A 54,895-nucleotide genomic window follows, 5' to 3' on the forward strand; every position below is an offset into this window, starting at 1 on the left:
CACGATCTCGGGCGCCTGGTTGACCTTCAGCGTACCATTGTCGAGGTCGCGCACATAGGCGACCAGCATGCCCACACCATGGCTATCGTGGCCGCGCAGGTTTGCCTCGACCAGATGCTCGGCAACGATGGACGCCTCGGCGGGCGAACTGCCGCCGACATTGGCGATGCGGTTCGCAAGCTTGAGCAGCTTCAAATGGTCGATAATCATGTTTCGCTCCGTTTTGTGACGTGCCGATGTTTGAAGCCCGGCTTGTCGCGCTTGGCAGGGGTTGCGTTGGAATTGGCAATTGAACCGAACGATCAGCGGCTTCCGATCTTCTCCAGCACCGGCAGCAGATGCGGCAAGAACTCCGCCGGGCTCTCGCTCATCGGGAAATGGCCGAGGCCCTTCATGATGGTGACCTCGCAGCCTGGAATGCTGCCGGCGACGGCGAGCGTTTCCTCCGGGGTACAGGAATAGTCGTATTCGCCCGACAACAGGAACAGCGGACATGTGCGGGTGTCGATCTGAGCGACGCGGTCGCGGATGTCGCCGTCGAGCTTGTAGAAATAGAGGTCGCCCTTGAAGACGCCCGGACCGCCCTGCATGTAGTGCCACAGCGTTTCCCAGCGCTCGGCATCGGGCGCGTCGGGCCCGACCAGGCCGGAGACGATGGCAGCGGCGACTTCGCCGCCGTGAACGTCGGGCCGGTGCAGGAAATTCAGGTCGTAATAGGGATCGACATGGGCGCCGGCCTGCAGGCCGATGATGGCGCGGAAGCGTTCGGGATGTTCGAGCGCCAGATGCAGCGCGATGCGGCCGCCGATCGAACATCCGATCGCGATGGGGCGGTCGAGTTCGAGCGCCGTCATGATCTCGAGGATCATGGTGGTGTATTGTGCCGAGGTCAGCTGGTATTCCTCGTTGTGCCAGCCCGCCGGCGGCGACGACTTGCCGTGCCAGGGCATGTCGAAGGCGATGACGCGAAAGCGCCTGGTGACCTCGGCGTCGTTCAGCACGCCGCGATACTGGCGGCCGTCGGCGCCGGCCGTGTGGAGGCAGAGCAAGGGGATCCCCTCGCCGGCTTCCTCGAAGTAAACGCGATAGCGCCTTCCTTCGAAATCGAGCGACAGGTAGCGGCCGACGATCGGCTCGAGTCCCGCGGGCATCATACCGCTCCCTCCCGCCTGGTCAGCGCACGCGGCGCCTCGAGGACACCCTTGATGTAAAGCAGGTTTGCCATGAGCGGCTGGAGATCCCCTTCGAATTTCAGGAGCCCGCGGCGGACCAGGGCGAGCAGGTCATGGTCACCCGGCGCCGGCCGCGGCTGCCAGAATCGCCGCCAGCTCACTTCGTCGGCACGCAGGGCGAAGCGCCAGGACGGCATGACGAACGGCCCCTCCTCGACCTTCTCGATCCGGCCCCGCAGCACATGGACCAGCCATGACCGCGGACGGGCCTCCACCAGGAAAGCGCCGCTGAGATGCCGGCCGCGCCGCACCAGGGCTGCGTCGCCGTTCACGAGGCCCGCAAGTTGTTCGAGCATGAGTTCCTCCGTCGTTCGCGAGGCCGTCCGGGTTCGTGTTTCGGCCTCAATTCCATGCTAGACGGTCCGCCGTTCCGCCAATACCGGCAGTGCTTCCCGGAGGCTTCTTCCGTGCATCTCGTTCGTTCCGTCCGCGCCGCCCTGCCCCTCGCCGTGGCCACCCTGTTGCTCGCCGCCCAACCCGCCGCCGCGGGCATGGAGGAAGCGGTCAAGGCCCTGCAGGCCGGCGATCCCGTGACGGCCGAAAAGGAGCTGCAGCTCCTGGTCAAGGAACGCGACCCGCGCGCCCAGTTCCTGCTCGGCCTCTACGTATACGGCAATGCCGAGTCGAAGCTCTTCGACATCAACAAGGCGACGCCGCTCCTTCTCGACGCCTCGGAGCGCGGCTACCTGCCGGCGATGGTGCCACTGGCCGGCGCCTACGCGGAAGGCAAGGGCGTACCGAAGAGCCTCTTCGAAGCCTACAAGTGGTGTGCGATCGCCGACCGCTGGAATGTCCCCAGCGCCAACCTGGCGCTCGAGCAGGCGGCCCGCGAACTGCCGGCCGCCGAAGCCGAGAAGGCCAAGGCGGCCGCTCTCGCCTACACGTTCAAGACGAAATGACCGTGGCGCGATCGGCGCTCGCCGCGGCCCTGATCGCCGCCAGCACCGTCGCGCACGCCCAGCAGCCGCCTGACGCCTCGGACGTCGCGGCCCCGCTGCGTCCCGCCGTCGTCGCCTATCGCCAGGGCGATACGGCCACCGCCGAGCGGGCGCTGCGCTCCCTCGGCTCGCCGAGCGCCGACGGAGATGCCTGGCTGGGCGCCGTCCTGCTCGACCGCGGCGCCAAAGGCGAAGGTCTCAAGCTGATCCAGCGCGCCGCCGACGTGGGCTCGGCCGAAGGCCAGCATCGACTGGCGCTCGTCTTCATCAACGGCGACGCCGGCGTCCCGGTCAATCCGGCCCGAGCCGTCGAGCTTTTCGAGAAGGCCGCGGCGCAGGGCCACCGCCGGGCTCAGCTCAATCTCGGCACGCTCTACTTCCGCGGCCAGGGCGTTCAGCGCGACCTGATCCAGGCCCGCGCCTGGCTGGAGCAGGCGGCCGCCGGCGGCGACGTCTACGCGACCTATGCGCTGGGGCGGGCGATGTCGGAGAGTGCGCCACCGGCATCGGCCGATCCGACACGGGCCGCCGATCTTTACCGCCGGGCCGCCGAGCAGGGCCACATGCTTGCGGCCCTGCGCTACGGCATGGCCCTGGCCGAAGGATCGGGCGTGAAGCAGGATATTCCGGCCGCGCAGCGCTGGCTGATCCAGGCGCAGCAGAACGGCGTGCCCGAAGCGGCGCTCGCGCTGGGCGACATGGCGGTCCGCACGCCGGCAACGCGCGACAAGGCGGCCAACGAGAAGATCCTGCAGTCGGCGATCAGCTGGTACCAGGCCGCCGCCAATGCCGGCGTGCCGTCGGGCCAGTTCAAGCTGGCCAATGCCTATCTCGCGGGCTCGGGCGTGCCCCGCGATCCGGCGCAGGCCCAGCTCTGGTATTCGCGCGCCGCCCAGCAGGGATTGACCGGAGCGCAGCAGGCGCTGGGCGTCATGCTGCTGACCGGCACCGCCGGGGCGACCGACCCGGCCGAAGCCTTCAAGTGGCTGTTCCTCGCCGAGCGGGGCGGCCATCCGGAAGCCCGCGCGGTCCGGGAGAAGGTCGGCGACAAGGTCTCCGATCGCGACCGCAAGCGCGGCGAGGCTCTGGCCCAGGCGTTCAAGCCGACCTACGAGCTGCCACGCGACGAGGGCCCGCCGCGCCTCGTGCCGGTGCGACGCTGACGTGAACCACCGTGGATACGCCGCAGAGCGCTGCGCGCCAGACGCGCCCTGACATCACCCTCGCGGTCTGCCGGGGCGCCTGCCGCCTGATGCGCCAGTCGGGCCGCTCCGTTTTGCGGGAGCTGCCCCTGCCCGACGGACGGCGCGCCGACATCATGGCGATCACGGCAAGCGGCGAGCTCACGATCGTCGAGGTGAAATCGTCGATCGAGGATTGGCGGGTCGACCAGAAATGGCCCGACTATCTCGCCTGGTCCGACCTGCTCTACTTTGCCGTGCCGGTCGATTTCCCCCAGTCGCTGATTGCCGAGGATGTCGGCCTGATCGTCGCGGACGCCTATGGCGGGGAAATCCTTCGCCATCCGCCGCGCCGGCCGGTTGCACCGGCGCGCCGCAAGGCGCTCCTCATCGACTGCGCGCGCCTCGCGTCGGAGCGCCTGGCGCGCCTCGAAGATCCCGAGTTCCTCGAGTTCGTCTGAGCCTCAGCCAGACATCGGGCGTGCAGTCCCGCGACTGGCTTCGGCCATGCGGATGCGGGCATAGGCCATCACCTCGGTCGGCGGGCCGATCCGCTCGACACGGCCATCCATCACCAGCGCCACGCGATCGGCAATGGCGAGCGGCGCCAGGCGATGGGTGATCATGATCACGGTCCGCCCGCGGGTGTTGGCCTTGAGCTGGCGCAGGAGCTGCTCCTCGGTGGCGGGATCGAGCGCGCTGGTCGCCTCGTCGAGGATGAGGATGCGCGGATTGCGGATCAGCGCCCGGGCGATGCAGAGGAGCTGGCGCTGGCCCGTCGACAGGCCCTGCCCGCGCTCGCCGAGCACGGTGTTGTAACCCTGCGGCAGGCGCTGGATGAAGTCATGCGCGCCGACGAACTTCGCGACCGCGACGACCCGGCCGGGATCCTTGTCCATGACGCCCATCGCGATATTCTCGCGCACCGTCCCGGTGAAGAGCTGGACGTCCTGCGGCACCGCGCCGATCTGCGCCCGCAGTTGCGCCGGCGAGATATGGGCGATGTCGGTACCGTCGACCAGGACTCGGCCGTCGCTCGGGCCCACCAGACCCTGCACCAGGTTGGCGATGGTGGTCTTGCCCGAGCCCGAGGGACCCACGATGCCGATGATCTCTCCCGCTGCCACCGTCAGATCGGCCTCGCGCAGGATCGGCGCGCCGCGTTCGTGGGCGCGATAGGTCACCCGTTCGAGCGTGATCTCGCCGGACAGCGCCGGCATGGGCGCGAACTCGCCCGGTGCCGCCTCGGGCGTCTCGCGCATCAGCTCGTCGACCCGCTTGAAGGCGGCGCTCACCGCCTGGAGCTGGTGCCACGCTCCCGCGAGCTGGCGCATCGGCTGCAGCGCCCGCGCCGCGAGCATGTTGGCGGCAATGAGGGCGCCGATCGTCAGGCGATGATCGGCGATCTCGGTCACACCGATCATCACGATGGCGAGCGACGCCACGAGCTGCAGCGTGCCCGAGGCGCTGGCGGAGATATTGGCAAGGTTGTTGGCCCGCAGGCTGCTGCGCGCCGACTGCTCGACGCGCGCCCGCCAGCGCCTCTCGACCTCGCCCTCGAGCCCGAGCGCCTTGATGGTGGCAGCGTTGGCCACGGTTTCCGTGAGGGTCGAGCTCTTCGCGGCCAATGCCTGGAAGTTCTCGTCGGCCAGGCGCCGCTGCGCACGATGGCTGGCGAGCGACACGCCGACCAGTACGGGAATGGCGAGAGCGGTGATCAGCCCCAGGGTCGTGCTGATCAGAAAGGTGGCGATCAGGAACAGCACGACGAACAGCAGGTCGATGGCCAGAACGGGCAATTGTCCCGTGAAGAAGCCGCGCAGCACGTCAAGCTGGCGCAGCCGCTCGGCGATGACGCCCGATGGCGTGCGCTCGAAATGCCGGTAGGGCAAGGCCATCAGGTGATGCAGCACTTCGGCGCTCATCAACGCGTCGAGGCGCGCGCCGGTCCGGGCCGACAGCCAGCCACGCACGACGCGCAGGCCGAAGTCGGCGGCATAGGCGAGGAGCATGCCGGCACACAGCAGCAACATCATCGACGAGAGACCGTCCGGCGGGTGATAGCGCCCGACCACGGTGTTGATGACCAGCATCATGAAAAGCGGCGTGAGAAGCCCGAGCAGGTTGATGACGAACGACGTGGCCGCGAGCTTGAAGACGACTGGCCGCACCCGCACCCAGAGCGGTGCGTACCAGGGCTCCGCGGGAAGCGATCCCAGCGGTTGGCGCAGCAACAGCGCCCGTGAGCCCAGCACGCCGACTTCCTTCGCCGTCGCCTGCCAGACACGGCCCTCGACGACATCGAGCACCGTCCAGTCGTTGGCGCGTCCCGAAACGATGACATGGACCAGCCCGCCGGCGGCGAGGAGAGCGAAGGGAACCGGCAGTTCATCGAGCAGACGGGAACCGAGATCGACCGCCTCGCTTTGCAGGCCGAGCCGAGTTGCCGCCGTCAGGAAGGCCGCTTCGTCGAGGCCGGCCGCGGGCACCGTCGTCAGGCGCCGGATATCGGCTTCGCTGACAGGCCGGCCGACCTGCTGGGTGATGTAAAGCAGGGCCCTCATGAGGGAATCGACGCGGGGGCGGCCCGCTTCGTCCCATACGGACGGCTGGAAGCTTCCGTTCTCGAGGGGAGCCATCCCTGAAGGGTACCAGAAACACCCCTTGATTCAATGATCTAGGAGTATTTCCTAAAGCAAAGGGCGCGCGACCTGCGTCGCGCGCCCTGCTTTTGCTGATCGAAAGGCCTAGCGGGCGCCGAAAGCGCGCTTCAGCTCGGTCACGAGGTCTGTGCGCTCCCAGGAGAAGCCGCCGTCCTTCTCGGGCTTGCGGCCGAAATGGCCGTAGGCCGCGGTGCGCTGGTAGATCGGCTTGTTGAGCTGCAGCGAGCGGCGGATGTTGGTCGGACGGAGCGGGAACAGTTCCGACAGGACCTTCTCGAGCTTGCGCTCGTCGACCTTGCCGGTGCCTTCGGTGTTCACGTAGAGCGACATCGGATCGGCGACGCCGATCGCGTACGCGACCTGGATCAGGCAGCGATCCGCGAGCCCAGCCGCGACGACGTTCTTGGCGAGATAGCGCGCGGCATAGGCGGCCGAGCGGTCGACCTTGGTCGGGTCCTTGCCGGAGAAGGCGCCGCCGCCGTGCGGCGCGAAGCCGCCGTAAGTGTCGACGATGATCTTGCGGCCGGTGAGGCCGCAATCACCGTCGGGACCGCCGACGACGAAATTGCCGGTCGGGTTGACGAAGAAGTCGGACGCCTTCTTGGGCATCCAGCCCTTGGGCAGCGACTTCTCGACGTGACCCGTGATCATCTCGCGGATCATGCCCGAGTTGTACTTCTTGCCCTTGGCGGTGGCCTCGCGATGCTGCGTGGAGACCACGACCTTGGTGGCGCCGACGGCCTTGCCATCGACGTAACGCACCGTCACCTGGCTCTTGGCGTCGGGCTGCAGGTCGCCGAGCTCGCCCGAGCGGCGGGCCTTGCTCAGCACTTCGAGGATCTTGTGCGAGAAGAAGATCGGAGCGGGCATGAACGAGCCCTTCTCGTATTCCTCGCTGTCGCGGCAGGCGAAGCCGAACATCAGGCCCTGATCGCCCGCGCCTTCCTGCTCGCCGAGATTGCCGCCCTTCTTCTTGGCATCGACACCCATCGCGATGTCGGGCGACTGGCCGTGCAGCAGCACCTCGACGTCGGCGCCGTGGAAGGAGAAGCCGTCCTGATCGTAGCCGATGTCGCGCACGACATCGCGCGCGATCTCGGTGATCGCCTCGCGGTTGACGACGGTGTTCTTGCCGTACTTCTTCATGTACGGCTCGGAGGCGCGGCCTTCGCCGGCGATCACGATCTTGTTGGTGGTGACCAGCGTCTCGCAGCCAAGGCGCGTATTGGCGTGGCTGTCGTCGGCATGGCCGAGCTTCACGTCGTTGGCGATGAACGCATCCAGGATCGCATCCGAAATCTGGTCCGCGACCTTGTCCGGATGGCCTTCCGAAACCGACTCACTGGTGAAGATATAGTCCTTGAGCGCCAACGATCCCTCCCAAAGTGCACTGGACTCCGGGCAGGGCGGGTGGTGCCGCCAACGTCCGGCTTAGCCTTTGTTTGCGCGGTGGCAAGTCGTCCAAATCCGTCCGCGGCGATCCCGACCACCGGGACCGCGGTTCGCTAAAAACGCCAAAAACCGGCGGAAATCAAGAGGATCGCGGGATGAATTCCCACGTCCTCAGTCGCGGGCCTTGGCCCCCTTGCGGGATCCCACCGTTTCGGCGTGGCTGGCCGCGCCGACGGCCTTCACCATTTCGAAGATGCGCTTGCGCACCTTGCTCTCGCGAATCTTGTAGTAGGCGCGGACAAGTTCGAGGGTTTCCCGCTTGATCAGGGGATCCTTCTCCTGCTCGAACGGCGTCCCGGCCTCGCCGAAACCGCCCTTCTTGCCGCGGCCCGACATCGGACGGCCCGCCAGGGCGTTCGACGGCATCTCGTCGAAGAAATAGGAAATCGGAACATCGAGGACCTTCGCGAACTCGAACAGGCGGCTGGAGCCGATCCGGTTGGAGCCGCGCTCGTACTTCTGGATTTGCTGGAAGGTAAGGCCGACCGCCGTCCCGAGCTTCTCCTGGCTCATGCCGAGAAGAGTGCGCCGCTGGCGCATGCGCGCTCCAACATGAACGTCAACGGGATGCGATCTCGCCATGGATTCCCCTACTTTTCCAAACACGCCACGGTCCAACGCCGATACGACCCAAACATGGCCGAATGGCGTGCGGAGCCCACGATCAGACAAAGATGTGCAAAAATGCATATCTGCACGCGCAAGCTGCATATTACTTAATCGTGTCCCCATCAGAATGCAAGCAGGGAGCAGGGAGTTAAGGCGTTGAATCTCTTGTTTTTTCACATCGTGTGAAACGCATTGCGACCATCAGCCATCCCGTTGCGACGAGCAGCAGCACAACCAGCGCCCCATCGCCCCAACGGCCATAGGGAGTCGGTTCGCGGACGGTGGGAATCCGATGGTCGATGACGCCTTCCCGTTGCATGTCGATCGCAGCCAGCACGCGGCCGTAGGCATCGATCACCGCCGATACCCCCGTATTGGCGGCGCGGAGCATCGGCAGGCCCTCCTCCACCGCGCGCAGGCGCGCGCTGGCGAGGTGCTGGTAGGGGCCGCTGGAAAGGCCGAACCAGGCATCGTTGGTCACGTTCAGGAGCCAGCGCGGCCGGGCTCCCGGACCGGTGACGGCTGCCGGGAAGATCACCTCGTAACAGATGATCGGCGAGAAGGACGGCAGGCGCGGCAGATCGAGAGTGACGCGCGATTCACCCACCTCGAACGAGCCACGTCCGATGAAGCCCGAAACCGGCGCGAGCTGCTTGTGGAAGGGGATGTACTCGCCCAGGGGGACGAGATGGACCTTGTCGTAGGTGGCGACGATCTCGCCCGCTCCGTCGATCACCAGCAGCGAGTTCCAGACCCCGTCTTCTCGATTGCGCGTGCCGCGCGCCGCGCCGGTGAGGAGGTAGCCCCCGGGCGGTACGGCCCTCGCCATCACCTCGAGCGCCGCCGAACCGGGCTGCACGACGAACGGCGGTGCCGTTTCCGGCCAGATCACGGCCGCCAGCCCGTCGAAGCCGTCGCGGCGGCTCATTTCCACGAGCTTGGCCATATGCGCCGAGCGCATCTCCGGGCGCCATTTCTCCGCCTGCGGCGTGTTGGGCTGGACGATGCGTACCATGGGTCCGTCCCCCGCCGTGTCGACCGGCGCCATGACGGCCTGCCCCGCGAAGCCCGCGCCGCCGGCGACGACGAGGGCGAGGATCGACGCGCGCCAGCCCGCGGCCGGGGCGGCCAGGATTATGAAGGTCAGCAGGCCAAGACCGTAGACGCCGAACAACGCCGCGCCCTGCAGCAACGGCGTCGCGAAGGCCCAGACATGCGCGAGCGGATTCCACGCGTAGCCCGTGAAGACGTGACCGCGCAGCCATTCCGCGATCGTCCAGGCGATGGCCAGCAGCAGCAGGCGGCAGTAGCGGCCGCCCAGCGATGGCGATCGCACCGCCAGCCATTTCGCGGCGCCTGCGGCCATCGCCGGAAAGAAACCCAGGAGGGCGGCAAGTCCGACGACGATGGGCGGGCCGAGCGGTGCATAATCCGCCGGCGGCACGAAGAAGGCTTCCAGTATCCAATAGGAACCGACGGCGAAATGGCCGGTGCCCCAGGCCCATCCGCGCAACAGGGCGCTCCTGGGCCCCGGCGCGGTATCCCACAGCCAGACGAAAGCCACGATGCCCAGCACGGCGAGCGGCAGCCAGTGGAGGGGCGGCATCGCCAGCGCAGCGAGCGCGCCGGCCACGAAGGCGGCACCCGCGGCCCGCCAGCCTTTGAGGATCATCGCATCATTCGAGGATCAGGCCGCCGGCGCCGTTGTCGGCGGCCGCACGCGCAGGCGGCGGATGCGCCTGGGATCGACATCGAGAATCTCGAACTCCACACCCGACGGATGACGAACCACTTCGCCGCGTTCGGGAATGCGGCCGAGCAGCGAGAAGATCAATCCGCCAACCGTATCGATCTCACGCCGTTCGTCTTCGGACAGGACCTTGCCGATCTCCTCCTCGAGAAGTTCGATCGGCGTACGGCCGTTGACGTCGATCGTGCCGTCGACACGGCGGGCGACGGTCGGGGTCTGCGCGACATCATGCTCATCCTCGATCTCGCCGACGATCTCCTCGACGAGATCCTCGATGGTGAGCAGTCCGTCGGTGCCGCCGAATTCGTCGACCACCAGCGCCATATGCGTACGCGAGCGGCGCATGTCGAGCAGCATGTCGAGCACCGGAAGGGTCGGCGCCACGAACACGACGCGCCGCAGGATGTCGCGAAGATTGAACTTCTTCGACGTGCCCCAGTAGGCCAGCACGTCCTTGATGTGGATCATCCCGATCACGTCGTCGAGCGACTCGCGATAGATCGGATAGCGCGAGTGCGCCTCGGCCTGGATCAGTCTCACCACTTCGTCGAGCGGCGTGTCGGCGGCAATGCCCACGATGTCCACCCGCGGCACCATGACGTCCGCGACGGTCTTGTCGCGCAGCTTCAGGATGTTGGCGAGCAGGACCCGCTGGTCCTCGCTGATCGGGGTGTCGCTCTCGGGCGTCTCCTCGATCAGCTCTTCTATGGCTTCGCGAACCGCTTCGTTCTTCTCCCGGCGGCGCAGCCGCCGCAGGAGGGCGCGCAGGAGCCCGCCGCTCGGAGGGACATCGGGGACGGCCGGCGAGGTGGCCGGGGTCGTCAGAGGCTCAGTCGACGAAGCCGGGCTGTAACCCGGCCTGGTACTGTGCGCTGTGGAGTCAGGCATGGTCGGTAAGATAAGCTATCGGCTCCGCGTTGCAATCCATGGAAGTTCCCGATGCGTTCCTGCAAGCTGCCTTCCGGAGCGGAAATGCCGGTGCTCGGCCTCGGCACCTGGCGCATGGGCGAGAATGCGCGCCGGAGGGCCGAGGAACTCGACGCCCTCAAATACGGCCTCGATCTCGGCTATCCCATGATCGACACGGCCGAGATGTACGGTGAAGGCGGCGCCGAGGAGATCGTGGGGGATGCGCTGGCCGGTCGCAGCACCCGGCCCTTCATCGTGAGCAAGGTCTACCCGCACAACGCCTCGCGCGCCGGCACCATTGCTGCCTGCGAGCGCAGCCTGAAGCGTATGCGGCTGGAGCGCATCGACCTCTATCTGCTGCACTGGCGCGGCGGCGCCCGCATCGAGGAAACGTTCGAGGCGTTTCACAAGCTGAGGGACGCCGGAAAGATCGGCGATTTCGGCGTGAGCAACTTCGACCTCGACGACATGCAGGATACCGCCGAACTCGACAAGGGTTTGAACGGCACGAACCAGGTTCTCTACTGCCTGTCACGCCGTGGCCCGGAATTCGACCTGCTGCCCTGGATGCGCAAGCGCTCCATCCCGCTGATGGCCTATTCGCCGCTCGACCAGGGCGGACTGCTGCGCAAGGCGTCGCTCAAGAAACTTGCCGACGAGGTCGGCTGCACGACGGCGCAACTGGCGCTGGCCTGGCTGCTTGCCCAACCCGGCGTCGTCACGATTCCGAAATCAGCGAGCCGCGAACGCGTGAAGGAGAATTTCGCGTCGCTCCAGGTCAAGCTGACCCAGAAGATCCTGGCCGACCTCGACCGCGCCTTCCCGCCGCCGCGGGCGAAGCAGCCGCTCGAGATGCTCTAGAGTCTTTCCGCTTCAAGTCGACCCGCCCCCTCATCTTGAGGGGCTGGCCGGAAATGAATTGAATCAATTCAAGCACTTACCTCATCCTGAGGAGCGCCGCGAAGCGGCGCGTCTCGAAGGATCGGCAACAGACGTGGTGCTCGTTCCCATGCTTCGAGACGCGCTCCTCAGCATGAGGTTGGTTGGTGATTCGATCGGACTCGGAAAGACTCGAACAGGCTGTAGAGATGAGCTTTTCAGCAGTCCCGACGAGCGACTTTGATCCGTCAGGGGGCATCACGACCTGAGAATCAGGGGGCGCGACTCCGGCTTCGTTTGTTTCGATTATTTTGGTTATTTCGTTTTCCCACCGGGCTTCGGACTTTTTTCGACGGTCAGCTCATCGAGGGCATAGGGATCGGCAATCCCGAGTTTCGCCAGGATGCGACGCTCCAATGCCTCCATGCGCTCGGCATCAGACTCCCCCGTCTCATGGTCGTAGCCGAGAAGGTGCAAGGTGCCGTGCACGACCAGATGGGTGAAATGGTCGGCCGGCGACTTGCTCTGCTCGCGCGCCTCCCGCCACACGGTCTGACGCGCCAGCACCATGTCCCCCAGGAAGTCGCGCGCGCCGGAGGGATAGGAGAGGACGTTGGTGGGCTTGTCCTTCTTGCGGTCGCGCGCATTGAGGACGCGCACGCCCTTGTCGTCGTCCAGGGCGACGTTCAGCGAGCGACGACCGCGCCGGCGTGCGCCGGCAAACGCCGCCCGTGTCGCGCGCTTCGCCAGTCGTTCGGCCTCGGGCAAGGCCTCGAGCCAGGCCTCGTCGAGCACGACGACCGTGCAGCGGAGCGACGGCTTAGCCTTTGGCTTTCTTGTCGCGGGCGTCATAGGCATTGACGATGCGCGTCACGAGGTCGTGCCGAACGACGTCCTGGGAGGTCAGCCGCACGAAGCGCACGCCCTCGACGTCAGACAGCGTCTCGACGGCGTCGTTCAGGCCGGATTTCTGGTTGTTCGGCAGGTCGGTCTGGCTCGGATCGCCGGTGATGACCATGCGCGAGCCTTCGCCGAGACGCGTCAGGAACATGCGCATCTGCATCGGCGTGGTGTTCTGTGCCTCGTCGAGAATGACGTAGCAGTGCGCCAGGGTACGGCCGCGCATGAAGGCGAGCGGCGCGATCTCGATCTCGCCGGACTCCATGCGGTGCGCAATCTGCTCGGCCGGGATCATGTCGTGCAGCGCGTCGTAGAGCGGCCGCAGGTAGGGGTCGATCTTCTCCTTCATGTCGCCGGGCAGGAAGCCCAGCCGTTCGCCCGCCTCGACGGCGGGACGCGACAGCACGATCCGCTCGACCTTGCCGGCCAGCAGAAGCATGACGCCCATGGCGACCGCCAGATAAGTCTTGCCGCTGCCGGCGGGCCCCAGCGCGAACACCATGTCGCGCTCGCGCAGCGCCGTCAGGTAGTCGCGCTGACCGGGCGTGCGCGCCTGGACGGTGCGCTTGCGCGTGCGAATGCTTTCGGCGTCGCCGCCCTCGGCGCCGCTGCGCGCGAAACGTACGGCGGCGTCGATGTCGGCACCTTCGATGGAGAGGCCCCGCTTCAGCCGCTCGTAGAGGCCGGAGATCGCCTTCTGGGCGATGGCGGCATCGTCGGGCGTGCCGGAGATGGCGAGCTGGTTGCCGCGCGCGGCCAGCTGAACGTTGGCGAGCTGCTCGATGCGCACCAGGTTGCGGTCGTGGTTGCCGTAGAGCACGGCCAGCAACGCATTGTTGTCGAACGTCATGCGCCGGACGTCGACGGCACGCGTACCGGCGACCTGGTCGCTCACGCGGCGGCCTCGTACGGGTCGACGACTATCTCACCCAGAAGGCTGTTGGCGTAGCCCTCGATCAGGCGGACGTCGACGATGTGGCCGAACAGGCGCGGATTTCCCTGAGCGTAGACCGACTGCAGCCACGGCGTCTTGCCCATGATCTGGCCGGGCTTGCGGCCGGCCTCGGCAAACAGCACGGGCACGGTGCTGCCGGCCTTCGACTCGTTGAACCGGCGCGCCTGGTGCCCCACCAGCGCCTGCAGCGCGGCAAGGCGTGCGACCTTCACGTTCTCCGGCACCTGGTCGATCAGCGCCGCGCCGGGCGTGCCGGGCCGGCGGCTGTATCTGAAGGCGTAGGCCGAGGCAAAGCCCACCTGCTCGATCAGCCGCATCGTGTCGTCGAAATCGGCATCGCTTTCACCCGGAAAGCCAACGATGAAGTCGGACGACAACGCGAGGTCGGCACGGGCGTTGCGCAGGCGCTCGACGATGCGCAGGTAGAGATCGCGATCGTGGCGGCGATTCATCGCTTCGAGGATGCGGTTCGATCCCGACTGCACCGGCAGGTGCAGGTACGGCATGAGTTGCGGCACGTCGCCATGGGCGGCGATCAGGCCGTCATCCATGTCGCGCGGATGGGAGGTGGTGTAGCGCAGGCGCGCCAGACCCGGGATCTCGCCGATCGCCCGCAACAGGCGCGCGAGCGACCAGGTCGAACCGTCCGGCCCCTCGCCGTGATAGGCGTTGACGTTCTGCCCGAGCAGCGTGAGTTCGAGCGCGCCCGCGGCGACGAGCTGCCGCGCCTCGGTCAGCACCGCGGCGACGGGTCGCGAATATTCCATGCCACGCGTATAGGGCACGACGCAGAAGGTGCAGAACTTGTCGCAGCCTTCCTGGATGGAGAGGAACGCCGAGCCCGCCCGGATGCCCTGCGGCGACGGCAGGTGATCGAACTTGCTCTCGGGCGGAAACTCCGTGTCGAGAACGCCGGCGCCCGGCTGCCGCCGGCCGGCATCGCTCCCGGCCGCCTTGCGCGCCACCTGCGCCAGCAGTTCGGGGAGGCGGTGATAGGCCTGCGACCCCACGACGATGTCGACCGCGGGCTGGCGGCGGATGATCTCCGCGCCCTCGGCCTGGGCGACGCAGCCGGCGACCGCGATGGTCAGGTCGCGCCCCTCCGCCCGGCGCTCGGTCTTGACGGCGCGCAGGCGACCCAGCTCGGAATAGACCTTTTCCGAGGCTTGCTCGCGAATGTGGCAGGTGTTCAACACGACCAGATCGGCCTGCTCGGGCCCCTCGGCCAGGGCATAACCCAGCGGCCGCAGGACGTCGGCCATGCGGTCGGAATCGTAGACATTCATCTGGCAGCCATAGGTGCGGATGAACACGCGCTTGGGCTGCCCGTCGGTGCGGACGTCCTTCATCGGTCTCCGGTTCTGGAACGAGCGGTTTCTATCACCGCCGCCCATCAGGGTCGAGAGGGGGCAGGGTCGAGGCCGGTCGGGGCCGGTTCAGCCAGGGACGGAAGCAGTTCGGGCCGGCCCGAATTCGCCGCCTGCACGCCGGAGGACACCTGGCGATGGCAATACTCCGCCAGCTTCTTGCGGTCGCCCAGACGGTCGATGTCGATCGGCGGGAAGAAGGTCACGACCGCCTGCGTCTCGCCGAGGCAAACCATCTGCCAAAGATGCGGCACCAGATCGAGATCGCCGAACCAGGCAAAGAGCGGCCGCCAGTAGCGGCCGAGCGGGATGCCATCGAGGCGGGTGTAGGAGATCGCCACCGGCTGCACCATGATGGGCCTGTCGTCGCGCCGGAGCTGCGCGACGGCGAACAGGGCACTGCGGAAGGGCAGCACGCGCGTGCCGTCGCTGCTGGTCCCCTCGGGGAACAGCATGAGATTGTCGCCCGTGTTCAGCCGTTGCATCATCGCGTCGCGACTGCTGCTGGTCTTGTTGGACCGTCGTTCGACGAAGATGGTGCGCTGGGCCTTGGCGAGGGTGCTGAAGAACGGCCATGTCGCCACCTCGGCCTTCGCAACGAAACATCCGGGGATGAGGCCGCCCAGCACTTCGATGTCGAGATAGGAGACGTGATTGCAGACGAAGAGCGTCGGCGTGACCGTCGAGCGCTCGCCGTTCACCTTGACCTTGATTCCGAGGATCACGCAGACCGTCCGGTGATACATCACCGGCAGCCAGCGTACGACCGGCGTCACGCGCAGCGCCAGCGCCAGCAGATGGAACGGCAGCAGCACCAGCGTGAGCAGCAGATAGCTCAGGAGCCGAAAGGCGCCACGCAAGGGAGAACCGATCCAGGTCACGGCGAAAGGAGTGTCCGCCGCGCTACTCACGCATTCCGCGTTCGTAGTGGCGGATGTATTTCTCCGTCACCAGTTCGGTTTTCACGATGATGAAGACGTCGGTGCTGTTGAATTCGTGATCGATCACCGCACCGTCTCCAACGAAGCCGCCCAGTCGCAGGTAGCCCTTGATCAGCGGCGGCACGCGCGCCATCGCCTTGCGCGGATCGTAGCTGCCGGGCTCGAGCATATCCATGTTCACGTAGCGGCTCGGCAGTGCGCGCACGCGAATCTCGGGCGGGGCGAGATGGTGGTGATGGAGATAGGACAGCGCCAGGGCGTGCTGCTCCGGATCGATGCCCGGAAGGCTGGCGCAGCCGAACATCACCTGGATGTTGTAGTGATAGGCATAGAGGGCGATGCCCCGCCACAGCATCTGCATGGTCGCCGTGTTGCGGGCGTCGCGTTCGATGCAGGACCGGCCGAGTTCCAGGACTTCGCCCGGATAGTCGATCATCTTCTGGATGTCGTATTCGGCGGACGAATAGAAGCGGCCCATCTTCGCCGCCGCCGCGCGGCGGATCAGACGATAGGTACCGACGATTCCCTCCGGACCCTCACCGCGCCGGCGATCGAGCACCAGCAGATGATCGCAGACGTCGTCGAACGGATCGAAATCGCGGCGCAGCGCCTGCATCTCCGGCGACGCATGAGCCGTCATTTCTTCATAGAAGACGCGAAAACGCAGAGCCTGCGCGGCCTCGATCTCGGCCAATGTCTGGGCAAGGCGTACTTCGAAATCGCCAGCGACGACCTTCACGATCTCCGCGTTGGAGACAGGCGGTCCAAGAAGCTCGGCTTCGCTGTCAACGCGGTCGATGCGCATGATTAATCCGCAAGGGGTCCGCCCCGATCATGGGCCCATTATCGGGGTGGCGAGAGGCGCGTCCACTTATTTTTGACGGTCGGGTTTCCCGTCCAGGGGAATGCCGTAAAGCTCCAGGCGATGGCCGACGAGCCGGTATCCGGCCTTCTCGGCAATTTTTCGCTGCAGCTCCTCGATCTCGTCGTTGTGGAACTCCACGACCTTTCCGCTCTGGATGTCGATCAGATGATCGTGGTGCTCGTCCGGCGTCTCCTCGTAGCGCGCCCGGCCATCGCCGAAATCGTGCTTGGCGAGAATGCCCGCCTCTTCGAACAGCCGCACCGTCCGGTAGACGGTGGCGATGGAGATGTTGGGATCGATCGCCGTCGCGCGACGATGCACCGCCTCGACGTCGGGATGATCCGACGCATCCGACAGGACACGTGCGATCACGCGTCGCTGGTCGGTCATCTTGAGGCCGCGCTCTGCGCATAGGACTTCGAGTTTGGACTTTCGGTCTGGCATGCTTGCCTACCCTACACTGGCAGGCGTTCCGGGTATAGTTGGACATGTCCTTAAAGCCCGACCATGACATCGACATTACCGGCGAGGTCTGCCCCATGACCTTCGTGCGGACCAAGCTCCGGCTCGAGCGCATGCAGCCCGGCGAAGTCCTGGCCGTGCGCCTGCGCGGGGACGAGCCGTTGCGCAATGTCCCTCGTGCCGCAAGGGACGAAGGCCATGCCATCCTGGGCATCGAGGCGGACGGCGATATCCACATCGTCACCATCCGGCGCGCCTGATCAGCTGAGATTGAAACGCATGATGACGGCATCGGCCGCGGGCCGGCCGTGTCGTGCATAGTAGCCGGCGCGGCGCCCGGCGGTCCTGAAGCCCAGCGAGTCGTAGAGTGTGCGGGCGCCAGGATTGTCCGTACCGACTTCAAGGAAAAGCGTCCCGGCGCCATCGCCCCGAACCCTGTCGACAACGGCACCGAGCAGCCGGCGGGCGGCCCCGCGGCGACGATGGGCGGGATCGACGGCGACGGCGAGAAGTTCGGCCTCGTCGGCAACCACGCGACAGATCGCCATGCCGATGTCGCAAGCGCCCTCCGTCAGCAGGAAGCCAGTGACCCCCGGCGACGCCAGCAGCCCCGCAAGGTCCTGCCGCGTCCAGCCGCGCTCGCCCAGGGGCTCGAACGCCTCGCGATGCAGGCGCGACGCCCGGTCGAGGTCCACGGCGCGCAGCGAATTGAGAACGAACCGGGTGCCCATCCAATCGTCTCGTCACTCGACCGTGCGACGGGCACCGTCCGGCAGGGTGATGTTGACCCCTCTCAGGTAGAGCGGCCGGGGCAGGCCTTCGGCGCGGTTTCGGGCCCGCCAGGCCTCGACGCCCTCCATGAGCGCCCGGCGGCCGAGGACGACGGGGTCGGGCGGCCCCTCCTGTACGGTCGCTTCGATGCCGGCGGCCTCCAGGGACGCGGCCAGCGGTCCCACATCCTTGCCGACGATCAGGCATTTCTGGCCGCCGAGGCGCGCCGCGAGGTCTCCGGCCGTTGCCGCAAAAGGCACGGGATCGTCGCCGATCGCGCAAAACCAGTCGCCGAGCCGGGTGTCGACCGCGGCGACCGCCAGCCGGTCCGCTGCCGTCGCCTGGGTGCGCAGAACCGTAGTGGTGGGGATGCCGGCCAGGGGAATTCCGAGCCCGACCGCCAGGCCACGGGCGGCCGACAGTCCCACACGCACCCCGGTGAAGCTGCCGGGCCCGGTCGTGACCGCGATCAGGTCGAGCTGGGATCGCGGAACCCCCGCCTGTTCGAGTGCGGCCGCGATTGCGGGCAGGAGCCGTGCCGCCTGGTCGCGCCCCTCCTCGAAGAGGCTCACCAGGGAAACGCCGTTGCGCACGATCGCGACGCCCTGCCCGCTCACGGCGCAATCGAAGGCGAGGACGGTGCTCACGGGCAGCGTCCGCGCGGGACGCTGGCGCTGCTGGAGGCGGCTGGGCATTCTGGTGTCATGAAGCTCGACATTGTTGCGATCGCTCCGCCCGAATTCGACGTCGACGTGACGCTGGCCTATGCGACGGACGCAAATCTAACGGGACGGCCGGTCTATCGGAACGCCGAATGCTGGCTGCACCGCGAAGCGGCCGACAAGCTCGCCGCCGCGATCGATCTCGCCCGGCCGCTGGGGTACCGGCTGCGCATATTCGATGCGCTGCGACCGGTGGAAGCGCAATGGGCGTTGTGGAACGTGAACCCCGACCCGGAGTTCATCGCCGATCCCCGCCGCGGCTCGCCCCACTCGCGCGGCGTGGCCGTCGACCTCAGCCTGCTCGACGCCGACGGCAACGAACTCGACATGGGCACCGCGTTCGATGCGTTCACGCCGCTGTCCCACCATGGACGCATCGACATTTCCGTCGAGGCGCAACGCAATCGCCTGTTGCTCATGGGCCTGATGACGTCGGCGGGCTGGGACTTCTACCGCAATGAATGGTGGCATTATCAGCTGTTCGACGCGCGGCGTTATCCGCTGGTCGCCGATGCCGACCTGCCGCGGCCGATGATGTAGCGTCGGGCTTGCTCAGAATCCGGAGAGCTTGGCCCCGTCGAAGTCGCGCAGGTCGTTCTCGCGCATGATCTGCCGGACGAACTGCACGTAAGCCTGGCCGCGCTCGGAATAGCGCAGCAGCGAGCCGATCAGCCGGAAGCCGTCGGGATCCTCGCCGCGCTCGCGCATGGCGGCGCGTTCCTTGCGGAAGCCGGCATAGGCGGGGTGGGTGTTGAGGTTGGCGACATAGGCATCCGTCGCCTCGCCCACGTCGGTGAAGGGCTGCGGCATGCCGGCGCCCGGCTTCCACGGCACCGAGACGCTGTGACGACCGACCGCCTGGATCTGGCCATAAAGGGCGTTGCCGTTACGCGCCGCGAACGACGTACCCCAACCCGATTCCACGCCGCCCTGGGCGATCGCCATCGACGGCGGAACGATGTCGACGCGCCGGACCAGTTCGTCGAGCTTGTCGGGCGAGGAGTCGTAGCGGTCGGCGAGATCGTCGAGCCAGATGCGCTCGATGGCCGTCAGCATCTGCGGCGCCGCGTCGAGCTTGTCGCGGAGATACAGCAGCTGTTCGCGATCGGCGAGGACGCGCTGGTTGACCTCGAGGATCACGGGCAGGATCGCCGTGATGAACAGCATCTTGCGCTGGTTGCCGTCCTTGCTGCCGAGATCGGCGGGCACCCGGTCGACCTTGTAAGCCGGTACGGCCTCACCCTGGCGGATGTCGGTCAGCGTATAGGAAACGTCGCGGAAGAAGCCCGCGAGCTCGTCGGCCGTGCGCGGGCTTATGGCGCGCACCTGGACCTGTCGGCGGACGGCGTTGCCCGGCGCCGCGAATCGTCCGTGACTGCCCGCGCCTTCGCGCGTGGAACGATAGCTCACATCCTCAGGCTCGCTCCAGTCGTGCCGCACGAAGGTGAGAGTGGCGGGTTCGGCCTCAGGGACGAAGACGATGGCCTGGTCGACTTCGCGAGCCTCGGCGCTCCCGACGCCGAAGGAAAAATATGGCGCCGCATCGACCGACGGCAGGGGCTTGTAGAGGACCACACCCGTTGCCAGCAGGGCTGCCCAGGTGGCGGGAAAAGCGTAATTGCGCCCACGCTCGATCGCGGGCCGTATCGTCAACTGCATGCCACACTCTTCATTTTATTTGCGCGCACGAACGGGCTCTCGCGCGGGCCCTGTTGGGCCCGCGAACGCCATCTCAACGCGAACGCTTGAGCTGAAGCGCGGCCTACTGGGCCGCTTGGACTTCCACCACTTCCGGCACGTAGTGCTTCAGAAGATTCTCGATTCCCATCTTCAGCGTGGCCGTCGAGCTCGGGCAACCCGAGCAGGAGCCCTGCATGTGCAGGTAGACGATGCCATCGCGGAAGTCGTGAAAGACGATGTCGCCGCCATCCTGGGCCACGGCGGGCCGGACGCGGGTGTCGAGGAGTTCCTTGATCTGGGCGACGACTTCATCGTCGTCCGCCGCGACGGAAACCGCCGCGTCCTGGTCGGCGATCACGGGATCGCCGGACGTGTAATGCTCCATGAGCCCGCCGAGGATCGACGGCTTCATGATCTGCCAGTCCCGGTCGGCCGCCTTGGTGACGGTCACGAAATCGGAGCCGAAGAACACGCGCTCCACGCCTTCGACCGCGAACAGCCTCTTGGCAAGCGGTGACGGCGTGGCGGCCTCGACGTTGGCGAAATCCGCCGTCCCCTTCTCCATGACCACGCGGCCAGGAAGAAACTTGAGAGTCGACGGATTGGGCGTCTGCTCGGTCTGGATAAACAAACCTACCTCCGGTTCGAATGCTTCGGGCGGAGCCGTCGGCATCGCTCAGGCTGGGGATAGGACGTCTCCACCCCCACTCGATGACTTCGGACGTAGGAACCGAGGGCAAGTCGATCAAGACGATTCTTGAGCGTTAGTGTATAGATGTTATGGAATAAAGAGTGATTATCTATATATATCAGTCAGATAAACTGCGAAATACCCAACGCGACCTTTATGCTTCAATTGTACACAAAGAAGATTTGTGCGCAGATCGCCGCATCGCGAACAGCAAACCATGCGCACGGGTCATGAGATTGCGTCGATCTCCGCCTCGGTGAGGGCGCCCGGTACGATGGTCAGCGGGATACGAAGCTGGCCTCCAGACTTTCCCGTGAAGGCCGTCACCAGGGGGCCCGGGCCATCGCTGCCCGAGGCGCTGCCGAGCACCAGGACCGAGATCGATCGGTCCTCCCCGAGGAGCTTCGCGAGTTCGTCGCGACTCTTGCCTTCGCGGATGTAGATCGAGGGAGGCTGGCCGGTCATCGAGACCGCCACATCGGCGTGTTGAGCCACCACGGTCTCGGCCTGCTGACGCGCTTCCTCGCGCATCAGCTCGACCACCGAGCCCCATTGCTGACCCTCGGGCGGATCCATGACGTAGAGCATCGCGACCCGGCCGCCGGTGCGCTTGGCGCGGCGGCAGGCGTAACGCAGGGCGTTGCGCATCTCCGGACTTTCGTCGACGACGACCAGGAAGACGCGTTCGCCTGTCTTGAGCTGCTCGTTCATGGCCCCTCCCCTTGATCTTCTAGAGACGTCGCATGACGGCGCCGCCCAGCCAGCCGACCAGCAGCGCCATCAGGACGGCGCCCACACCGTACAAGGCGCCCTCGTGCTCCGACCAGCCTGCGAGCTGGGCATTGAAGCCCACCTTGCCGACCGGCAGCGGCCGCGACACGGCCGCAACGATCTTCCCCTCCCGCAGCAGATAGACCCGGATGTCGTAGACCCCTTCCGGCACCCGCGACGGGAAGGGCAGGTCGACGCGAAACAGCCGGCCGGCCTGCACCGTCACCTGGCCAATGGCCGCGGGGTAGAGGCCCTCACGCCGCTTCACCTCGACGAGGCCGGCGCGGAAGCGCGCCAGCTCCGGGGCGTCGCGGGGCGTCGCCGGCTTCAGGCTGGCCAAGCGGTCCTCGAGCGACAGGATCTCGCCGCCGGCGCCACGCGCCAGCAGGCGCTGCAGCGGCTGGCTGGCCGCGATGGCGTAGTAGGCCGGCACGTCGTCGAACGCCTGACGTCCGGTGTTGAGCCAGATCCCCATGAACCGTTGCTTGCGCATCACCGTCTCGCGCGCGGACGGGCCGGCCACGACCACCACGATCTCGCCGGGCGGGTCGAACATGCCGAACAGCAGGATGCTCTCACCCTGGAAGGCCGAAGTGATCGACACGCGAGCGAGCGAGAGATCCATGATCAGGTCGGGTGTCGTGGGCTCGATGGGCACGGAAGGCGGCGCAATGGCGCTGGGCGGCCCGCCGATGGTCGGCGCCGGCAGGGCTCCCGGTGCCGGCTCCAGGCGCGGACCCTGCGCCAGGGCCCCGGTCGCGCCGACGAGAAGCGCGAGGCAGGCGAGGAGAGCCAGCAATCTCACGGCAGCACCTCGCGGGTGCCCAGCGAGTAGAGCGAGCTGGGGGTGCGCAACAGTTCCGTCAGCAGTTCGGCGGCCACGAGCAGGATCAGGAGCGACATCAGGGCGCGCAGCGCCACGCCCGGCAGCTTGGCGGCCAGCCGCGCGCCGATCGGCGCGCCGACGACCCCGCCCAGGATCAGCAGCAACGCCAGCACGACGTCGACCGTGCCGTTGGTGGCTGCCTGCAGGAAGGTGACGTTGGCCGCCACGAACAGGATCTGGAAATTCGACGTGCCGATCACCACCGCCGTCGGCATGCCCAGCAGGTAGATCATGGCCGGCACCAGGACGAACCCGCCACCCACGCCCAGGATCGCCGACAAGACACCGATGATGAAGCCCAGCCCGATCGGCAGCAGCGCGCTGATGTAGAGCTTCGACTTGTAGAAGCGCAGCTTCAGCGGCAGCCGGTGGACGAGATAGTGGGTATGGAGCTTGCCGCGGGGCCCGTCGGGATTGCGCCGCCGCTTGAAGTAGGTGTTGAGACTCTCGAACATCATCAGCAGGCCGATGGTCGACAGCATCACGACATAGAGCACCGCAATGACGAAATCGATCTGGCCGATGCGCTTCAGGTAGGTGAACAGCCAGACGCCGGCCGACGATCCGAGCATACCGCCCGCCAGCAGGACCAGCCCCATGCGCAGGTCGACATTGCCGCGCCGCCACTGGACCTGCAGCGAGGAGATCGAGTTGGCCACCACCTGGTTGGCCTGGCTGGCGACCGCGACGGCCGGCGGGATGCCGACGAAGATCAGCAACGGCGTGGCGAGGAATCCGCCGCCGACGCCGAACATGCCCGACAGAAGGCCCGCCGCGGCGCCGAGGCCAAGAAGCAGGAACACGTTCATCGAGAGTTCGGCAATGGGGAGATAGATCTCCACGCTGCCGCCTACTTCAGCAGGATGTTGGTGATCTCGCGCAGCTGCGTGCGGGCGCGCAGCAGGTAGAAGCCCTGCGCGAGCAGGTGATTGGGAATCAGCAGCGCATCGGGATAGCCGTTCCAGACGATCCAGGGGTCGAGCTGGGCAGCGATGCGGAAGGTATCGACCGTGCCGTTCCAGGCGGTCGTGAGTTCGCGGTCGCGAATGACGTTCTGGAAGTCCACACCGAGATCGCGCAGCAACAGGTAGTAGACGTAGAGGCGGCCCTTGTTGAAATAGAAGATGTCGTCGCACCTTGCGTCGAACAGGTCCCCGGCCTTCTCGATGACGTGCTGGTCGATTGCCGCCGAATCCGAGCCGAGATCGCTGGCAATGCGGTCGAGCAGCGCCTGGAGATTGTCGGCGCGCCGTTCGAACACCGCCTGACCGGTGCCCAGCCGCTTGTTGTAGGCCATCAGCCGGTCGCGACCGGCGCGGTACTTCTGCGCCGAGGTCGTCGAGGGCAGCAGCGACACGCTGGGCTGCCACAGCCAGATGTTGGGCTGCTCGTTCAGGAAGCCGCGTGCCTGCTCGAGGTCACGGTCGGTCTGGCTTGAGCCGCGCGTGCGGCCGAGCTGGTCCATCAGCTCCGTGCTGAAGCGGCCCAGCGCCGACATGATGCCGCGCTGGAAGTTCGGCATGTTGTCGAGCAGCCCCGCCGGCGTGAAGAACGGCATCATCGGCGTCCAGGTGTGGACGTCGACCTCGCGGGTGACGAGGTCGGCCGCGGTGGCCACCGCCTTGCTTTCACCTGGCGCAACGCCGCGCGCCGTGAACTGCGGATCGTCGTCGATGTCTTCCGTCACCAGCGCGCCCACCGGATAGTAGAGAATGAGCAGTGCGAGGACGATTCGCCATGTCCATCTCCAGACAGTGCGACCGCCGGACGACGGGGCGGAGGTCGAGCGGCCCGGGCGCCATGCCCTCACGCGGTCCCAGCTTCGCCGCCACCAGGAAGGCGTGGCCGACGGGGGTGCGCTGTAGTCCGGTTCGAATGTCATGGCACACCTTACCATTCGCCTCGTGACGAAACAGGGGCGAGGGCTGCTAGAGTGCAACGAATGTTCTCAATGGAGTGGGTGGAATGGCTCTCGATCCGGAATCCCAGCGGTTGATCGACCTGATGGCGGCGGCAAATCGCCCGGCCTGGAACACACTGAGCCCACAGGCCGCCCGCGATCTCTATCTTTCCCTGCGCCCCGGTGCGCAGGGCCCGCGCCCCGCCGACGTGACCGTCGTCGACCGCACCATCCCCGGCCCGGCGGGAGAACTGCCCGTCCGCATCTATCGCCCGGCATCCGCTCCTGCCGACGCTCCGCTGCCGGCGCTGGTCTATGCCCATGGCGGCGGCTGGGTATTCGGCAATCTCGACAGCCACGACGTGCTCTGCGCGCAGCTCGCTCTGGAGGCCGGCATCGCAGTGTTCCATGTCGATTATCGCCTGGCGCCCGAAGCGCGCTTTCCCGGGGCCTTCGACGATGTCGTGGCGGGGCTGAAATGGGTGGCCGCCAACGGCGCCTCGGTCGGCATCGACCCCGCACGCCTCGCCATCGGTGGCGACAGCGCCGGCGGCAATCTCGCGGCCGTGGTTTCCATCTGGGCGCGCGACCACGGCGGACCGAAGCTCCTGATGCAGCTTCTCGCCTATCCCGTGACCGACGCCGTGGCGCGCGCCGACTCTTACCGGCGCTACGAGGACGGCTATGGGCTGAACGCCATCACCATGGAGTGGTTCTTCGACCACTACACCCCCGACAAGACCAGCCGGGGCGACTGGCGCGTCTCGCCGCTCCGCGCGGCCTCGCTGGCCGGCCTGCCGCCGGCCCTGGTCGTCACCGCCGGCTACGATCCGCTGCGCGACGAGGGCCGCGCCTATGCCTGGCGCCTGCAGCAGGAAGGCACGCAGGCCGATCTGGTGGAGTTCGGCGGCATGCTGCACGGGTTCCTGAGCTCGCCGATGCTGCTGCACGGCGCCCGGCGCGGCACGACGCTCTGCGCCGCCGCCCTGCGCGAGGCTCTGGTGCTGCGCGCCCAGTGACGATCACGGCATGACCGTGGCGGCCTCCCGCGGCGCCGCGCCGGTCGGCATGGCGCTGCCGGGGCTGGTGATCGCCGTCTGCATGATCGGCGACACGCTGCTCTATGCCGTGCTGCCGCTCTATCATGCGGAGTTCGGCCTCTCGCTGGCGATGGTCGGCGTGCTGCTGTCGCTCAACCGCTGGATCCGCCTGCTCGCCAATTCCGGCGTCGCCCATCTTGGCGAACGCATCGGTCCTCACGCGCTGATGATCGCCGCCGCGCTGGGCTCGGCGGTCTCGACGACCGTCTATGGCCTGATCGACGATCCGACCGCACAGATCCTGGCGCGCATCCTCTGGGGCATCTCCTATGCCTCGCTCAACCTCGCGACGCTGGCCTATGCCGTGAGCGATCGCGCCAATGCCGGCAAGCGGGTCGGCGCCAGCCGCGCCGCGATCGGCCTCGTGCAGGCCCTGTCGCTGGTCGGTGGCGCCTGGATCGTGCTCGAACTCGGCGCGCGTTCGGTGTTTCTCCTCTTCGGTGCCCTGACCCTGATCGCCCTGGTGGCCGCGATCGCCCTGCCGCGCCTGCCGCCCGAGCCCGTCACGAAGAAGGGCTTCAAGCTGCCGGTTCCGCATCGGCTGGAAGTCTGGGGTTTCGTCATGGGCTTCGCAGGCGATGGCGTCTTCCTGCTGACCCTCGCCTTCCTGATGAAGGACTCGATCACTTCGGTGGCCCCCGTGATGGCGACGGCGATGCTGCTGGCGTTGCGCTGGCTGGTCGAGGTCACGACGGGTCCGATCGGCGGCCGGATCGGCGACCGTTTCGGGGCGCGGCGCATCGCCATCGCGAATGCGGCCCTCCTGGTCGGCGGCTTCGTCCTCGTAGCGGCGGACCATGAGCTGCTGGGAGCGCTGACGATCGTGATGACCCGCGGCATGTTCAACACGCTGATCCCGGTGCTGGTGATCGAGCGCGGCCACGGCACGGTCCTCTCCAGCCAGGCCAGCTACTCGACCTGGCGCGACTTCGGGGCCGCAGTCGGCCCCCTCACCGCGCCGTGGCTGTTCCTGACCGTCCCGCAGGCGCCGCTTTACGCCGCCCTGGCGCTCGCCCTCGGTCTCAGCGGCTATTTCTGCCTCGTGAGGCGCTGAAGCATTCGAATTGCTTCCCATATGCTTGCGTACGGAAACATATCGGCCTATATCGCGCCGATGACCAGCCCTTCCTTCTCCGCCACCCTCAACCTGCTCCGCGCCACGGCGCGCCTCGAAGAACGCTTCGCCGGCGAGCTTGGCTCCGTGCACGGGCTTGCCCTCAAGGAGGTGCTGCTGATGATGCACCTCGAACGGGCACCCCTCAGGCGGCTGAGCCGCATCGAGCTCGCCAAGCGCCTGCATGTCAGTCCCTCGAGTGTGACCCGCATGACCAACCCGCTGGAGAAGCTGGGCTGCGTCGGTCGCGAAGCCGATCCCCGCGACGCCCGCCTCGCCTACGTCGTCCTGACCGAGGCAGGCCAGCGGCTGGTCGGCGAGGCGAGGGCGACGCTGGAGCGCATGGCCGCCGACCTGTTCCGCGACCGCTGGACCACGACGGAGATCGCCACCCTGGCCGACCTGCTCGGGCGCCTGACTGCCGGCCAGCCAGGAGACCTCGCATGATCCATCTGATCTGCGGTTCGACCGGCGCCGTCGCGTCGCCGAACGGACCGCCGCTGCCGGCGTCGGCGTGCGCCTGCATTTCCTCGACTTCGATGCCACCGAGCGGTGGCGCCGCGTCGAGGCGCGCAATGAACAGCAGGGCGAGACCTTCCGCGTGAAGGTCACACGACCCATGTTCGATTTCATCGAAACGATCTGGCAGCCGCCGACACCGGTAGAAATGTCGGCGTTCGACGGCGTGCGGATCGCGCCTCAGTAAACCGTCAGCCCTTTACCGTCTTTTCGGCAAGCCACGTCTTGATCAAGGATTGATAGGGCACATCGCGCTTGTTGGCGGCCACTTTGATCTGATCGAGAAGCGCCACTGGTAATCGCAGGGAGATCGACGTCGTCGAGGGCTTGAGATTCGGCAGACGAACGCGCTCTGCCTTGCTCCAGTCGACAAGATCACTGGAATCGTGCGCCTCCCAGAAGCGGCGCTCCTCGGCTTCGGTGCGAAACTTCGGGATCGACTTAGCTGTCTTGCTCATAGCATACCCGTTCCTTGCGATGCATCGCTCGCGCCGAAATCACCCTGATCAATCTGCCTTTGTCGCGAAGCATGAAAGTCACATGAAGCAGCCGCCCGTCGTCGGTTCGACCCAAGGCATGCAGTCTCAGTTCATGGATGGTGTGCCGAATATCCTCGACGACCAGCAACGGATCATTGAAGAAAATCTGTTCCGCTTCACCTTGGCCAACCGCATGCTTTTCAGCGCTCTTGCGGCGATTTCCCTCATCCCAATCGAAACCCTCGATCTTTGAGAGATCAATCAATGTATATTACCATAATATACAAAAAGCCAATGATCGGCAACCTTTCAGCATAGCGGCTACCTGAACACGTCCTTGCGGTGACGCACCTCGGCGAACACCGAGACCGGATCGCCGCCGGCGAGGCCGACCGCGGCCTGGACCGCCGGAACGTCGACGCGCAGGAACGGGTTGGTGGCCTTCTCCTCGCCGAGCAGCGACGGCACGGTAGCCTCGCCCCGGGCGCGCGCCGCGTCGATGGCGGCCGAGCGTGCCTTGAGCTTCTGGTTCCCGGTCTCGACCGTCAACGCAAAGCGGGCGTTCGACTGGGTGTATTCATGCGCGCAGTAGACGCGCATGTCGTCGGGCAGTGCGCGCAGCCGGCTGAGCGACGTCCAGAACTGCTGCGGCGTGCCTTCGAACATGCGGCCGCAGCCCAGCGCGAACAGCGTGTCGCCGCAGAACAGCGCCTTCTGGTCGCGGAAGGCATAGGCGATGTGGCCGCTCGTGTGGCCGGGCACGAAGAAGATCTCGGCCTCGGCCTCGCCGACCCGGTAGCGGTCGCCATCGTCGACCTCGACGTCGATGCCGGGGATGCGGGCGCGATCCTGGCGCAGGCCGACGATGGTGCAGCCGGTCGCCTTCTTGATCTCGAGGTTGCCGCCCACGTGATCGCCGTGGTGGTGGGTGTTCAGGATGTGGGTGATCTTCCAGCGGCGCTTTTCGGCCTCCGCGAGGACCGGTCCGGCCACGGCGGGATCGACGACGGCCACGGCCCCGCTCTGGGGCTCCCGCATCAACCACACGTAATTGTCGTTCAGGACCGGGATACGGACAATGTCTAGCGTTGTGCTCATGATGCAAGGCTAGCAGAGCTGAATTGCGTCGGCCATGGCCCGCCCGGCCGGCTTTCTGCTACAGTTCCGAGCATGTGGAGCGACGTTCTCGACCTGGAGGAATTCTACGGCAGCACGCTGGGCCAGATGACCCGGCGGCTCCTGCGCAACCGCCTGCGCGAAATCTGGCCCAACGTTCGCGGCGAGACGGTGCTCGGGCTCGGCTACGCGCAACCGCTGCTGCGCCCCTTCATGGAGGAGGCCGGACGGACGCTCGCCTTCATGCCCGCCCAGCAGGGCGTCACACGCTGGCCGCGCGAAGGCCGGAACCTCGCAACCCTCGTCGACGAACTCGACCTGCCGCTGCCCGACCGATCGGTCGACCGGGTCGTGCTGGTCCACGCCGTCGAATGCACCGAGCAGCTGCGCCCGATGCTGCGCGAGATCTGGCGCGTGATGGCCGATGGCGGCCGCATGGTCGTCGTGGCCCCGACCCGCACCGGCTTCTGGTCGCAGGTCGACCGCTCGCCCTTCTACCAGGGGCATCCCTATTCGGCGGGACAGCTCAACGCCCTGCTGCGCGCCAACATGTTCGCGCCGCTGCGCCAGACCCGCGCGCTCTACATGCCGCCCACCCGGTCGCGGCTCATGATGCGCATGGCGCCGGCCATCGAGCGGTTCGGTCAGCGCTGGCTCGGCCGCTTCGGCGGCGTCAACGTCATCGAATCCGGCAAGCAGCTCTATGCCGGCATTGTCGAGCGCAGCCAGCCGCAAGCCGTCCCCGTGCGGCCGAAGCTCCGGGTCGCCAGCTCGCGCGACACCCCGCAGGCTGCGAGCGCCGCGCGCAACGCCGAGGACGGCGAAAAACCCGCCTCCTGATTTCCCAACGGAAAGAACGACATGTCATTTTCTCCGCGCGTCATCGCGCTGCTGGGTTTTGGCGAAGCCGGTTCGGCCATCGCGCGCGGTCTGGTGACCGAGACCGGATGGCGTGGCCCCTCGAAGCCCGGTGACAATGCCCCGCGCCGCGTCATCGCCATCGACACCGCCCTCGACAAGGACCCGCGCGGGACGGCGCTCGGCAAGGTCGCACGCGGGCTCGATGTCGCGATCAGCGACAGCTACACCGAGACGCTGAGCGAAGCCGATCTCGTGATCTGCGCCGTGCAGGGCGAGCACGCCCTCTCGGCCGCGCGGTCCGCCGCGCCGCTCCTGAAGAAGGGCGCGCACTATCTCGACCTCTGCACCGTCACCGGCAGGATGTCGGACGAGGATCGCGCCGAGATCGAGAAGGGCGCGGGCCGCTACATCGACATCGCCGTCATGGGCGGCTTCTTCAAGCAGGGCATCAAGGCGCCGATGCTGGTGGCGGGCGAGGACGCCGCCGAGGCCGTCGCCTGGATGAACGACAACGGCTTCGTCGCCACCCTGCTCGGACCGAAGCCCGGCAGCGCCTCGTCGGTGAAGATGCTGCGCAGCACGCTGGTGAAGGGCATCGAGGCGCTGGGCGTCGAGGCCCTGGTCGCAGCGCAGCGCCAGGGCATCCTCGACGAGGTACTGGGCTGCCTGGGCGACGCCGATTCGATGGGGCTCTCCGGCTTCATCACCATGCTGGTGCAGACGCATGTCGTTCATGCCCATCGCCGCTGGGAGGAGATGGGTCTGGTCGCCCAAACCTTGCGCGAGACCGGCGTCGATCCGCTGATGACGGAAGTCATCGAGAAGAGCCATCGCCGCACGGTCGACGCCCAGATCGCGCCGGCCGACGGCCAGGTGCCGAGCCTCGAGGAGGCGCTGCAGATTCTCTCGGAGCGGGTGATCGGTGGACGCTGAGATCAGGACGGGTGAGGTCTTCGACCGGCTGGTGACGCTCCTCACCGAGGCCAACGCGAAGTTCCGGGTCATCGAGCACGCCCACGAGGGAAAATCGGAAGCGATCAGCGCCATTCGCGGCAACCGTCCCGACCAGGCCGCCAAGGCGATGGTGCTCGACGTGCGCGGTGGCGGCGGCGGCAAGCGTCACGTGCTCGCCATCCTGCCCGGCAGCCGCAAGCTCGACTTCGCCGCCGTCGCCGCCCTGTTCGAGGCGCGCAAGTGCGGTTTCGCCTCGCCGGACACGGCGCAGGAGCTGACCGGCTGCGTCATGGGCGCGGTGCCGCCCTTCGCGCTCGATCCCGCGCTCTCGATCGTGGTCGAGGAAGACCTGCTGGCGAACGAGACGCTGTTCTTCAACGCCGGCCGGCTCGACCGTTCGATGGAGCTCGACACGAAGGACTGGCTGGCGGTCGCCAGGCCTCGCCTCGCCCGGATCGCGGTCCGTGACTGAGCTGTGGAGCTTCGGCCCCGTCGCCGAGGCCGACTTCGAACCGCTGCTGGCGCTCCGCACCGACGTGATGCGCGCGCATCTCGGACGGGTCGGGCGCTATACGCCGGAGCGTTCGAGGCAAATGTTCCGGAAGCATTTCGACGAGGCGGGGACGCGCCTGATCCTGCAGGACGGCGTCCGCGTGGGCTGCGTCGGATTCCGACGGCATGGTGACGAGATCCGTATCGACTCCTTCTACCTCGAACGCCGCCTGCACGGTTCAGGCCTTGGCACGAAGATCCTGAAGGCGCTCCTGGCCGAGGCCGACGCCACCGGCCTGCCCGTGCGGCTCGAAGTCCTGAACGGCAGCCCCGCCGACCGTCTCTACCTGCGCCACGGCTTCGTGAAGCTCAGGGAAGACGGGATCGAGGGCTTCTACGAGCGTTTGCCGTCCAGCTAAGCGCAAACTCAACAACGACCTCATGCTGAGGAGGCTGCCCCTCGAATACCTCGGGGTAAACTCCGCAGCCATCTCGAAGCATGGGCTACACACACGGCGCTTGTTGCCCATCCTTCGAGACGCACGCCTGCGGCGTGCTCCTGAGAGTCTGACTCGAAATGAATGCAGCTAATACAAGAGGCTATGAACAGCCCCGATAACCTCACCCTGAGGAGCATCGCGCAGCGATGCGTCTCGAAGGGTTGGAACGCGCACCTTGCCTGTTGCCCATCCTTCGAGACGCGCCGTGGAGTTTACCCCGAGGTACTCGAGGGGCGGCGCTCCTCAGGATGAGGTAAGTGCTTGAATTGATTCAATTCATTTCCGGCCAGCCTCTCAGGATGAGGTAGTGCGGGGAGGCTTGAAGGGGAAGACTCTAATCCCGCCGTAGCAGGAACACCGCCTGTTCGCCGATCAGGTTGGCGAGCAGCGGCGGCAGGTTGATGCGGCGGCTCGTGCTGTTCAGGACGATGGCGCGCTCGATGCGCACGCCCATGGTGCGGCAGAGCGCGCGGAAATCGTCGATGCTGCAGAGATGGATGTTGGGCGTGTCGTACCACTTGTAGGGCAGCGACGCGGTTTCCGGCATGCGGCCGCCGAACACGAGCCGCAGCCTCACCTGCCAGTGGGCGAAGTTGGGAAAGGAGACGATGGCGTGTTTGCCGACGCGCAGCATCTGCTCCAGCACCCGGCGCGGCTCGCGCGTGGCCTGCAGGGTCTGGCTCAGGATCACATAGTCGAAGGCGGCGTCGGGATAGTCGCGCAGATCCGTATCGGCGTCGCCCTGGATGACCGAGAGACCGTTGGCGACGCAGGCGTTCACGCCGGCCTGGCTGAGTTCCATGCCGCGCGCATCGACCCTCTTGGCGTTCATGAGATGGGCCAGCAGCGCCCCGTCGCCGCAGCCGACGTCGAGTGCGCGCGTGCCGGGCTCCACCATGTCGGCGATGAGCTGCAGGTCGACGCGGATCGGGGCGGCCATCACGACACGCTCCCGAGGCCGCGCACCGTCGCGGCCCCTTTCAGGAACCCGGAGAGCGTACGGAACATCTCGGGCTCGTCGAGCAGGAAGGCGTCGTGGCCCTTGTCGCTGTCGACCTCGACGAACGACACGTTGGCGGCCGCGGCGTTGAGCGCATGGACGACGGCGCGGCTCTCACGCGTCGGGAACAGCCAGTCGCTGGTGAAGGACATCAGGCAGAAGCGGGTCGTCGTGCCCTTGAAGGCGTTGGCCAGCACGTCGCCATGCGCGCCCGCAAGGTCGAAATAGTCCATCGCGCGCGTGATGTAGAGGTAGCTGTTGGCGTCGAAGCGATCCACGAAGGTCGAGCCCTGGTGGCGCAGGTAGCTCTCGACCTGGAAATCGGCGTCGAAGCCGAAGCCCAGCGCGTCGCGGTTCTGCAGGGCGCGGCCGAACTTGCGCTGCAGCGCCTGTTCCGAGAGGTAGGTGATGTGCGCGGTCATGCGGGCGACCGCGAGGCCGCGCGCCGGGTTGGTCTGGTGCAGGCGATAGTCGCCGCCCTTCCACTCCGGGTCGGCCATGATCGCCTGGCGACCGACCTCGTGAAACGCGATGTTCTGCGCCGAGTGATGCGCGGCACAGGCGATCGGCACCGCCGAGAAGACGCGCTTCGGATAGGTCGCCGCCCATTCCAGCACCTGCATGCCCCCCATCGAGCCGCCGATGACGCAGAAGAGATCGGGAATGCCGAGATGGTCGAGCAACGCCGCCTGTGCCCGCACCATGTCGCCGATGGTCACCACCGGAAAGCGCAGGTTCCAGGGCCGGCCGGTCGAGGGATCGTGCCCCTGCGGACCGGTCGTGCCCATGCAATGGCCGAGCACGTTGATGCAGATGATGAAGTAACGGGCTGGATCGAGCACCTTGCCCGCGCCGATCAGGCTCTCCCACCAACCGTCCTTGCCGGTGACGGGATGGCGATCGGCGACGAACTGGTCGCAGGTCAGCGGATGGCAGACCAGGACGGCATTCGACTTGTCGGCGTTCAGCATGCCGTAGGTCTGGTAGGCCACCCGGTAGGGGCCGAGATCGACGCCGCAGTCGAGGCGCAACGGCCGGTCCGCGCCCAGGATCGCGTGGCGGCACTGGGCGAGCGCCTTGCGTTCGGCATCGGTGAGGTCGTCCAGCACTGCCCACTCCAGCGAAAGGCCCCGTACCAGGAGCCAACGAAAAAGCCCCCGACCGGAAGGACGGGGGCTTTTTCGAGCACTCCGACCTTTTAGCGGTGTTTAACGTGGCCGCAAGCCGGTCGGCTCAAATTCCACGGAGAGGCTCTATAAGGTCGCGGACGGCGGGAGGCAAGCCTCTTGCGGCTTGTTTGCCTTTACGCGGGCGGTGCGGACGTAGTATCGCCGCTGCGCACAGGAAAAAAACGGCCTAATGGACGCTCCCAGTCTCGACAGCTTGCGGCAGGAAATCGATGCCATCGACACCGAACTGCACGGCTTGATCCGCCGTCGCGCGGAGGTCGTCGGGCAGATCTCTGCAACCAAGCCGGCGGGAGGCCTCGCGCTGCGTCCGGGCCGTGAAGCCCAGGTTCTGCGCAAGCGGCTGGCGACGCACGACGGACAGTTCCCCTCCGCCGCCGTCTATCGCATGTGGCGTGAAATGATGAGCGCCTTCACGCTCATCCAGACACCCGGCCTGAAGATCGCGATCTGCCGTCCCGACGACCAGCCCGGGTACTGGGACCTCGCGCGCGACCATTTCGGCTGCCAGATCCCCTTCGTTCCGCACGACACGCCGGCCGGCGTGCTGTCCGCGGTGCGCGCCAGCACGACGACGATTGGCGTCGTGCCCGCCCCGCTCGAGGCGGACTCGACGCCCTGGTGGCCCCTGCTTGCCGGCAAGGACACGACCCTGCCGACCGTGATCGCCCGCCTGCCCTTCCTGGCCATGCCGAACGCGCGCGCGCGAGGGATCTCGGCCTTCGTGCTGGCCCGCATCGATGCCGAGCCGAGCGGTTCGGATCGCGGCCTGGTGGCCATCGAGGCGAAGAACGGGCTGAGCCGCGACCGCATCGCCGCCGCCCTCGCCAAGGTGGGCATGCCGGCCTTCACCTCGGCGCTGGACCAGGTCATGGCGGGAGTGCATCACTATCTCGTCGAGGTACCGGGCATGATCGCCGACGACGATCCGCGCCTGCGCGACCTCGAAGCGGCCCTGGGACTGGAAAAAGGCTGCGCGGCGGCCATCGGCGCCTATGCCGTGCCGATCGACGCCAAACCATGATCTGAACTTTCACAGGAGACTGGCATGAGCGCGCTCACCCCGCGTCCGGGCATCATGAAGATCGCGCCCTATGTGCCGGGCAAGGACTCGATCGACGGCAAGGAGACGATCGCCAAGCTGTCGTCCAACGAGGGCGCGCTCGGCCCCTCGCCCAAGGCGATGGCGGCCTATGCCAAGGCGGCAGCCGAGCTGCATCGCTACCCCGACGGCGACACCGCGAAACTGCGCGCGGCGCTGGGCCGCCACTACGGTCTCGATCCGGCGCGCATCGTCTGCGGTGCGGGCTCCGACGAGATCCTGAACCTGCTGGTTCGCGCCTACTGCGGCCCCGGCGACGAGCTGCTCTACAGCCAGTACGGCTTCCTGATGTACGCGATCAACGCGCTGGGCGTCGGCGCGACCCCGGTCGCGGCGCCGGCCAAGGGCTATGGCAGCGACATCGATGCGATGCTGGCGGCGGTGACGGACAGGACGCGCATCGTCTGCCTCGCCAATCCGAACAATCCGACCGGCACCTACGTCACCAAGGACGATGTGCGCCGCCTGCATGCCGGCCTGCCGAAGAACGTGCTGCTGGTCATCGACGCGGCCTATGCCGAGTATGTCAGCCGGAACGACTACGACTCGGGAGTCGAGCTGGTCGACCAGGCCGAGAACGTCGTGATGACCCGGACCTTCTCGAAGATCTACGGGCTGGGCGGACTGCGTCTCGGCTGGATGTATGGGCCGGCCGGAATCGTCGACGTGATGAGCCGGCTGCGTCAGCCGTTCAACGTCAACCTGGCCGCGCAGATCGCGGGCGTCGCGGCGCTGGAGGACATCGCCCACACCGACGCCAGCCGCACCAACAACGACATCTGGCTGCCGTGGCTCAGCGCCGAACTGACCCGGCTCGGCCTGCAGCCGGTGCCGAGCGTGGGCAACTTCCTGCTGGTCGGCTTCGGCTCGAAGGAACGCGCGGTCGCGGCCAACGACTGGCTTATGAACGACGGTCTGATCCCGCGCCTCGTCGCGGGCTATGGCCTGCCCGAGCACCTGCGCATCACCGTCGGCACCGAGGCCGAGGTGAAGGCGGTGCAGGCGTCGCTGGCCCGCTTCGTGGCCGCGAAATGAGCGAGCCGCTGTTCGACAAGATCGCGCTGATCGGCATCGGGCTGATCGGCGGCTCGATCGCGCTGGAGGCCCGCAAGCGCGGCCTGGCCCGGTCGATCGTGGCGGCGACGCGCAGCGCCGAGACGGCGGCCCTCGCCAACAAGCTGAAGCTCGCCGATCATTGCGGCACCGATCTCGCGGAAGCCTGCCGGGACGCCGACCTTGTGATCGTCTGCACCCCGGTCGGCGCCTGCGGCGCAGCGACGAAGGCCATCGCGTCGAGCCTGAAGCCGGGCTGCATCGTCTCGGACGTCGGCTCGGTGAAGCAGACCGTGATCGCCGATATGGCGCCGCACATCCCGAAGGGCGTGCATTTCGTGCCGGCCCATCCGGTCGCCGGCACCGAGAATTCCGGCCCCGAGGCCGCGCTGCTCGACCTGTTCCAGGGCCGCTGGTGCATCCTGACGCCGCTGCCCGACAGTGATGAGGCCGCCGTCGCCCGGCTCGAAGCCTTCTGGAAGGGGCTGGGCAGCCAGGTCGAGCGCATCGACCCCAAGGACCATGACCGCATCCTGGCCATCACCTCGCACCTGCCGCACCTGATCGCCTACACGATCGTCGGCACGGCCGACGATCTCGGCGGCCATCTCAACAGCGAGATCCTGAAGTTCGCCGCCGGCGGCTTCCGCGACTTCACGCGCATCGCCGCCTCCGATCCCACCATGTGGCGCGACGTGTTCATGAACAACCGCGAGGCCGTGCTCGAGGTGCTCCAGCGCTTCCAGGAAGATCTCTTCTACCTGCAGCGCGCCATTCGCTGGGGCGAGGGCGACAAGCTGTTCGACCTGTTCACGCGCACCCGCGAGATCCGCCGCGCCCTGATCCACCTCAACCAGGCCTAGTTCGGGCGTGGCCACGGCAAGGCCCACCAGCAGGCCCGGGTGGGTCTTCGGCTACGGTTCGCTGATGTGGAACCCCGGCTTCGCGACGCCCGAGACCCAGGCCGCGCGGCTGCAGGGCTGGCACCGCGCCTTCTGCATCTACTCGGAACACTATCGCGGCACGCCACGGAGGCCGGGCCTGATTCTCGGCCTGCTGCCGGGCGGCTCCTGCCGCGGCCTGGCGCACCGTCTGCCGGCCGCCACCTACGACGAGGTGCGGCGCTACCTGATCCATCGCGAGATCGACAATGACGGGGTCTACGAGGAGACGGTGCGGCCGATCCGGCTCGACGACGGCCGGACCGTCCCGGCGCTGGTCTACCTCGCCGACCGGGCCCACCGGCAGTTCGCCGGCAAGCTGCCGGAGGCAGAGGCGTTGCGGCTGATCCGCCAGGGCCATGGCGCCACCGGCAGCAACCTCGACTATGTGCTCAACACCGTCACCCATCTCGGCGAGCTCGGCCTCAGAGACCGCTCGCTCGAGAGACTGGCCCGCGCCGCCGCCGGCGGCGCCGGGCCTTGAGCCGTTAGCGGCGCGCGGCCTCGGTCGCGAACACCGACTGGACGACGAAGCCGAGTTCGTCGCGCGCCTGGTCGACCGACAGGCCCAGACGCTGGCGCAGCACGACCCAGCTTTCCGGCGCGATGGCCAGGGCGAGCGCCGTCAGCGTTCGCTGGCGCGACTCCGCCGGCAGCGCGCCCAGCTCGGGAGCGAAGGCCTGCGAGAGCTGTGCGGTGTTGGCGCTGTAGATCTTCGAGATCATGTCGGCGGCTTCCGGCGAGCGGCGCTGCAGGGTCTCGACGAAGGTCCACATCGGGCGGAGCTGCTCGTAGCGGTCTGCGCACTGGTTGATCATGCTGGCGATGCGCGTCTCGACGGGCCCGGCGGCCGCGATCTCCGGCGCCTCACCGACCAGCGCGGCCAGGACGCGGCCCAGCACGGCGACGTACAGCTCGGCGGTGTCGGCGAAATGCTGGAACACGGTGCGCGCGGAGACACCGGCCATCTGGGCGATGTCGCGCACGATCGGCGCGACCTGCCCGGCCGCGGCGAGGGCCAGGGCCGATGCCACGATCGATTCGCGCGTGCGGGCGACGCGGTCACCCCGACCGGCCGTGTGAGGCTGCTTCGTGTGCAGGGTCTGACCGTCCATTCCTGACTCCCCAGCGAGTGTTTGCCGTCTCGTCGGCAACCTTGCCGATCCTTGAAGATATGGCGAGCAAATCACTATATATGAAGCTACTAGTGCATCCTCATTTCAAGTGCTGCGATGCGCTATAAGGGCGCGTTCGACGTAAGATTCGTGTAAGCCGACGGTGCCCCGGATGTCTGAGAAAAAGTTTGCCCCCGCTTCTCTTGCCGCACAAGCGATGGGGTGGATCGACCCGGTCACCAAGGCGGTCGTGCCGCCCATCCACATGGCCAGCACCTATCTGCGCGACGAGGACAACGGATACCGCTCGGGCCGCATCTATGCGCGCGCCGACAATCCCACGTTCGACCAGGCCGAGGCAACGCTGACGGCGCTCGAAGGCGGCGCGAAGTCCCTGATCTTCTCGTCGGGCATGAGTGCCGCGACTGCCTGTTTTCTGGCCTTGTCGCCGGGTGACCATGTCGTGACCTCTAAAGTCATGTATTGGGCGCTGCGCAACTGGCTAATGACCTTCGCGACCCAGTGGGGCCTCAAGGTCGAGTTCGTCGACACCGACAGGACCGACCAGGTGGCGGCGGCCGTGAAACCCGGCATCACCAGGCTGGTCTGGATCGAGACGCCGGCCAATCCGACCTGGAGCGTGTCCGACATCGCCGCGATCGCCGAGATCGCCCACAAGGCCGGGGCGTTGCTGGGCGTCGATTCGACGGTCGCGACGCCGGTGCTGACGCGGCCGATCGAGCATGGCGCCGACATCGTCATGCATTCGGCCACCAAGTACCTGAACGGCCATTCCGACATCATCGCCGGCGCGCTCACCGGTGCGCACGACGACGCCTACTGGGCGAAGCTCCGGACCATCCGCTCGCAACTCGGAACCATTCTCGGCCAGACCGAAGCCTGGCTGCTGATGCGAGGCATGCGCACCCTCTACCCGCGCGTGGCCTGGGCCTGCAAGTCGGCGCAGAATCTCGCCGAGAAGTTCGCCGAGCATCCGATGGTGGAACAGGTCCTTTATCCCGGCCTGCCATCCTTCGCCGGCCATGCCGCGGCAGCGCGCCAGATGAAAGGCGGCTTCGGCGGCATGCTGTCGGTGCGGGTGAAGGGCGGCGAGCGTGCGGCCATCGCCACGGCGGCGCGCGTCGAACTGTGGAAACGCGCCACCTCGCTGGGCGGCGTCGAAAGCCTGATCGAACATCGTGCCAGCATCGAGGGGCCGGGTACGCCCTGTCCGCCCGATCTGTTGCGGCTGTCGGTCGGTGTCGAGGAGAGCGGCGACCTGTTCGACGATCTCGACCAGGCCCTGAAGCGCGCCCACAACGCCTGATCCGTCGTCTCGACCGGAGCGCCCCTCGAGTACCCTCGGGGTAAACTCCACTCCGCACCTTCGGTGCTTCGGTCGAGACGACGAGATTTGCTAAACGCTCACGTCGTCGTACCAAACACCGAGCCAAGCCCCGCGCCGATGCGCTCGTTCATCATCTCGATCGAGCCGTCGGTGTAGGCCGCGATCTTGGCGCCCGCGAGATGGCGGGCGAGCGGGTAATCGGCGCGCAGGCCGTTGGCGCCCATCGCCTGGATGCAGTCGGCGATGCGCTGCACGGCCATGTCGGTCGCGAACTTCTTGGCATATGCAGCCGGCAGCACGGCGTCGGCGCCTTCGTCGATCAGGCGCGCGGCGCGATAGCAGAGCAGGCGTGCGGCCTCGAGGTCGGTCGCGGCATCGACCAGTTTCCAGCGCACGCCCTGATGCTCGATCACCGGCTGGCCGAAGGTCCGGCGCTGCTGCGTGTAGCGCACCGCCGTCTCCAGCGACGCCTGCAGCATGCCGCAGCACATGGCCGCCACATAGGCACGGGCGCCGTTGATGCCGGCCAGCGCCGCCTTGAAGGCCTTGCCCGGCGGATGCAGCACCGCCTCGTCGGGCGCGAAATAGTCGACCAGACGGAAGCCGCCGACCCCGATCGCGTGGCCGCCATGCAGCTCGAACGGCTTCTCGCGATGGAAGCCGGGCCGTTCCGCCTCGATGGCGAGGCAGATGATGCCGCGATAGCCCTGCGCCTTGTCGGTCTGCGCGTAGGCAACGGAAAGGCCCGCGACCGCGGCGTTGGTGATCCAGGCCTTGGCGCCGTTCACCTTCCAGCCGCCCTCGACCCTCACGGCTTCCATTTCGAGGCCGCCGAAGTCGCTGCCGACGCCAGGCTCACTGAGACCCGCGCAGCCGATCAGGTCGCCGGTCAGCATGCGCGGCAGCAGGCGTGCGACCTGGGCCGGCTGGCCGTCGCGGGCGAAGCGCGTACAGGCATTGTGATGGTTGATCAGGGCGAAGGCGAAGGCGAAGTCGTGCCGCGCGATCTCCTCGAAGGCGCGCAGCTTGCAGGAGAAGGACAGGCCCTGCCCGCCATGCTTCTTCGCCAGCTCGATCGTGTTGAGGCCGAGGGCACAGGCCGCCCTGATGGTCTCGAGCGGATAGCGGCGCTCCCATTCCCAGCGCGCGGCGTTGGGCGCGACCTGTTCTTCGGCGAACGTCTTGGCGCGCGCCACGACGGCGCGCTCTTCGGGGGTGAGGACTTCATCGAGCATATGCCTGAGATACACGATTGGACCTCGGGCGCAACCGCGCGCTAGAATGGGGCCAATGCGGGTGTAGCTCAGTGGTAGAGCGTCGGCTTCCCAAGCCGTAGGTCGCGGGTTCGAATCCCGTCGCCCGCTCCATCTACTTTCACGGCCGGCGACGTGAGCCGGCAATAGCGGTTTCCGTGACAATCGGGGAGCCGGCCGCTTGTCTGCTCCCGGTCGTGACTGAAGGCTGCGTCACCGCGAGACGACCGGTGGAAGGCTCGACGCGGCCAGCCGTGCGAGGTCGCTCTGGCTGCGTACGCCGGTCTTGTCGAAAATGCTCTGCAGGTGCGATCGCACGGTGGTTGCCGACAATCCGAAATTGCGCGCTACCTCCGGCACGCCGCCGAACTGCAGCAGGCCGGTGAAGACCTGGAATTCTCGAGGTGTCAGGCCATAGAGCTGCGCGAGGGCTTGCATGGGCGGCATTTCGTCGGCGACGACCGGGCGCATGAACAGTGCGCACGCGGCCCCTGACACCGGGGCCAGGCGCCCCTTCGGGGCGAGCGACACGAGATAGGCAATGAAGGGCCGGTCATCGGGCGACGAGACGGGGAACTCGCCAACCGGGCCTCCGTTGCGCAGGCCGCGCAGGGCGGCGTTCAGGCTTTCCGTGGCGATACCGTCGCGAAAGGCGAGGCGCCCGCCGGCCTTGGCAACCGGTCCATTCCCCTCGATCAGGACCCGCGACGCCGCGTTGGCGAACAGCACGACGCCCGCCGCATCGAGCAGCCACACCGCATCGGACATTGCATCGAAGGTCGCGGCCAGCGCCGTGCCCTGCGCGCGCACGCCGTCGAACAGGCGGGCGATCGTCACGGCACGCCGTACATGGGGCGAAACGAGTTCCATGCGCCGGATCTCGCCCTCGCCCGCCAGACCTTCATGGTCGTGCCGCGTCACGCCGAACATGCCGACCACCGACGCACTCTTGGCGAGAATCGTCACGACCACATCGTGAAAGCGCTGCGGCGCCGCCCACTCCGCGTAAATGGGCGTCCTGCGATACTCTTCGATGTCCATCACGCGCGACAGCGCGGTCGCCGAACCGACATCCATGAAAGCGGTGAGCGGCAGCACCGGATTGATGTGCACGTACTTCTCGAAATAGAGCCGCGTCCAGTCCGGATCGACATTGTAGGACTGGAGAAAGCCTCCCGCGCCGGATCGATAGTCCTGGTGGAGGAGGAGGGCGCTCGATCCGCCCACGTAGCGCGAGAGTTGCCCGAGCGCGTCCGTCCATTTCCCAGGGTCGAGGATACAGTCGTAGAGCGCCCCAATCGCGTCCGAGAATGCCTCTTCTTCCCTCAAGCCCGCCCCCGTTTGCCCCGTGCTTCGAGACTAACAGAAGGGACGCTGGTCCAAAGTCCCGGTTCTGTGATCAGCGATCATGGAATTCTCCGGATTGATCGCAACCGGCAGCTCGCCCTCCCACGATCGTAGGTAGCGGCCCCTTCCCGGCCTGCCTAGCGTTCCAACGGCGGTCCGACAGTCGCGGATCCGCGGGGAGGCTTCATGGCGTTCATCAGTGGCTCCGGCAGCGTGTCGAATTCCCTCCTTCCCGGCATTCGTGCCCTTCCCACCGTCGCCGTCCTTGCGGATGGCCGCTTCCTCGTCACATGGATGGACGACACCGAAAAAACACTGCAGCCCGATGGCAATCCCCCGCCGGTGCCAGGCACCGACCTGACTGCCTATCTGGCCAATGGCTGGCAGATCAGTGCCCGCCTGTTCGCGGCCGATGGAACCGCCCTCGGTTCCGAGTTCAGGGTGCACAGCCTCGGCGGAGTCACGCCCCAGGACCAATTCCGGCCCCAGGTCGTTGCGCTGGAGAACGGGACATTCCTGCTGGCCTACGAGACGATGTGGCGCACGCCATCCGACGACCCGATCCACGTCATCGGCGAGGTGCCGGAGCTTCCACCCTATCGGGCGATAGCCGGCCGGATCGTCACTCCCCAGGAAGGAGCGCCGCCTGCCGTCTCCTCGGAATTCTTCATCTACACGCGAGACCATACCCAGACACTGCTCGACGATCTGGCAATCGACGCCGACGGAAACTGGGTCGCCGCCCTCAGCCACTATCACGGCTTCTGGGACGTCCTCCAAGAGCGGTACACCACCTACAACGAGGAGGTCGGCTCCATCGCGCAGGGCGAACCGCAAGCCACCATCGTCTACGACACAGAGCATGCGCTTGGGTTCGGCATCACGACCGACGACAATGTGAAGCTCGCCCCGCTCTCCGGTGGCGGCCATGTAATTGCCTGGCAGCAGCGCGAAGCACTGGGGCCTGGCTACAACTTCAATTTCAACTACGACATCTACGCCCAGGTGCTCGACGCACCGGGTGGCGACAGCATCGCAATTCCCGTGGCCGTCGCCACGGGCCAGCAATACGAAGTCGAAGTCGCCGCGCTGGGCACCGGCAACTTCATCGTGACCTGGATCGACGGGCCGAACGGCACGACGCGCGGACGCGTCTTCGATCCCCTCGGTAATGCCGTAACGCCGACCTTGAGCCTCATCGGTCCCGGTTACCACCACAGCTTCGACGCGATCAGCCTGATCGACGGCGGGTTCGCGTTGACGTGGGTATCGGGCCAGGCCTTCGTCGGCACCGTCTATCTCGCCGCTTTCGGCCACGACGGCAGCTTGACCATGTCGCCGGCAGCGCTTGGTGTCGGCAGCCATCCACGAGTAGCCCAGCAGGCGGACGGCGACCTGATCGTCGTCTCGCGCAACGAGGTGATGGAGTACCGGATCGCGAGCGGTGTTGAGTCCAATATCGCCCCTCAGTCGATCTCCCTGTCGACGGTCGCGCCGACGCCCGAGGACGCCGGGGCCGGGACTCTGGTCGGCACCCTGTCGGCCGTCGATCCCGACTCCCCGGCGCCCGCCACGTTCCAGGTCGTGGACCTTACCGGCAGCTTCACGGTTGTCGGGACGGGCCTCTACCTGACCGGCACCAGCCTCGACTTCGAGACGAACCCGCTCCAGAGCGTGACCGTGCGGGCCACCGATTCGAGCGGCAACAGCCTCGACCAGATCGTGACGTTTCAGGTCGCGGACGCCAACGACGAGCCGAGCGGAGTAGCCTTCACTTCGAGCGCATCGTCAATCGTGTCGCTGTTCGAGACCCCCCGCAACGGCGATGTCATCGGCCAGCTGGAAGCTGTCGATCAGGACCCGCTCGATGTCAACACGCTCACTCTGATAGACGATGGCGGCGGCGCCTTCCGCCTGACCGCATCGGGTCAGCTCGTGGTTCGGGACCGTCTGATGTTCGACGCAGAGGGCGAACTGGGCGCCGTCAGCGGCGCGGTCATCGCGACCCGCAACGGCGTCGTTACCGGTCCGCTCTACTTTTCCGTGCACGTCGACGATGTGGTGTCGGAATTCACCACAGGGGATGCGCGCGACAACGTGATCTTCGGCGGCGTCGGCGACGACACTCTGCAAGGCGGAGGGGGCAACGACCACCTTTACGGCGAACGCCGCTTCACCTTCGCACCCGGCGGGGCGGATCGCCTGATCGGAGACACGGGCGATGACATTCTGTTCGGCGGCGGAGGCAGCGACGTTCTGAACGGCGGCGACGGCAACGACGTGCTGGAAGGATCAGAGGGCGCCGACCGGCTGATGGGCCGCGACGGGGATGACGCCTTCATCTTCCGCTACGAAGCCGTGCCGCTCGGAGAGCTGGTCGACGGCGGCGCCGGAACCGACGCCGTGTTCGTCAGCGGCTTCGCCGATCTCCGGAACGCCAAGCTCTTCAGCATCGAGGAGCTGCACTTCGATGCGGCCGTCGACGGCAGCGCGACCTTGACGCAGGCGCAAGTCGCCGACATCGGCACGTTTGCCGGCAACCAGCTGGAACCCGGCCTGGCGGCGCCACGTGGCGGCGATGGGCAGCACACTCTTGTGGTCCATGCGGCGCCCGGCGGCACACTCGATCTCTCGAGCAAAACCATCGTGGATATCGACGAAGTTCAGCTCATCGGGACGAAGAAGGCCGACTCGCTCATCGGTACCTCCGGAGTCGATTCCCTCGTCGGCGGCGCCGGCGGCGATTGGATGGCCGGTGGCGGCGGCGACGATACCTACTTCGTCGGCAATGCGAGCGATACGATCGTCGAGCTGCCGGGAGAGGGCATCGATACCGTGCGCACGACGGTCGGCTACACGCTGGGAGCCAACCTCGAGAACCTGTCGCTCGAAGGGGTTCGCGGCCTGACCGGCATCGGCAACGACGCGGCGAATGTCATCAGCGGTTCCATAAACAACGACAAGATCTACGGGCGCTTGGGTGCCGATACCCTGTCGGGTGACGCCGGCAAGGACTGGTTCGTGTTCGACACCGCCCTCGGGGCGGGCAACGTCGACACTGTGCTCGATTTCACCGTCGGCAAGGACCGGGTCGTGCTCGAAAACGACGTCTTCACAGGACTGGCGCCGGGCAACCTGCTAGCCGGCATGTTCCGGAACGGCACTGCCGCAATGGATGCCGACGATCGCATCCTCTACGATTCCCCGACGGGTACCCTGTACTTCGACGCCGATGGCGCAGGCGCTGCCCTTGCGATTGAATTCGCCATCCTGTCACCCGGCCTCGCCCTCTCGCATCAGAGCTTCCTGATCGTCTGACGCGCCATTCGCGGAGCGACACGACCGATGTGGATGCCGTGGGGTTGTGGGCCCCGAATACTGCCTCTAAGTTTGCGCGCCTCGATGCAATATCCGTGATCGGGAAACGCAACGCCGTCGCCCGGTTCCAGGCTGGACGAGCAATCTTTGTGGGCAGGGACGTCGTGATGGATGAGATGACGCCGGTCGCGGCCAGCGGCGACTTCGCGGCCGATGTTGCTGCCTTCTCCACCTATTGGCGCGATCTCGCCGAGCAACTCGCGCGACTGCCCGCCAAGCCCAACCGTGATGCGGCCACGTATGATCAGGCCGAGTCCCTGAAGCAGGCCGCGCGCGAGGCCCGCTTCGTGTTCCTGCGGCGGCACGCGCGCACGCTCTATGACCGGCTGACCGACAACCGTACCAAGTTCGTGCGCATCGAGCGGCTGGTCTACGAGGCCGCCGCCCTCGTGCCCGGCCTCGTGCCGACGCAGGCCCAGGTCGCGGCCGAGGCCGAGCTGCGCCAGTCCGAGAAGGACGGGGTGGAGATCGACCAGGGCATCCTCTGCAACCAGTTCCTCGCCGATCCCGAGTGCGGCCTCCACCTCTGCCACGCGATGCTTTTGCCCCGTGAGGAGTCGTCGGACGCGCTGGCGAAGTTCCAGCGCGACGGCAGCCTCGATCTCGGCGGTGCGAAGGTCGAGCGCCAGGGCAAGGCGGCGGTGCTGCTGCTGTCCAACCGGCGCTTTCTCAACTCGGAGGACAATGCGACCCAGGCCGCGACCGAGATCGGCGCCGACGTCTGCATCCTCGACCGGCAGAGCGAAGTCGCCGTGCTGCGCGGCGACGTGGTGCCGGAGGGCAAGTATGCCGGGCGCCGCGTCTACAATGCCGGCATCAACCTCACGCACCTCTACTACGGCAAGATCCCGTTCCTGTGGTTCCTGATCCGCGACATGGGGTTCGTGAACAAGATTTTCCGCGGCCTCGCCCGGCCGGACGTCGCGCCCGACGAGGTGGCGGGCGATTCGATCGAGAAGCTCTGGATCTCGGCGGTCGAGACCTTCGCCATCGGCGGCGGCTGCCAGATCCTGCTGGCGTCCGACTTCAACATCGCCGGCCGCGACGCCTACATGACCCTGCCGGCGCGCAAGGAAGGCATCATTCCCGCGATGGCGAACCTGCGGCTCCAACGCTTCGTGGGCGACCGGCTCGCGCGCCAGGCGATCATGTACGAGCGCCGCATCGAGTGCGATTCGGAGGTCGGCCGCATGATCTGCGACGAGGTCGTGGCGCCGGAGGAGATCGATGCGACCATCACCCGCGTCATCGACCGGCTGACCGGATCGGGCGCGGTCGGCGCCATCGGCAACCGCCGTGCGCTGCGGCTGGGCGCGGAGCCGCTCGACACGTTCCGCCGCTACGCCGCGCTCTACGCGCGCGAGCAGGCCTACTGCCATTTCAGCCCGGCGCTGATCTCGAATCTCGAACAGTACTGGAACGCCGCGAACCGGCGGGCCTAGCGGTCATTCAACAAGCAACCTCATCCTGAGGAGCGGTCCGCAGGACCGCGTCTCGAAGGATGGGAACGCGCACCACGTCAATGCCCATCCTTCGAGACGGCCGCGGAGTGTACCCCGAGGTACTCGAGGGGCGGCCTCCTCAGGATGAGGTTGGTGGTTAATTTGAGGCGGAAGCCTCAGTGCTCGCGCGGGGCGTGCTTGCCCAGGATGCGCTGCAGGGTGCGGCGGTGCATGTTGAGGCGGCGCGCCGTCTCCGAGACGTTGCGGTCGCACTGCTCGAACACCCGCTGGATATGCTCCCAGCGCACGCGGTCGGCCGACATGGGGTTGCTGGGCGGCGGCGGCAGCTTGCGGCCGTGCGCGGTCAGGGCCTGCTCGATCGCGTCGGCATCGGCCGGCTTGGCGAGATAGTCGACGGCGCCTTCCTTCACGGCGGCCACCGCGGTCGCGATGTTGCCGTAGCCCGTCAGCACCACGATCCGGATGTCGGGACGCGCCTGGCGCAGCGGCCCGACCAGCTCCAGCCCGTTGCCGTCGGCCAGCCTGAGGTCGAGCACGGCGAAGGCGGGCGGCCGGGCGGTCTGGGCCAGCGCTTCGGCCACGGAGCCCACGGCGGTTACGATGAAACCGCGTTGTTCGAGCGCACGCGCAATACGGTTGCGGAAAGCTGCATCATCGTCCGCGATCAGCAAGGTACGGTCCTTGTTGTTCGTCGTGCCGGCGATCACAGGCGACAAGGGGCGCGGGGCGCCGCTGTCCTGGGTCATGGCGACTCCTTCGACATCGGCCGCTATGTAGCCTTGAAGACCGGATTTGACCAGCGCACCGAAACGACGGCTCCGCCGCCCGTGGCGCTGCGATTGCCGAAGGTCACGTTGGCACCGGTGCGCTCCAGCAGCGTCTTGGCGATGAAGACGCCCAGGCCCATGTGGCCCTCCTGGCCCTGGCGGGTCGAAATGAACGGAGTTCCGAGCTCGTCGAGCAGCGCCTCGGAGAAGCCCGGCCCGTCGTCGATGACCTCGACCTCCGACCATTCCCGGGTCCAGCGGGTGGCGACCCGAACATCGCGCCGGGCGAAGGAAACGGCGTTCTGCACGATGTTTCCGATACCCTGCATGATCTCCGGACTGCGCAGCTGGATCGGCGCCGTCTTCGGCACGCCCTCTCCGACCGGACCGGCCTCGAAGGCGATGGCGATCTCCTCGCGCGCATAATTTTGTGCCGCCGCCTCGATCAGCGCCGGCAGCGGCACCAGCGTATAGGAATCGGAAACGTCTCCTGCGGGGTCCGTCGAGAGCCGCGCCAGGATGGAGCGGCAGCGCTCCGATTCGGCGGCCAGCAGCTCCACGTCCTCGCGCAGGGGATCGTCGAACTCGATCTCGCGCTGCATCTCCCTGGTGATCACGGCGATGGTCGACAGCGGCGAGCCCAGCTCATGAGCCGCGGCGGCCGCGAGCGCGCCCAGGGCCGAGAGCTGCTGCTCGCGCGCGAGCGCCGCCTGCGCGGCGGCCAGGGCATCGGCCATCTGGCGCGCCTCCTCCGCCGTCCGCCAGCCGTAGAGCGTGATCAGCAGGGTGGTGAGCGAGAGGCCGGCCCAGACGCCCACCTGGTAGATGTCGGGCAGGTCGGGCGGCGGGCCCCGCCAGGGCAGCGGCTGATAGAACAGCCCCAGCACCGCGATGCTGGCGATCGTGAGCAGGGTGAGCGCGACGTTGCTCGCCAGCGACAGGATGGTGGCGCCGATGGCGACCGGCGCCAGCAGCAGCAGCGAGAACGGATTGGTGAGACCACCCGTGAGGTAGAGCAGCACGGCGAGCTGCAGGATGTCGAAGGCGAGGAAGATCGCCGCTTCGCGATCGTCGATGCGCGCCGAGCCCGGCCGGCCGATGCTGACAGTGAGGTTGAGCAGGGCCGAGAGCGCGATCGTGCCGCCGACCGCCAGGACCGGCATGCCGAAGCCCAGGCCCCAGTGCACGACGGCGGCGGTGAAGGCCTGACCCGCCACCGCGCCCCAGCGGATCAGGACCAGGGTGCGCAGGCGAACGCCGCCGCGCAGCACGGGCACGGCGCCGGAGCGCCGGGGAGCGGCTAGCGGAGGCTCTGCAGATCGGGGCGCGTCGTCGTCACGCACCGCCACGATCCTATTCCTCGATCATGAGATGCTTGCGATGCACCGTGGTGAAGAGCGGGATCTTGCGCTGTGCCGTGCGGTCGGGCGGTTCCTTCACCAGCCGTCCGATCTCGCCCAGGATCAGCCCGGTGATGGTCGGCAGCGGCAGTTCGCGCGCCTCGTCGAGCTGCACCCAGCGGATGTCGCCCATCTCGCTGGAATGACGGATCTCGCCGGATGCATCCTCGGCCCGCGCCATGAAGAAGCGGGCATTGAAGCGGCGCGGCCGGCCGGGCGGCGTCACCGCACGCGCGATCAGGTCGAGGCAGTCGAGCGCCGGCGCCATGCCCTGGTCGAGGAACCCCTTCCAGTGCTCGCCATAGTCCTTGCGGGGCGCGCCGCCTGCGAGCGGCTTGCCGAGCATCAGGCCGCTCTCCTCGAAGGTCTCGCGCACCGCGGCGACGGCCAGCGCCCGCGCGCGCTGCGCCGAGGCGGAGCGCATCAGGCGCTCGTTGACGAAGGGATCGAGCGAAGTCGCGACCGGAACGCGCGCATCGTCGGGATCGACCTTGCCGCCCGGGAACACGTAACGGTTGGGCATGAAGGCGTGCGCGGCGGCGCGGCAGCCCATCAGGACCTCCGGCGTGCTCCCGCGCATGCGCACCAGGATCAAGGTCGCGGCATCGCGCGGCCGCAGATAGGGATAGGTCTTGTCGATCTGCTCGACCGGCCGTTCGCTGCCGGGCGTCAGAGTAACCTTGGGGGGATCGTCGTAGCCCTTGTCGGTGCCGCGGACGACGGCGCCATCGGGAATGCCTCGTTTGCTCATGGCGCCAAAGGTAAAGGGTCGTTCATCCCAACGCGAGCGATCTTTGATCAAGAAACCCGTCGTCCCGAGCGGAGCGCAGCGCAGTCGAGGGACCTCTCTTCCGACGCACGGTCTGTCGAAGCAGAAAACAGGTCCCTCGACTACGCCGCCCTACGGGCGTCTCCGCTCGGGACGACGGCGGCTTTAAAAGCTCCATTCCACCGGCGTGTCGGGGCGGAAGACGGTGATGTCCTTTCCGCCGCCGGGGACCGGCACGACGTCAGGGATGTCGAGCGGGCGGGCGTGCAGGGTCACCGTCTCCTCATTGACCGGCAGGCCGTAGAAGCGCGGGCCGTTCAGCGAAGCGAAGGCTTCGAGATGGGCGAGCGCGCCCTCTTCCGCAAAGACCTGCGTGTAGACCTGCATCGCGACCGGCGCGTTGAACACACCGGCGCAGCCGCAGGCGCACTCCTTGGTGTCCGTGGTGTGCGGTGCGGTATCGGTGCCGAGGAAGAACAGGCCGTTGCCAGAGGTTGCCGCCCTCCGCAGAGCGAGACGATGCTCCTCGCGCTTGGCGATCGGCAGGCAATAGAGGTGTGGACGGATCCCACCCTTGAAGATCGCATTGCGGTTGTAGCTGAGGTGATGCGGCGTGATCGTGCCGCCCATCCGGCCGGGGTTGGCCTCGACGAAGGCCACGCCCTCGCGGGTCGTGATGTGCTCCAGCACGATCCTGAGGCCCTCGTGACGCTTCAGCAGCGGCGCCATCACCTTGTCGAGGAACACCGCCTCGCGATCGAAGATGTCGACCTCGGGATCGGTCACCTCGCCATGGACCAGCAGCGGCATGCCGGCCTTTTCCATGGCCTCCAGTCCTTTCGCGACCTGGTCCATCGAGGTCACGCCGTGCGCCGAATTGGTCGTGGCATGCGCCGGATAGAGCTTGGCCGCGACCCAGACGCCCTCCGCCTTGCCGCGCGCGAGTTCGGCCGGGTCGGCGCCGTCGGTCAGGTAGCAGGTCATCAGCGGCTCGAACTTCAGCTCCCTGGGCACCGCGGCCCGGATGCGCTCGCGATAGGCGCTGGCCTCGGCGACCCTGGTCACCGGCGGCACCAGGTTCGGCATGATGATGGCGCGGGCGAACTGGCGGGCGGTGTGCACGGCGCAGGCCGCCAGCATCGCGCCGTCGCGCAGATGGACGTGCCAGTCGTCGGGACGGCGGATGGTGATCGAAGCCGGGTTCGCAAAGGGGGGGGTCGGATGTGCAGTGGCCATGACCCGCTTTCTACGCTTGCTCCCGGACGGGCTCCAATGTTGATTGCGGGCATGAACGATCTGAACGACGCCGTTGCCTTCGCCCTGGCCGCCCAGTCCAACTGGCCGGCCAGCATGTTCATGCCCGACGGGCAGTTCGTGATGACCTACGATTCGGGCGAGAAGGCGCCCGACAACGAGGTGCTGGGCCCCGTGACGCCGCGCGGCGGGCCGTCGGGTCTCGTCTATCGCGGCGGCCAGAAGATCGCCGAATGGGGCGACGTCGACCACGCCGACATGACCTTCAGCGTCGCCAAGAGCTACCTCGCCCTGCTCGCCGGCCTGGCGCTGGGCGACGGGCTGATCAGGAGCCTCGACGACAAGGTCGCGGACTATGCACTTGATGACGGGTTCGCCAGCGAGCAGAACCGGGACATCACCTGGCGCCACCTGCTGACCCAGACCAGCGAGTGGGAGGGCACCGTCTTCGGCAAGGAAGACCGCATCGACCACAATCGCGTGGTCGGCCTGGCCGTCGCCGACGCGCCCAAGGGCACGCGCCGCGCGATGAAGAAGCCCGGCAGCTTCTACGAATACAACGACGTCCGCGTGAACCGGCTCTCGCGCTCGCTGCTGCAGGTCTTCAGGGAGCCGCTGCCGCAGGTGCTGAAGCGGCGCATCATGGATCCGATCGGCGGCTCGCAGGGCTGGACGTGGGACGGCTACCGGAATTCCCACGACACGATCGACGGCCAGCAGATGCTGTCGGTGCCGGGCGGCGGCCACTGGGGCGGCGGCATCGTCATCTCGGCGCGCGACCTCTCGCTGATGGGACGGCTGGTGGCGCAGGGCGGCGTCTGGGACGGCAAGCGCATCCTGCCCGAGGGCTGGACCGCGGAGCTGGTGAAGCCCTGCCCGATCGCGCCCTTCTACGGTCTGATGTGGTGGCTCAACACCGGCCGCAGGCAGTTCGCCGCCGCCTCGGAAAGCAGCTACTTCGCACTGGGCTGGGGCAGCCACATCGTCTGGATCGATCCCGAGAACGATCTCGTCACGGTGCTGCGCTGGATCGATCGCAAGAAGGCGCCGGAATTCGTCGAGCGCCTGCTGGGAGCGATCAAGGCATGAGCCTGGATTTCTCCGCCGTCCCCCGGATGCCGGACGGCCGCACCGCCGCCGAACAGATCGAAGAGGTCGCCGCGAAATCGGAAGTCGTGCGCGTGCCGATGGGCCGCCGCAGCGCCGGCGGCACCGGCAGGATGATGTGGCACGTGTTCGGCGCCGCAGCCGACAAGCCGATCCTGCTGCTGTTCCATGGCGGGTCGGGCTCGTGGATCCACTGGATCCGCAACGTCCTGCCGCTCAGCCAGCATTTCAGCGTCTACGCCGCCGACCTGCCGGGGCTCGGCGACAGCGATCCGCCCGACGACGTGAACGAGATCTGGTCGGTGACGCACTGCGTCGAGGCCGCGATGAAGGAACTCCTCCCCAAAGACAAGCCGTTCGCCATCGCCGGCTTTTCGTTCGGCGGCATGGTCTCGGGCCACATCGCGACCCTGTTCCAGGACCGGATCAAGCGCATCGCGCTGGTCGGCGCCGGCGGCCTCAAGGCCACGCGCAAGCCTGGCCCGAAGCTGCACAAGCTCCTGCCCGAGATGCCGCCCGAGACGCTGGCGGCCGAGGCGCGGCGCAATCTCGAGATCCTGATGCTGCACGACCCGAAGAACGTCGACGGCATCGCGATCCACATGCAAATCCTGAACACCACGCGCGCGAAGACACGCAGCCGCATCATGGGCCAGGCCTTCAAGCTCAGCGAAGTGCTACCGCGGGTGAAGACGCCCCTCACCGGCATCTGGGGCGAGTTCGATTCGACGACCTATCCGCACATCCAGGAGCGCATCGACCTGTTCCGCGCCCTGCAGCCCGACTTCGAGATGAACGTCATCCCCGGCGCCGGCCACTGGGTGGCCTACGAGGCGGCCGACGCCTTCAACGAGACCCTGCTCCGCGTCCTTGCGAAGTGACGAACGCCCGATCGGCCGCCGCCGTCCTGCTGGCTCTTGCCGCGTCGCCGGCCATGGCGCAGCAGAACGTCGCCAACAATCCGCTGACCGACATTCCGGCCATCCAGGTGCAGAACTACCTGCAGCCGGTGATGAGCGGCCAGCCGGGCAGCGGCGCCGACCAGCCCTTCCTGCGCGGCATCCTCCCGCACGACACCTTCGGCTGGCCGCAGCTCATGCGGGCCTCGCTGGCCGCCGGGACGACGGTGTGGGGGCCGGCCGGCACCGAGAGCGGCCCGGGCGACCTCACGCTGTTCGACGTGCCGCTCTTCCAGCTCGCCAACGCCAAGATGGGAATCGGGCCGCTCCTCATCCTGCCGACCGCGACCAGCCCGGCGCTGGGCGAGCGCAAATGGCAGGCCGGCGTGCAGGGAGTCGTGAGCGCGCCCTACGACTGGGGCCTCGCGGCGGCGCTGGTCGCCTACCAGCAGGCGTTCGACGGCAGCGCGCGGTCGCTCACCATCCAGCCGTTCCTGTTCTACAATCTCAGCGACGGCTTCTACCTGCGCTCGAGCGGCATCACGACGATCGATTTCGGCCGCCAGCGGACGGTCGTGCCGGTCGGATTCGGTCTGGGCCGGGTCAAGCTCCTGGACAACGGCAACGTGCTGAACATGTATCTCGAGCCGCAATACTCGGTCGTCCAGAGCGGCATCGGACAGCCGAGCTTCCAGGTCTTCGCCGGGTTCAACATCCAGTTCCCGCCGGGCCGCACGCCCTGACGGGCGGACGAACTGCGATCCGTCAGCCCATCACCCAGCGCGGCAGGCCGAGTGCGATGTCGGGGAAGGCCATGAGCAGCAGGATCAGTCCGAGCATCGCGCCCACGAACGGCAGGGCGCCGCGGATCACGTCGGCGATGGCCCCGGTCCCGCGCAGGCTCTGCACGACATAGAGGTTGAGGCCGACCGGCGGCGTCACCAGCGCCGCCTCGATCAGGATGGTGAGCACGATCCCCCACCAGATCGGATCCCAGCCCAGGCCGACCACGATCGGGAACACGAACGGCGTCGTCAGGATCATCATGGAGATCGTCTCCATGAAGCAGCCGAGGATCAAGTAGAACACGATCAGCAGCAGCATGGTGCCGACCTTGCCGAGCCCCAGCGCCTCGATCGCCTTGGCCACGCCGTCGGTGACGCCGATATTGGCCAGCACGAAGTTCAGGAACTGCGCGGCGATGATGATCAGCATGATCATCGCCGTGGTCCGCATCGTGCCCTCGAACACCGCCTTCATCATCGGCCACGACAGCGCGCGCTCCCAGGCGGCCAGCACCAGCGCCGCGAAGACGCCCATGGAGGCGGCTTCCGTGGGCGTGGCCCAGCCGGCGTAGATCGAGCCGACGACGACGCCGAAGATGAACAGCGGCGCCACGAGGTCCTTCAGGCTGCGCAGCCGGTCGCGCCAGCTGCTCTCCACCGGCGTGCCGCCCTTGGCCGGCCAGATCAGGCAATAGACCAGGATGATCGCCATGAAGAAGCCGGTCAGCAGCAGGCCGGGGATCATGCCCGCCAGGTAGAGCCGCGGCACCGAGGTCTGGGTCAGCAGCCCGTAGAGAATGAAGTTGATCGACGGCGGGATCAGGATGCCGAGCGTGCCGCCGGCGGCCAGCGTGCCGAGGAACAGCGGCTCGTCGTAGCGGCGGATCTTGACCTGCGGCAGGGCCACGACGCCGACCGTCGCGGCCGTGGCGACGCTCGACCCCGAGGTCGCCGCGAACATCGCGCAGGTGCCGATGTTGGCATGCATCAGCCCGCCCGGCAGCCACGAGAGCCAGGTCGCGATCGCGGCATAGACGCGATGGGCGATGCCCGAGCGCAGCAGGATCT

59 protein-coding genes, 1 tRNA gene and 1 riboswitch (1 of these 61 cut by a window edge) are annotated in these 54,895 nt (G+C 67.1%); of the genes, 25 read left to right on the plus strand and 35 right to left on the minus strand.

Annotated elements, in window-relative coordinates; translation table 11 throughout:
• The 3 genes from Q7V45_RS24405 to Q7V45_RS24415 form a co-directional block, all read right to left on the minus strand.
• A partial coding sequence (locus tag Q7V45_RS24405) for an Ldh family oxidoreductase (RefSeq protein ID WP_304856930.1) occupies positions 1–210 on the minus strand: 210 nt, incomplete at its 3' end.
• A gap of 92 nt (positions 211–302) precedes the next feature.
• A complete protein-coding gene (locus tag Q7V45_RS24410) occupies positions 303–1,151 on the minus strand; it encodes an alpha/beta fold hydrolase (RefSeq protein ID WP_304856931.1) in 849 nt (282 codons plus the stop codon).
• The gene (locus Q7V45_RS24415; RefSeq protein ID WP_304856932.1) at positions 1,151–1,528 is read right to left on the minus strand and encodes a hypothetical protein; all 378 of its coding nucleotides are present in this window, start codon (positions 1,526–1,528) and stop codon (positions 1,151–1,153) included. The genes Q7V45_RS24410 and Q7V45_RS24415 overlap by 1 nt, the downstream gene beginning before the upstream one ends.
• 111 nt (positions 1,529–1,639) lie before the next feature.
• Here Q7V45_RS24415 and Q7V45_RS24420 point away from each other — a divergent pair, with 111 nt between their 5' ends.
• Genes Q7V45_RS24420 through Q7V45_RS24430 form a run of 3 tightly spaced genes read left to right on the plus strand, consistent with a single transcriptional unit; the run spans position 1,640 to position 3,812 of the window.
• Positions 1,640–2,131, plus strand: coding sequence for a hypothetical protein (locus Q7V45_RS24420; RefSeq protein ID WP_304856933.1), 492 nt, complete (start codon positions 1,640–1,642; stop codon positions 2,129–2,131).
• Positions 2,128–3,333 carry a tetratricopeptide repeat protein gene (locus Q7V45_RS24425; protein ID WP_304856934.1) on the plus strand — a complete coding sequence of 402 codons (1,206 nt, stop codon included), beginning with the start codon at positions 2,128–2,130 and terminating at the stop codon, positions 3,331–3,333. The genes Q7V45_RS24420 and Q7V45_RS24425 overlap by 4 nt, the downstream gene beginning before the upstream one ends.
• Before the next feature lie 11 nt (positions 3,334–3,344).
• Positions 3,345–3,812, plus strand: coding sequence for an MmcB family DNA repair protein (locus Q7V45_RS24430; RefSeq protein ID WP_304856935.1), 468 nt, complete (start codon positions 3,345–3,347; stop codon positions 3,810–3,812).
• A gap of 3 nt (positions 3,813–3,815) precedes the next feature.
• Here the strand turns inward: Q7V45_RS24430 and Q7V45_RS24435 are convergent, their stop codons facing one another.
• The 5 genes from Q7V45_RS24435 to Q7V45_RS24455 all read right to left on the minus strand — a co-directional run bounded on the left by Q7V45_RS24435 (position 3,816) and on the right by Q7V45_RS24455 (position 10,713).
• Positions 3,816–5,915: a peptidase domain-containing ABC transporter gene (locus Q7V45_RS24435; protein WP_304856936.1), complete on the minus strand. Its 2,100-nt coding sequence runs from the start codon at positions 5,913–5,915 to the stop codon at positions 3,816–3,818.
• Between the two features lie 183 nt (positions 5,916–6,098).
• Positions 6,099–7,385, minus strand: coding sequence for a methionine adenosyltransferase (gene metK, locus Q7V45_RS24440; protein WP_304856937.1), 1,287 nt, complete (start codon positions 7,383–7,385; stop codon positions 6,099–6,101).
• A gap of 192 nt (positions 7,386–7,577) precedes the next feature.
• Positions 7,578–8,006, minus strand: a complete 429-nt coding sequence (locus Q7V45_RS24445) for a helix-turn-helix domain-containing protein (RefSeq protein ID WP_304856938.1) — start codon at positions 8,004–8,006, stop codon at positions 7,578–7,580.
• A gap of 217 nt (positions 8,007–8,223) precedes the next feature.
• Complete coding sequence (gene lnt / locus Q7V45_RS24450; protein WP_304856939.1) at positions 8,224–9,747, minus strand: apolipoprotein N-acyltransferase; 1,524 nt, start codon at positions 9,745–9,747, stop codon at positions 8,224–8,226.
• Between the two features lie 15 nt (positions 9,748–9,762).
• The gene (locus tag Q7V45_RS24455; protein ID WP_304856940.1) at positions 9,763–10,713 is read right to left on the minus strand and encodes a hemolysin family protein; all 951 of its coding nucleotides are present in this window, start codon (positions 10,711–10,713) and stop codon (positions 9,763–9,765) included.
• A 51-nt stretch (positions 10,714–10,764) separates the two neighbouring features.
• On the opposite strand from Q7V45_RS24455, the gene Q7V45_RS24460 reads away from it, so the two are divergent.
• Complete coding sequence (locus tag Q7V45_RS24460; protein ID WP_304856942.1) at positions 10,765–11,595, plus strand: aldo/keto reductase; 831 nt, start codon at positions 10,765–10,767, stop codon at positions 11,593–11,595.
• Positions 11,596–11,928: 333 nt separating this feature from the next.
• On the opposite strand, the gene ybeY is transcribed toward Q7V45_RS24460, so the two are convergent.
• The 6 genes from ybeY to Q7V45_RS24490 all read right to left on the minus strand — a co-directional run bounded on the left by ybeY (position 11,929) and on the right by Q7V45_RS24490 (position 17,085).
• Complete coding sequence (ybeY, locus tag Q7V45_RS24465) at positions 11,929–12,408, minus strand: rRNA maturation RNase YbeY (RefSeq protein WP_304856943.1); 480 nt, start codon at positions 12,406–12,408, stop codon at positions 11,929–11,931.
• A 25-nt stretch (positions 12,409–12,433) separates the two neighbouring features.
• Positions 12,434–13,363 (minus strand): PhoH family protein, encoded by a 930-nt coding sequence (locus Q7V45_RS24470; protein WP_304857006.1) that lies wholly within the window; start codon positions 13,361–13,363, stop codon positions 12,434–12,436.
• 41 nt (positions 13,364–13,404) lie between these two features.
• Positions 13,405–14,817, minus strand: a complete 1,413-nt coding sequence (gene miaB / locus Q7V45_RS24475) for a tRNA (N6-isopentenyl adenosine(37)-C2)-methylthiotransferase MiaB (protein WP_304856944.1) — start codon at positions 14,815–14,817, stop codon at positions 13,405–13,407.
• Between the two features lie 44 nt (positions 14,818–14,861).
• Positions 14,862–15,695 (minus strand): 1-acyl-sn-glycerol-3-phosphate acyltransferase, encoded by an 834-nt coding sequence (locus tag Q7V45_RS24480; protein ID WP_304856945.1) that lies wholly within the window; start codon positions 15,693–15,695, stop codon positions 14,862–14,864.
• Between the two features lie 43 nt (positions 15,696–15,738).
• On the minus strand, positions 15,739–16,581 hold the full coding sequence (locus Q7V45_RS24485) for a GNAT family N-acetyltransferase (protein ID WP_304856946.1): 843 nt from the start codon (positions 16,579–16,581) through the stop codon (positions 15,739–15,741).
• 66 nt (positions 16,582–16,647) lie between these two features.
• Positions 16,648–17,085, minus strand: a complete 438-nt coding sequence (locus Q7V45_RS24490; RefSeq protein WP_304856947.1) for a Fur family transcriptional regulator — start codon at positions 17,083–17,085, stop codon at positions 16,648–16,650.
• A 44-nt stretch (positions 17,086–17,129) separates the two neighbouring features.
• On the opposite strand from Q7V45_RS24490, the gene Q7V45_RS24495 reads away from it, so the two are divergent.
• Positions 17,130–17,363, plus strand: a complete 234-nt coding sequence (locus Q7V45_RS24495) for a sulfurtransferase TusA family protein (RefSeq protein ID WP_304856948.1) — start codon at positions 17,130–17,132, stop codon at positions 17,361–17,363.
• Here Q7V45_RS24495 and Q7V45_RS24500 read toward each other — a convergent pair whose 3' ends face one another.
• Positions 17,364–17,834, minus strand: coding sequence for a GNAT family N-acetyltransferase (locus Q7V45_RS24500; RefSeq protein WP_304856949.1), 471 nt, complete (start codon positions 17,832–17,834; stop codon positions 17,364–17,366).
• 12 nt (positions 17,835–17,846) lie between these two features.
• Positions 17,847–18,569, minus strand: coding sequence for a tRNA (adenosine(37)-N6)-threonylcarbamoyltransferase complex dimerization subunit type 1 TsaB (tsaB, locus tag Q7V45_RS24505; protein WP_304856950.1), 723 nt, complete (start codon positions 18,567–18,569; stop codon positions 17,847–17,849).
• 9 nt (positions 18,570–18,578) lie between these two features.
• Between tsaB and ddpX the strand changes: the two genes are divergently transcribed.
• Positions 18,579–19,136 (plus strand): D-alanyl-D-alanine dipeptidase, encoded by a 558-nt coding sequence (gene ddpX / locus Q7V45_RS24510; protein ID WP_304856951.1) that lies wholly within the window; start codon positions 18,579–18,581, stop codon positions 19,134–19,136.
• A 12-nt stretch (positions 19,137–19,148) separates the two neighbouring features.
• Here ddpX and Q7V45_RS24515 read toward each other — a convergent pair whose 3' ends face one another.
• The 6 genes from Q7V45_RS24515 to Q7V45_RS24540 all read right to left on the minus strand — a co-directional run bounded on the left by Q7V45_RS24515 (position 19,149) and on the right by Q7V45_RS24540 (position 24,506).
• Positions 19,149–20,255 carry a glucosaminidase domain-containing protein gene (locus Q7V45_RS24515; RefSeq protein ID WP_304856952.1) on the minus strand — a complete coding sequence of 369 codons (1,107 nt, stop codon included), beginning with the start codon at positions 20,253–20,255 and terminating at the stop codon, positions 19,149–19,151.
• A 103-nt stretch (positions 20,256–20,358) separates the two neighbouring features.
• Entirely contained in the window at positions 20,359–20,907 is a 549-nt protein-coding gene (locus Q7V45_RS24520) for a NifU family protein (protein ID WP_304856953.1), read from the minus strand.
• A gap of 288 nt (positions 20,908–21,195) precedes the next feature.
• Positions 21,196–21,678 (minus strand): universal stress protein, encoded by a 483-nt coding sequence (locus Q7V45_RS24525; RefSeq protein ID WP_304856954.1) that lies wholly within the window; start codon positions 21,676–21,678, stop codon positions 21,196–21,198.
• 19 nt (positions 21,679–21,697) lie between these two features.
• Positions 21,698–22,543 (minus strand): TIGR02186 family protein, encoded by an 846-nt coding sequence (locus Q7V45_RS24530; protein ID WP_304856955.1) that lies wholly within the window; start codon positions 22,541–22,543, stop codon positions 21,698–21,700.
• Positions 22,540–23,466, minus strand: coding sequence for a sulfite exporter TauE/SafE family protein (locus Q7V45_RS24535; RefSeq protein WP_304856956.1), 927 nt, complete (start codon positions 23,464–23,466; stop codon positions 22,540–22,542). Before Q7V45_RS24535 ends, Q7V45_RS24530 begins: the two co-directional genes overlap by 4 nt.
• Positions 23,467–23,474: 8 nt before the next feature.
• Complete coding sequence (locus Q7V45_RS24540) at positions 23,475–24,506, minus strand: DUF2333 family protein (protein WP_304856957.1); 1,032 nt, start codon at positions 24,504–24,506, stop codon at positions 23,475–23,477.
• An 83-nt stretch (positions 24,507–24,589) separates the two neighbouring features.
• On the opposite strand from Q7V45_RS24540, the gene Q7V45_RS24545 reads away from it, so the two are divergent.
• The 4 genes from Q7V45_RS24545 to Q7V45_RS24560 all read left to right on the plus strand — a co-directional run bounded on the left by Q7V45_RS24545 (position 24,590) and on the right by Q7V45_RS24560 (position 27,444).
• Complete coding sequence (locus Q7V45_RS24545; protein WP_304856958.1) at positions 24,590–25,543, plus strand: alpha/beta hydrolase; 954 nt, start codon at positions 24,590–24,592, stop codon at positions 25,541–25,543.
• Positions 25,544–25,553: 10 nt separating this feature from the next.
• A complete protein-coding gene (locus tag Q7V45_RS24550) occupies positions 25,554–26,678 on the plus strand; it encodes an MFS transporter (RefSeq protein WP_304856959.1) in 1,125 nt (374 codons plus the stop codon).
• A 60-nt stretch (positions 26,679–26,738) separates the two neighbouring features.
• Positions 26,739–27,185, plus strand: coding sequence for a MarR family winged helix-turn-helix transcriptional regulator (locus Q7V45_RS24555; protein WP_304856960.1), 447 nt, complete (start codon positions 26,739–26,741; stop codon positions 27,183–27,185).
• A 67-nt stretch (positions 27,186–27,252) separates the two neighbouring features.
• Positions 27,253–27,444: a hypothetical protein gene (locus Q7V45_RS24560; RefSeq protein WP_304856961.1), complete on the plus strand. Its 192-nt coding sequence runs from the start codon at positions 27,253–27,255 to the stop codon at positions 27,442–27,444.
• A 4-nt stretch (positions 27,445–27,448) separates the two neighbouring features.
• Here Q7V45_RS24560 and Q7V45_RS24565 read toward each other — a convergent pair whose 3' ends face one another.
• The 3 genes from Q7V45_RS24565 to gloB are packed head-to-tail and all read right to left on the minus strand — an operon-like array spanning position 27,449 to position 28,834.
• Positions 27,449–27,715 carry a BrnA antitoxin family protein gene (locus Q7V45_RS24565; protein WP_304856962.1) on the minus strand — a complete coding sequence of 89 codons (267 nt, stop codon included), beginning with the start codon at positions 27,713–27,715 and terminating at the stop codon, positions 27,449–27,451.
• Positions 27,699–28,001, minus strand: coding sequence for a BrnT family toxin (locus Q7V45_RS24570; protein WP_304856963.1), 303 nt, complete (start codon positions 27,999–28,001; stop codon positions 27,699–27,701). Before Q7V45_RS24570 ends, Q7V45_RS24565 begins: the two co-directional genes overlap by 17 nt.
• 56 nt (positions 28,002–28,057) lie before the next feature.
• On the minus strand, positions 28,058–28,834 hold the full coding sequence (gloB, locus tag Q7V45_RS24575; protein WP_304856964.1) for a hydroxyacylglutathione hydrolase: 777 nt from the start codon (positions 28,832–28,834) through the stop codon (positions 28,058–28,060).
• Positions 28,835–28,906: 72 nt separating this feature from the next.
• On the opposite strand from gloB, the gene Q7V45_RS24580 reads away from it, so the two are divergent.
• The 4 genes from Q7V45_RS24580 to Q7V45_RS24595 are packed head-to-tail and all read left to right on the plus strand — an operon-like array spanning position 28,907 to position 31,578.
• Positions 28,907–29,692 carry a class I SAM-dependent methyltransferase gene (locus Q7V45_RS24580; RefSeq protein ID WP_304856966.1) on the plus strand — a complete coding sequence of 262 codons (786 nt, stop codon included), beginning with the start codon at positions 28,907–28,909 and terminating at the stop codon, positions 29,690–29,692.
• 21 nt (positions 29,693–29,713) lie between these two features.
• A complete protein-coding gene (locus Q7V45_RS24585; protein ID WP_304856967.1) occupies positions 29,714–30,646 on the plus strand; it encodes a DUF1932 domain-containing protein in 933 nt (310 codons plus the stop codon).
• Positions 30,636–31,139 carry a YbaK/EbsC family protein gene (locus tag Q7V45_RS24590; protein ID WP_304856969.1) on the plus strand — a complete coding sequence of 168 codons (504 nt, stop codon included), beginning with the start codon at positions 30,636–30,638 and terminating at the stop codon, positions 31,137–31,139. Before Q7V45_RS24585 ends, Q7V45_RS24590 begins: the two co-directional genes overlap by 11 nt.
• Positions 31,132–31,578: a GNAT family N-acetyltransferase gene (locus tag Q7V45_RS24595; protein WP_304856970.1), complete on the plus strand. Its 447-nt coding sequence runs from the start codon at positions 31,132–31,134 to the stop codon at positions 31,576–31,578. The genes Q7V45_RS24590 and Q7V45_RS24595 overlap by 8 nt, the downstream gene beginning before the upstream one ends.
• 415 nt (positions 31,579–31,993) lie before the next feature.
• Here the strand turns inward: Q7V45_RS24595 and metW are convergent, their stop codons facing one another.
• Positions 31,994–32,599: a methionine biosynthesis protein MetW gene (metW, locus tag Q7V45_RS24600; protein ID WP_304856971.1), complete on the minus strand. Its 606-nt coding sequence runs from the start codon at positions 32,597–32,599 to the stop codon at positions 31,994–31,996.
• A complete protein-coding gene (locus tag Q7V45_RS24605; protein ID WP_304857007.1) occupies positions 32,599–33,765 on the minus strand; it encodes a homoserine O-acetyltransferase in 1,167 nt (388 codons plus the stop codon). Before Q7V45_RS24605 ends, metW begins: the two co-directional genes overlap by 1 nt.
• 72 nt (positions 33,766–33,837) lie before the next feature.
• Positions 33,838–33,913: riboswitch (SAM riboswitch) on the minus strand.
• A 105-nt stretch (positions 33,914–34,018) separates the two neighbouring features.
• Between Q7V45_RS24605 and Q7V45_RS24610 the strand changes: the two genes are divergently transcribed.
• The 4 genes from Q7V45_RS24610 to Q7V45_RS24625 are packed head-to-tail and all read left to right on the plus strand — an operon-like array spanning position 34,019 to position 37,426.
• Positions 34,019–34,870, plus strand: a complete 852-nt coding sequence (locus tag Q7V45_RS24610) for a chorismate mutase (RefSeq protein WP_304856972.1) — start codon at positions 34,019–34,021, stop codon at positions 34,868–34,870.
• 24 nt (positions 34,871–34,894) lie between these two features.
• Complete coding sequence (gene hisC / locus Q7V45_RS24615; protein WP_304856973.1) at positions 34,895–35,983, plus strand: histidinol-phosphate transaminase; 1,089 nt, start codon at positions 34,895–34,897, stop codon at positions 35,981–35,983.
• On the plus strand, positions 35,980–36,864 hold the full coding sequence (locus tag Q7V45_RS24620) for a prephenate/arogenate dehydrogenase family protein (RefSeq protein WP_304856974.1): 885 nt from the start codon (positions 35,980–35,982) through the stop codon (positions 36,862–36,864). The genes hisC and Q7V45_RS24620 overlap by 4 nt, the downstream gene beginning before the upstream one ends.
• Positions 36,865–36,871: 7 nt before the next feature.
• On the plus strand, positions 36,872–37,426 hold the full coding sequence (locus tag Q7V45_RS24625; protein WP_304856976.1) for a gamma-glutamylcyclotransferase: 555 nt from the start codon (positions 36,872–36,874) through the stop codon (positions 37,424–37,426).
• 4 nt (positions 37,427–37,430) lie between these two features.
• Here the strand turns inward: Q7V45_RS24625 and Q7V45_RS24630 are convergent, their stop codons facing one another.
• Positions 37,431–38,057, minus strand: a complete 627-nt coding sequence (locus Q7V45_RS24630; RefSeq protein WP_304856977.1) for a TetR/AcrR family transcriptional regulator — start codon at positions 38,055–38,057, stop codon at positions 37,431–37,433.
• 172 nt (positions 38,058–38,229) lie between these two features.
• Between Q7V45_RS24630 and Q7V45_RS24635 the strand changes: the two genes are divergently transcribed.
• Entirely contained in the window at positions 38,230–39,384 is a 1,155-nt protein-coding gene (locus tag Q7V45_RS24635; RefSeq protein ID WP_304856979.1) for a PLP-dependent aspartate aminotransferase family protein, read from the plus strand.
• A 98-nt stretch (positions 39,385–39,482) separates the two neighbouring features.
• Here the strand turns inward: Q7V45_RS24635 and Q7V45_RS24640 are convergent, their stop codons facing one another.
• On the minus strand, positions 39,483–40,655 hold the full coding sequence (locus Q7V45_RS24640; protein ID WP_304856981.1) for an acyl-CoA dehydrogenase family protein: 1,173 nt from the start codon (positions 40,653–40,655) through the stop codon (positions 39,483–39,485).
• A gap of 42 nt (positions 40,656–40,697) precedes the next feature.
• On the opposite strand from Q7V45_RS24640, the gene Q7V45_RS24645 reads away from it, so the two are divergent.
• Positions 40,698–40,772 (plus strand) — tRNA-Gly (locus Q7V45_RS24645).
• 99 nt (positions 40,773–40,871) lie between these two features.
• On the opposite strand, the gene Q7V45_RS24650 is transcribed toward Q7V45_RS24645, so the two are convergent.
• Entirely contained in the window at positions 40,872–41,987 is a 1,116-nt protein-coding gene (locus Q7V45_RS24650; protein ID WP_304856982.1) for a helix-turn-helix transcriptional regulator, read from the minus strand.
• Positions 41,988–42,191: 204 nt separating this feature from the next.
• Here Q7V45_RS24650 and Q7V45_RS24655 point away from each other — a divergent pair, with 204 nt between their 5' ends.
• A complete protein-coding gene (locus Q7V45_RS24655) occupies positions 42,192–45,323 on the plus strand; it encodes a hypothetical protein (protein WP_304856984.1) in 3,132 nt (1,043 codons plus the stop codon).
• A 167-nt stretch (positions 45,324–45,490) separates the two neighbouring features.
• On the plus strand, positions 45,491–46,825 hold the full coding sequence (locus tag Q7V45_RS24660; RefSeq protein ID WP_304856985.1) for an enoyl-CoA hydratase/isomerase family protein: 1,335 nt from the start codon (positions 45,491–45,493) through the stop codon (positions 46,823–46,825).
• Positions 46,826–47,001: 176 nt separating this feature from the next.
• Here the strand turns inward: Q7V45_RS24660 and Q7V45_RS24665 are convergent, their stop codons facing one another.
• The 4 genes from Q7V45_RS24665 to pyrC form a co-directional block, all read right to left on the minus strand.
• Positions 47,002–47,592, minus strand: a complete 591-nt coding sequence (locus Q7V45_RS24665; RefSeq protein ID WP_295133027.1) for an ActR/PrrA/RegA family redox response regulator transcription factor — start codon at positions 47,590–47,592, stop codon at positions 47,002–47,004.
• 23 nt (positions 47,593–47,615) lie between these two features.
• Positions 47,616–48,962: an ActS/PrrB/RegB family redox-sensitive histidine kinase gene (locus Q7V45_RS24670; protein WP_304856987.1), complete on the minus strand. Its 1,347-nt coding sequence runs from the start codon at positions 48,960–48,962 to the stop codon at positions 47,616–47,618.
• A 4-nt stretch (positions 48,963–48,966) separates the two neighbouring features.
• Positions 48,967–49,764 (minus strand): NUDIX domain-containing protein, encoded by a 798-nt coding sequence (locus tag Q7V45_RS24675; protein ID WP_304856988.1) that lies wholly within the window; start codon positions 49,762–49,764, stop codon positions 48,967–48,969.
• Positions 49,765–49,947: 183 nt separating this feature from the next.
• The gene (gene pyrC / locus Q7V45_RS24680) at positions 49,948–51,018 is read right to left on the minus strand and encodes a dihydroorotase (RefSeq protein WP_304856989.1); all 1,071 of its coding nucleotides are present in this window, start codon (positions 51,016–51,018) and stop codon (positions 49,948–49,950) included.
• Between the two features lie 51 nt (positions 51,019–51,069).
• Here pyrC and Q7V45_RS24685 point away from each other — a divergent pair, with 51 nt between their 5' ends.
• Genes Q7V45_RS24685 through Q7V45_RS24695 form a run of 3 tightly spaced genes read left to right on the plus strand, consistent with a single transcriptional unit; the run spans position 51,070 to position 53,785 of the window.
• The gene (locus Q7V45_RS24685; RefSeq protein WP_304856990.1) at positions 51,070–52,125 is read left to right on the plus strand and encodes a serine hydrolase; all 1,056 of its coding nucleotides are present in this window, start codon (positions 51,070–51,072) and stop codon (positions 52,123–52,125) included.
• Positions 52,122–53,024, plus strand: coding sequence for an alpha/beta fold hydrolase (locus tag Q7V45_RS24690; protein WP_304856991.1), 903 nt, complete (start codon positions 52,122–52,124; stop codon positions 53,022–53,024). Before Q7V45_RS24685 ends, Q7V45_RS24690 begins: the two co-directional genes overlap by 4 nt.
• The gene (locus Q7V45_RS24695) at positions 53,021–53,785 is read left to right on the plus strand and encodes a hypothetical protein (RefSeq protein ID WP_304856992.1); all 765 of its coding nucleotides are present in this window, start codon (positions 53,021–53,023) and stop codon (positions 53,783–53,785) included. Before Q7V45_RS24690 ends, Q7V45_RS24695 begins: the two co-directional genes overlap by 4 nt.
• Before the next feature lie 22 nt (positions 53,786–53,807).
• Here the strand turns inward: Q7V45_RS24695 and Q7V45_RS24700 are convergent, their stop codons facing one another.
• Positions 53,808–54,895, minus strand: the 3' portion of a protein-coding gene (locus tag Q7V45_RS24700; RefSeq protein ID WP_304856993.1) for a TRAP transporter large permease. Its footprint extends 199 nt past the window's final position; 1,088 of the gene's 1,287 nt are visible here — the last part of the coding sequence; its start codon lies off the right edge, out of view; the stop codon is at positions 53,808–53,810.

Origin of the sequence: Reyranella sp. (genome assembly GCF_030651995.1) — a bacterium.
Lineage (GTDB): Bacteria > Pseudomonadota > Alphaproteobacteria > Reyranellales > Reyranellaceae > Reyranella.

Coding starts and splice junctions, on each gene's coding strand:
- Q7V45_RS24410 (WP_304856931.1), bottom strand. CDS start 1,151: ATGCCCGCGGGACTCGAGCCGATCGTCGGCCGCTACCTGTCGCTCGAT.
- Q7V45_RS24415 (WP_304856932.1), bottom strand. CDS start 1,528: ATGCTCGAACAACTTGCGGGCCTCGTGAACGGCGACGCAGCCCTGGTG.
- Q7V45_RS24425 (WP_304856934.1), top strand. CDS start 2,128: ATGACCGTGGCGCGATCGGCGCTCGCCGCGGCCCTGATCGCCGCCAGC.
- Q7V45_RS24435 (WP_304856936.1), bottom strand. CDS start 5,915: ATGAGGGCCCTGCTTTACATCACCCAGCAGGTCGGCCGGCCTGTCAGC.
- Q7V45_RS24445 (WP_304856938.1), bottom strand. CDS start 8,006: ATGCGCCAGCGGCGCACTCTTCTCGGCATGAGCCAGGAGAAGCTCGGG.
- lnt (WP_304856939.1), bottom strand. CDS start 9,747: ATGATCCTCAAAGGCTGGCGGGCCGCGGGTGCCGCCTTCGTGGCCGGC.
- Q7V45_RS24455 (WP_304856940.1), bottom strand. CDS start 10,713: ATGCCTGACTCCACAGCGCACAGTACCAGGCCGGGTTACAGCCCGGCT.
- Q7V45_RS24460 (WP_304856942.1), top strand. CDS start 10,765: ATGCGTTCCTGCAAGCTGCCTTCCGGAGCGGAAATGCCGGTGCTCGGC.
- Q7V45_RS24470 (WP_304857006.1), bottom strand. CDS start 13,363: ATGACGTTCGACAACAATGCGTTGCTGGCCGTGCTCTACGGCAACCAC.
- miaB (WP_304856944.1), bottom strand. CDS start 14,817: ATGAAGGACGTCCGCACCGACGGGCAGCCCAAGCGCGTGTTCATCCGC.
- Q7V45_RS24485 (WP_304856946.1), bottom strand. CDS start 16,581: ATGCGCATCGACCGCGTTGACAGCGAAGCCGAGCTTCTTGGACCGCCT.
- Q7V45_RS24490 (WP_304856947.1), bottom strand. CDS start 17,085: ATGCCAGACCGAAAGTCCAAACTCGAAGTCCTATGCGCAGAGCGCGGC.
- Q7V45_RS24495 (WP_304856948.1), top strand. CDS start 17,130: ATGTCCTTAAAGCCCGACCATGACATCGACATTACCGGCGAGGTCTGC.
- Q7V45_RS24500 (WP_304856949.1), bottom strand. CDS start 17,834: ATGGGCACCCGGTTCGTTCTCAATTCGCTGCGCGCCGTGGACCTCGAC.
- tsaB (WP_304856950.1), bottom strand. CDS start 18,569: ATGCCCAGCCGCCTCCAGCAGCGCCAGCGTCCCGCGCGGACGCTGCCC.
- ddpX (WP_304856951.1), top strand. CDS start 18,579: ATGAAGCTCGACATTGTTGCGATCGCTCCGCCCGAATTCGACGTCGAC.
- Q7V45_RS24515 (WP_304856952.1), bottom strand. CDS start 20,255: ATGCAGTTGACGATACGGCCCGCGATCGAGCGTGGGCGCAATTACGCT.
- Q7V45_RS24525 (WP_304856954.1), bottom strand. CDS start 21,678: ATGAACGAGCAGCTCAAGACAGGCGAACGCGTCTTCCTGGTCGTCGTC.
- Q7V45_RS24540 (WP_304856957.1), bottom strand. CDS start 24,506: ATGACATTCGAACCGGACTACAGCGCACCCCCGTCGGCCACGCCTTCC.
- Q7V45_RS24545 (WP_304856958.1), top strand. CDS start 24,590: ATGGCTCTCGATCCGGAATCCCAGCGGTTGATCGACCTGATGGCGGCG.
- Q7V45_RS24550 (WP_304856959.1), top strand. CDS start 25,554: ATGACCGTGGCGGCCTCCCGCGGCGCCGCGCCGGTCGGCATGGCGCTG.
- Q7V45_RS24555 (WP_304856960.1), top strand. CDS start 26,739: ATGACCAGCCCTTCCTTCTCCGCCACCCTCAACCTGCTCCGCGCCACG.
- Q7V45_RS24565 (WP_304856962.1), bottom strand. CDS start 27,715: ATGAGCAAGACAGCTAAGTCGATCCCGAAGTTTCGCACCGAAGCCGAG.
- gloB (WP_304856964.1), bottom strand. CDS start 28,834: ATGAGCACAACGCTAGACATTGTCCGTATCCCGGTCCTGAACGACAAT.
- Q7V45_RS24580 (WP_304856966.1), top strand. CDS start 28,907: ATGTGGAGCGACGTTCTCGACCTGGAGGAATTCTACGGCAGCACGCTG.
- Q7V45_RS24585 (WP_304856967.1), top strand. CDS start 29,714: ATGTCATTTTCTCCGCGCGTCATCGCGCTGCTGGGTTTTGGCGAAGCC.
- metW (WP_304856971.1), bottom strand. CDS start 32,599: ATGGCCGCCCCGATCCGCGTCGACCTGCAGCTCATCGCCGACATGGTG.
- Q7V45_RS24610 (WP_304856972.1), top strand. CDS start 34,019: ATGGACGCTCCCAGTCTCGACAGCTTGCGGCAGGAAATCGATGCCATC.
- hisC (WP_304856973.1), top strand. CDS start 34,895: ATGAGCGCGCTCACCCCGCGTCCGGGCATCATGAAGATCGCGCCCTAT.
- Q7V45_RS24620 (WP_304856974.1), top strand. CDS start 35,980: ATGAGCGAGCCGCTGTTCGACAAGATCGCGCTGATCGGCATCGGGCTG.
- Q7V45_RS24630 (WP_304856977.1), bottom strand. CDS start 38,057: ATGGACGGTCAGACCCTGCACACGAAGCAGCCTCACACGGCCGGTCGG.
- Q7V45_RS24635 (WP_304856979.1), top strand. CDS start 38,230: ATGTCTGAGAAAAAGTTTGCCCCCGCTTCTCTTGCCGCACAAGCGATG.
- Q7V45_RS24655 (WP_304856984.1), top strand. CDS start 42,192: ATGGCGTTCATCAGTGGCTCCGGCAGCGTGTCGAATTCCCTCCTTCCC.
- Q7V45_RS24660 (WP_304856985.1), top strand. CDS start 45,491: ATGGATGAGATGACGCCGGTCGCGGCCAGCGGCGACTTCGCGGCCGAT.
- Q7V45_RS24665 (WP_295133027.1), bottom strand. CDS start 47,592: ATGACCCAGGACAGCGGCGCCCCGCGCCCCTTGTCGCCTGTGATCGCC.
- Q7V45_RS24675 (WP_304856988.1), bottom strand. CDS start 49,764: ATGAGCAAACGAGGCATTCCCGATGGCGCCGTCGTCCGCGGCACCGAC.
- pyrC (WP_304856989.1), bottom strand. CDS start 51,018: ATGGCCACTGCACATCCGACCCCCCCCTTTGCGAACCCGGCTTCGATC.
- Q7V45_RS24685 (WP_304856990.1), top strand. CDS start 51,070: ATGAACGATCTGAACGACGCCGTTGCCTTCGCCCTGGCCGCCCAGTCC.
- Q7V45_RS24690 (WP_304856991.1), top strand. CDS start 52,122: ATGAGCCTGGATTTCTCCGCCGTCCCCCGGATGCCGGACGGCCGCACC.